The sequence below is a fragment of the candidate division Zixibacteria bacterium HGW-Zixibacteria-1 genome, from assembly GCA_002838945.1.
GTDB lineage: Bacteria > Zixibacteria > MSB-5A5 > GN15 > PGXB01 > PGXB01.
Genome location: PGXB01000030.1, coordinates 1 through 46,359 on the forward strand (window position 1 = coordinate 1; position 46,359 = coordinate 46,359).

Here is a 46,359-nt window from a genome sequence, read left to right on the forward strand (position 1 = left end):
AAAAACCTGAGGGAAGGAACAGTTTCATCCCGGTCCGCTTTAATATATCAATTCCTTTGAGAATAAGATACAAGGGAAGGAGTCTCCGGACTCCTGCCAATTGAATTAACCGTGTTCTGTCAACGCAATTTCCTGTTGGCAAATGGAATCAAATGACTTATTTATTATAACTCAAACAGCAAACATAACAGGATTGTCGATGATATGAATATCAATGCCATAAATCTTAAGAACGGCGGGGGCGCAAGAAACATCGGCAATATCAAAACCGAAGTGCTCGCCGGCGCCACCACTTTCCTGACCATGGCCTATATTATGTTTGTCAATCCGGATATTTTGTCGGTGACCGGGATGAACAAAGAAGCGCTGATCGCCGTAACCTGTCTTGCGGCTGGCATCGCCAGTATTGCGACCGGGCTGATTTCCAACACGCCGATTGCCATGGCGCCGGGAATGGGGCTCAATGCCTATTTCGCCTACTCGATTGTGCTGGGCCAAAAAGTGGCCTGGCCGACCGCACTCGGAATTGTCTTTCTGGCCGGTGTTCTCTTCTTCCTGCTGACTTTGACCGGCCTCCGGCAGCGGCTGGTCGAAGCCATCCCGCGTTCGCTGATTTACGCCATCTCGGTCGGCATCGGGCTCTTTATCACCTTCATGGGGCTGACCAAGGTCGGATTGGTAGTCGATAATCCCGCCACCCTGGTTTCGGCAGGGGAGATGAGCCCGACCGTGCTGATCGGGCTGGCCGGCTTGCTGACCATGATTGTCCTGGAATATCTCAATGTGCGCGGATCGCTGCTTCTGGGCATATTCCTGGCCACGATTCTGGCGCTTATTTTGGGCTATACGGAGCTGCCCTCAAGATGGGCAACTCTGGAGATCGACATCACGCCGACCCTGTTCAAGCTGGATATTATCGGGGCGCTCAAGGGCAGCCTGATCGGTTCGATTTTCGCGCTTATGTTTATCGATATGTTCGACAGTATCGGGACGGTCGTGGCCTGCGCCCACAAGGCGGGCATTGTCGACGAAAAAGGTCATATTAAGAAAATCGATCAGCTTCTGGGAATCGATGCCGCGGCGACCGTGATGGGATCGGTTCTGGGAACCTCGCCGGTGACCGCCTATATCGAATCGGGCGCCGGGATCGAGCAGGGCGGGCGGACCGGTAAAACCTCGATTGTGACAGGCGTGCTGTTTCTGCTCAGTGTCATTTTTATTCCGGTGATCGGAATCGTCCCCGGCTATGCGACCGGCCGGCGCTGATCATGGTCGGTTTGTACATGATGCGCGAAGTGGCGAAAATAGATTTCTCGCGAATGGATGAGGCTTTTCCCAGTTTTATAATAGTGGTGATGATTGCGCTCAGCTACAGTATCAGCGTGGGACTGGCCTTCGGATTCATCTCGTTTACGATTCTCAAGCTGGTGGCGGGGAAGGTGCGGGAGATCAAAGCGGCCATGTGGGTGATATTTGTATTGTCGGTGATATTTTTCATTGTTTGAAGCCGCCCGAAGAGGCTGAACAAAATTGTTGCGATCGGACAAGTTTAATTTTACAAAACCTGTTGACAAAACGTCATATTATTGCTTAATTCAAAACTTGTTTTAGTGGATTGGCTTCTTTTCGGTTATGTCGGAAGAAGTTAAGGAGTATGGGAAACAATAGGGCTGAAATAAAATATTGAGGGAATATCAATGAAATCGTTTAGACTGCTCTTGACCCTGATAGTATTGTCAGTAATCGCTTTAAGCGCGTATGCACAGGATGATGGAAAATGGCGTAATTTCGAAGTCGGCCTTCATTGCGGCCTGGCCATACCAAGCGGCGACCTGAGTGACTGGAATGATTCATTGGGGGCGAAAACCGGTCTTAGTGTCAGCCTGTCGGGTGGTTACTATTTCACCAATAATATTTGTGCGGGAATTTATTTCGATTTTAATTCATTCGGCATGGAAGGCAACTGGGGCCTGAACTATCGTCTTTATAATACCGGTGTTTATGCCAAGTACGCCCTGGCCGGCGAATCGAATTTCGAGCCGTATGTCAAGCTGACCGGCGGCATTACCTGGCCCAAATTCCCGACCTGGATAACGGTTGACCGGAATGTTCTCAGAGAGCAGTCCTACGACCCGGCCCTTGGTTTCGGGGGATACCTCGGGATCATTTGGTATACGGCCGAATTCGGCGGGCTTTATCTGGAAGCCGGCTATCAGAATATTATGTCCAAGGACACCGAAGCCGACTGGCACGGCCAGATATATAAAATGCCGGGCAATATCAGTTATCTGCAGATCAGATCCGGCGTTACCGTCTTCTTCGGCGGCGAAGAATAAATAGAAAAGATATTAAGATTTCAAAAACCCCTTCTTTCGGGAAGGGGTTTTTTTATTGGAAAATAATGTTGCAATCGATATTTTAGAGGTGATGAAAAAAACAAAGTTACTTCTGGTTGATGATGAAGCCGGACAGCGCCAGATGCTGGCCGGGTATCTTGAGAAGAACGGGTACACCATCGAGCAGGCCTCATCGGGCGAGGAGGCCCTTGAGCTGTACTCGTCATTTTTCTCCCCGGTGGCCGTCGTCGATATGAAAATGCCCGGCATGAGCGGGATCGAATTGATCGGACGGCTGCGGGCCATCAATCCATTCATACAGATAATTGTGCTGACCGCGTTCGGATCGGTCGAGACGGCTGTCGAAGCGATGAAAAAAGGCGCCTTTCATTATCAGACGAAACCGGTCGAATTGGAAGAGCTGCTTTTAAACCTGAATAAAGCGGCCGACCAGCATCGCCTGGTGGTGGAACATAAACTCCTGAATGATACGGTTCGGGAAACATTCGGCAGCGGTGAGATGATCGGCGAGTCGCCGGCGATCAAAAAAAGTCTGGAATTGATAAACTTGTCGGCGCCGGGCGACACAACCGTCTTAATTACCGGCCCGTCTGGGACCGGCAAGGAACTGGCCGCGCGGGCGATTCATTCGCTGTCGCCGCGAAAGGATAACCGCTTTGTCCCGGTCAACTGCGCCGCCATACCGGAAAATCTTCTCGAGTCGGAACTTTTCGGTTTCGAAAAAGGTGCCTTCACCGGGGCCGATCGGCGGAAGCCGGGCAAATTCGAACTGGCCGACGGCGGCACGATTTTTCTCGATGAGATCGGGGATATGCCGCTGACCATGCAAGCCAAACTGCTGCGCGTGCTGGAGGATCATAAAGTCGAACGACTGGGCAGTGATGAAAGTCTCAGTCTGGATTTTCGTCTCATCGCCGCCACCAATAAGGACCTGGGCGAGATGATAAAAGAGAGAAAATTCCGGGATGATTTATATTACCGTTTAAGTGTGGTCATCATATCCCTGCCGACATTAGTCGAACGACAGGGAGATATTTTGCTTCTGGCGGATAAATTTTTGAAGGACTTTTCCAAAAAGCTTGGCAAGGAAATCGATGGATTTGATTCCTCGGCGGCATCAGCATTGGTTGCTTACAATTGGCCGGGAAATGTCCGTGAACTGCAGAATGTTGTCGAACGCGCGGTAGTTTTGTCGCGGGGAGACGTGATCTCGATCCGGGAATTGCCGGGATTGAAGGCGACCGAAGAATTTTCGCTGGATAATATCGAAAAAATCGCCGATCTCGAGAAGGCACATATTCTAAAAATTTTGACCCGTCTTGACTGGAATCTGGGGAAAACGGCTGAAGTTCTTGGAATTCATCGCAATACGCTTCGCACCAAAATTAAGGAGTACGATCTCTCTAAAGCTGATTAATATGGTGCATTGCCCCGGCATAATGAACATTTTTTGTGCCTCAATCGTTGTAATAATTTTCCGAAATAAATATAATAGATTGCCTGACAAGCGGTTGCGTTGTTTGGCATGGGGTTTGTATTCTAATCTGCTGGATAAAACAAAGGAGAAAATAATGCGAGCATTGATTATCACAGGAATAGCGCTTCTGGCCCTCATAATGACGGGCTGCGAAAAGGAAACGACTCGGTATATAGAAGTTCCGGTCACCGTTGACAAAGCCCCGGCGGTGCCGCAGGGGGTTTATTCGATAACCGGCGATCAGGCGGTTTATATTTACTGGCTGCCGGTTCAGGATGACGACCTGGCCTATTACAGGGTCTGGTGGAGTCCTGATGACGACCTTTATGAATTGATGGGGACGACGACCGATGAATACTATATCGACAACGACGTCGATAACGGCGTGACCTATTTTTACGCGGTCTCGGCGGTGGATGATGCCGGCAACGAATCGGCTCTGTCATATGAGACCGTTTTCGATACCCCCCGGCCGGATGGGGTTACTCTTTTGACCGATTTTAATCAGGTGTCGGCGACCTCAGGTTTTGATTTTTCCGCACGGGCAAGAGTACCATATAATAGTATCGCCGCCGATATTTATCTTGAGTATGACGATTTTCTGGGAACGTTCTTTATCAACGTCGGCGATATCAACACTGACATCCAGGATATGGGTTTCACTTATGATTTTGATGATATCGGCTATTCTCCTGATTCCGGATGGTCGGCGGTGGGATGGTCGGAAGTGATTCCGGATCACACCTATATTATCTGGACCAATAATAATCATTTTGCCAAAATAAGAGCGATAAATATCAACGGTACTTCCAGTGTGGAGTTCCAGTGGGCCTATCAGACCGCTATCGGCAATCCCGAACTGGCCCGCCCGCAGCATGATGAAGATTATTTGAAGAGAACCATTGATGGTATAATTATAAAGTGAACTTAACCATAAAATAAAGAATTGTGAGGTAACTAAAATGAAACGACTAATCTCAAAACAGGTGATGCTGATCGCAGCCTTTATGCTGCTGGCATCGGCGGCCGGGGCGGAGATAATTGTCTATGATCGCGATATCGACTACGGCGAATATATTAAGCATGACCGCTTTCTGAGTGCTGAAATCTGGACCGACAACGACGAGTATTATGAAGGGGACAATATCGTAATCTCATTCCAGGCCGACAAGGATTGTTTTGTCGCTGTTTACAACATTGACACCCGCGGCAACGTCAATCTGATTTATCCGACCGATCCGAGGGACAATGGGTGGATCGAAGGCGGCCAGACCTATCAGATTCCGTCGCAATACGACGATTATGATCTGACGGTTCGCGGACCGGAAGGGGTGGAATATCTTCAGATTGTGGCTTCGCGGCAGCCGTTCCGTATTCCGGACTGGTTTAACGGCTCCGATCTGGTTGCCGACAATGACCCATATGATTTTATGGATTTTGTCAATGCCAACTACTTCCAGAGCGACCGAAACATGAAACGGGCATTCGATATGACCTCATTTATGGTCAAGGAGTGGAACGACTATTATTTCCGGCCGGTGCATGTTTACCACTCTGACCATCGTCCTTACTGGGATTGGGACTGGGGATACTATGGATCGGTTTACATTGATTATCCGTGGGGAGCGACGATTTATATCGACGGTGTTTACTGGGGCATAGCGCCGTTGTTCATGCCGCGCGTTTACTACGGGTGGCACTGGATTACCGTTTATGACCCACACGGGTACTGCTGGGAGGACCGAATCAGTGTGGTCAGACGGAAATCAATCGTGCTGGATAGAACCATGATTACCACCCGGCCGGAAATAAAGTCGCGCTTCAAAGAAGTCCAGACCAAAGGGTATCTCAATCCGGCCAAGAACGGCTACCCCGAATACGATAAACAAATAACGGTAAAGAAGACGCGCACGCCGGTCACGGCAAAATCGGTTGCCGGAGAAAAGTACAAGGTTGCCGAAGAAAGGCAGGTGACTTCGAGATACACCAAGACGGCCAAGACGAATACCGGAGCGATATCCAAGGATCGAAGCACCAAAGGCGCCGCGAGTTCCGATCGGTATAAGACGACCACCAAATCAACTTCGGATGGCAAAGCGACCTATGGAACCGATAAGAAAACCAGCGGCGGCAAGTCGGACAAGAGCTTTGAGAGCGGCAAATCGAGCAGCGACAGCAATACATCGAAGACTTACAAGTCTCGTAAATCAAGCAGCGGGAAGGCTTCAAAGTCGGGTTCGACCAGCAAGCCTTCCTCATCCGAAAAGTCGGCCAAGGGCAGCAAGTCGGGTTCTGTAGATAAATCCGACGGTGGTTCATCATCTAAGAGCAGCAGTTCGGAGAAGTCGTCTTCAAAGACGACTTCTTCCGGCACCACGACCACCAAAAAGGGGCGCTAATTTTTGAGTTGACCGGGCGATTGTTTTTATTATAATTCGGTGCAAGGGGAAGAATTAATATGAGAAGAATTTCAATTTATATCCTGGTCCTGATGTTCCTGCTCTTTTCAATGTCATTTGCCATTGACAAGAAAAGCGATAAGAAGCAGCAGCGCAAAAAGGTTGATACACTGACCAATGTTCAGGATTCTCAGGCGCAGGACGTGCAGAAAGACCGGCCCAATTCTTCCGGTTCAAGCGGCGGCAGGGATTACAACGATTTCCTGGATAAGAACAATAACGGTATTGACGATCGTTCCGAGGGCTCAAAAAAAGTGACCCCCAAGCAAACCGACAGCACTAAAACCGTGAAGAAGAAAGACTCGAAGTAAAATATAACTTATTACTGCAAGTCGCGGGCCTGAACAATAATCGAATAAAGTTGTTGTATACTGGAGATAGTCAGGAGTAAATTATTGCTTGACTATCTCTATAAATTTGTGCAATATTTAGCACTCTATTGTAGAGATTGCCAAAGAATGGCATTAACTTGTTGAATAGTAAAGAAGTAACATGTCGTTTGAGAATTTGTCACAGCGAGAAAAAAAGGTTCTTCAAAACCTTATAAACCATTATATACAAACGGCTGATCCGGTTGGGTCAAGGGTGATTGCCAATAAATTCCGGATGGGCCTGTCTCCGGCGACAATCAGGAACACTCTGCAGGATCTCGAGGAAATGGGACTGGTTCGACAGCCGCATACCTCGGCCGGCCGTATACCCACCGACTATGGCTATCGCGTTTTTGTCGACATGCTCTTGAAACAGGAGCCGCTCAACGAAGAAGATACCGGCAAAATAAAATCAATGATTCAATCGGGCTCGAAGGATCTGGAATCGGTTCTCAGCCAGGCCAGTAAAATACTCGGGGAAATCACCAACCAGCTGGGAATCAGCATTGCCCCCAAATTCGAAGAAGGCAAGCTGGCGCGCCTCGATCTGATTCCGGTCGGTGATGGCAAACTCCTGGTAATCGTCACGGTGGAGTCGGGCCTGGTCAGGTCGATCCTGATGGAGCTTGAATCCAGCATCGATCAGTCGGAATTGATTCAAATGCAGACGGTTCTTAATGAGCGATTGTCCGGATTGAGCCTGGGGCAGATTAGAAGCAGTATCGACAGGCGCCTCAAAGATACCAGTTGTTCTCCGAGACTGATCAAGCTGTTTATTAATGCCGATGCCGAAATCTGGTCGATGGAAAGTAGCGAACTGATATTTATCAAAGGGACCGATAATATTATCAACCAGCCGGAGTTTGCCGACCGCACCAGGTTGTCGGAGTTTGTAAAGTTTCTGGAAGAAAAAAAGGCTCTCAGGGGGCTGATCGAGTCCAAATCAATCGGCGAGGGTATCGTTATCACTATCGGCAGCGAGAGCAGTCTTGATCAGATTCAGAACTGCTCTTTGGTAACATCGAAATATCGGGCCGGCAATCTGTCCGGTTCGATCGGAATAATCGGACCGACGCGAATGCCTTATTCCAAGCTAATCTCCATAGTAGAATACACGGCCAAGTCATTGACCGAGGCCCTGACCGAATCGAAGAACGAAGATGAAAAAGAAAGCTGACAGGGGAGAATCCGTGATGGACAGAAATGATGACATTCGGCCTGAAGATGAGACTGTAAAGGAAGTGCCTGACGGTGAAAATGATACCACGGCCTCGGCGGGCGGAAAAAACGGCGAGGAAACAATAAAATCCCCCGAGGATATTATCGAAGAATTCAAGGCAAAGACGGTTCAGTTTGAGGATCGCTACCTGCGGCTGGCGGCTGAATTTGATAATTATAAAAAGCGGACGAATCGTCAGTTCGAAGAAATATTAAAAAACTCCAATGAAAATATAATTGTCAATATTCTTGAAGTGATCGACAATTTCGAGCGGGCGCTGACGGCGGGAAAGGAATCAACCGATTTCAAGTCGCTTTTGACCGGAACCGAATTGATCTATCAAAATCTCTTCAATATCTTAAAGAAAGAGGGCCTGGAGCCGCTTGAATCGGTCGGCCGCGTCTTTGATCCGTCAATGCACGAAGCCATAATGCAAATGGAATCGGATGAATATCCCGATGGGATAGTGATACAGGAAATGGTCAGAGGGTACCGGCTCAACGGTAAGGTAATCCGATATTCGAAAGTGATAGTGAGTAAAGGCAAACCGCAGGGAGATTCGTAATAGAATAACCATAATTTCGTATATAGTTTTATTTGAATAAAGGAGTAAAGCAATGGGCAAGATCATAGGCATTGATTTAGGAACGACCAACTCATGCGTGGCTGTTCTTGAAGGCAAGGATCCTGTTGTCATCCCGAACTCGGAAGGGGGCCGGACAACCCCATCGATAGTGGCCTTCAGTCGTGACGGCGAAAGGCTGGTAGGCGCGGCGGCCAAGAGACAGGCTGTTACCAACCCGGAATCTACCATATTTTCCATAAAGCGGTTCATGGGCCGGCATTATAATGAAGTCGGCGAAGAAGAAAAGATCGTGCCATACAAAGTGAAGGCAGATGCCGACGGCAGTGCCGTGGTCAAAATCGGCAACGATGAATACGCGCCGCCGCAGATTTCGGCCATGATTCTTCAGGCCCTGAAAAAGAGCGCCGAGGATTATCTTGGCGGCGAAGTGACGCAGGCGGTTATTACCGTCCCGGCCTATTTCAACGATTCTCAGCGCCAGGCCACCAAGGATGCCGGACGGATCGCCGGCCTGGAGGTGTTACGCATTATCAATGAGCCGACTGCGGCCGCCCTGGCCTATGGGCTTCAGAGGGATGTAAACGAAAAGATCGCCGTTTATGATCTTGGCGGCGGAACATTCGATATATCGATTCTCGAATTAGGCGAAGGTGTCTTCGAGGTGCGTTCGACCAATGGCGATACGCATCTGGGGGGCGATGATTTCGACCAGCGTATCATAGACTGGATGGCCGATGAGTTCAAGAAATCTCAGGGGATCGATTTACGGCAGGATCGGATGGCCCTTCAGCGCCTCAAAGAGGCGGCGGAGAAGGCCAAGATCGAGTTGTCATCGACCATGCAGACCAATGTCAATCTTCCCTTTATAACAGCCGACCAGAACGGCCCCAAGCATCTTGATCTGACTCTGAGCCGGGCGAAACTCGAACAGCTCACCGATGATTTGCTGCAAAGGACGATGGGCCCATGCCGCCAGGCCCTGGAAGATGCAAAATTATCGTCATCGGACATCGATCAGGTGATTCTGGTCGGCGGGCAGACGCGCATGCCGAAAGTTCACCAGATAGTCAGGGACCTGTTCGGGAAAGAGCCGAATAAGGGTGTCAATCCTGATGAGGTAGTGGCGATCGGGGCGGCGATTCAGGCGGGCGTGCTGGCAGGTGATATGAAAGATGTCGTATTGCTGGATGTAACCCCGCTGTCACTGGGCATCGAAACGCTCGGCGGAGTTATGACAACCCTGATCGAGCGCAATACCACGATTCCGACCAAAAAGAGCCAGATCTTTTCCACGGCCAGTGATAATCAGTCGGCGGTAAGCATTCATGTCCTGCAAGGCGAAAGAAAAATGGCGATCGATAACCGGACCCTGGGGCGTTTCGATCTGGTCGGGATACCGTCCGCGCCCAGAGGAATACCGCAAATCGAGGTTTCATTTGATATCGACGCCAACGGCATAGTTCATGTTTCGGCAAAGGACTTGGCCACCAGTAAGGAGCAGTCGATCAAAATCCAGTCATCTTCCGGGTTGTCGGATCAGGAGATTGAAAAGATGGTTAAGGATGCCGAAGCCAATGCGGAGGAAGATAAGAAAAAAGACGAGCTTATCAAGGCCAGGAATGAAGCCGATCAGTTGATTTATTCCACCGAAAAGACATTGAAAGATTACGGCGACAAGGTTTCGGAAGAAGAGAAGAAGATCATCAACGAAAAACTGGAAAAACTCCGGGCGGCACTGGGCACATCAACGGTCGAGCCGATCAACGAGGCCAAAGAGGAATTGATCAAGGCATCACATAAGCTGGCCGAGGAAATGTATAAAGCCACAGCCGGGCAGCAACAGGGACAGGCCGGCGGCGGCCCGCAGCCCGAAGATTTTGCCAAAGAGCAGGCCGACTCGACTGGGCAGGAATCTCCAAAAGACGATGGTGCCGTTGACGCCGATTTCGAAGTGGTCGATGATGACAAGGATAAATAATTGTATAGCCGCTGATAATCGGCACAATATAAAGTAATACTTTAATGACAAAACGTGATTATTATGAAATCCTGGGCGTTCCCAAAGGCGCCTCGGAAACTGATATAAAGTCGGCCTATCGGAAGCTGGCACTCAAATATCATCCTGATCGAAATCCCGGAGACAAATCCGCCGAGGATAAATTCAAGGAAGCAACCGAAGCATATGAGATCCTGAAGGATTCTCAGAAGCGACAGATGTATGATCAATATGGCCATGCCGGTCTTCCCGGCGGCGGTGGCGGTTTTGGCGGCGGATTCGATTTTGGCGGGTTCGACCTGGGCGATGCGCTTCGGGCCTTTATGCGTGACTTCGGTGGTTTCGGCGGCGGGTTTGAAGATATCTTCGGCGGCCACCGCCAGATGAGAAATCGCGGCGAGGATCTGAAGGCCAAAATTGCGCTGTCGCTCGAGGAAATTGCAACCGGAGCCCAAAAGAAGCTCAAGGTTCGGCGCTATGCGGAGTGCGGCGAATGCGGCGGTTCCGGTCTGGCTCCCGGGACCACCAGGAACAGTTGCCCGGATTGCCGGGGGAGCGGACAGATTCGAACCATCAGTAAGACTTTTCTTGGTACGATTCAGCAGGTGAGAACTTGTCCGCGCTGTCGGGGGGCCGGTGAGGTGATTGCTAATCCATGTCAGGCCTGCGGCGGCGAGGGGCGCGTCAAGGGGGAGTCGACCGTAACGGTCAAAGTCCCGCCGGGTGTTTCTGAAGGCAATTATATGACAATGGAGAATCAGGGTAATGCCGCCCGAAATCGCGGCGAAACCGGCGACCTGATTGTAGTATTTTATGAAGAAGAGCATGATATCTTTACCCGGCAGGGCGATAACATAATCTGCCAGGTGCCGATTTCGTTCACGATGGCGGCGCTGGGCGGAGAATTGACGGTTCCGACGCTGGATGGAGATTATAGCCTCAAAATCCCCTCAGGGACACAATCGGGGAAAGTCTTCCGGTTGCGAGGTAAAGGCGTTCCCCATTTGAACTCGCATGGGAACGGCGATGAACTGGTGCAGGTGGCGGTCTGGACCCCGGACAAGTTGTCCTCGGAAGACAGGGAGCTGTTGCAGCGACTGCATGATTCGGAATCATTTACCCCACCCAAATCGAATAAATCATTTTTTGAAAAATTAAGAAAATCACTGGGGATATAATATGAAAACCGGCCCCGAAAAAGCAGAGCATTTTATTGAGGCCGGTCTGACTGTCGAAACGCAGATACATGAAGCGGTCTGCAATTTTATCGTCGAGCGTTTTGCCGGCGGTCTGGTCCTTGATGAAAATGAAAAAGCCGGGCTGGTGGGCATCACCTTTTATATTGCCGAGGGAGAGCACCCGGATTTTAAGAATTTGCTGGCGGAATATATCCGTCACGGCTGCGGCGATGAGAAATTCAGCGAAGCAGATATCAGTACTCGAAAAATTGCCAATCTCGAATGGATTCAAGTTTACCGGGATTCGATCAAGCCGGTTGCTATCGACCGCCTTTATATCCATCCGCCCTGGATCGAAGCTTCCAGGGAGCATGAACTGGATTTGATTATCGAACCGAGGATGGCTTTTGGTACCGGCAATCATGAATCAACCCGGCTATGTATCCGGGAGATTCTCAAGTATTTTCGCCCGGGCGATGCCTTTTTTGATCTTGGTTGCGGCTCGGGTATCCTGTCAATAGTGGCGGCAAAATTGGGGGCACGGCCTGTCAAGGGGGTTGATATCGACCCGATTGCGGTCCAGAATGCCATCGAAAATGCGGCATTGAATGAGGTCACCGAAAAAGTGCAGCTTGTCCTGGGCTCGATCGAGAAAGCTTCCGGCGATCCGCCTTATGATTTGCTGGCGGCGAATATAATCAAATCGACCATAACCGGCTTATTCGAAGGAATATATCATGCCGTGAAACCGGGTGCAACAATTGTTCTTTCGGGATTATTGGCGGAGGATAAGGAGTCGGTTCTGGAGTTGTTATCAAAATATAATATGTTAAAGTATAACATTAACTATGACGGCGAATGGCTTGCCATTACGGCTATTAAGTGATGAGTGTTATATATTATACAATTCCGGATAATATTATTGAGGAATGGTTGTACCTCAAGGGCGAAGAAGCGCACCATGCCCGAAATGTGATGCGCCTGAAAAAAGGAGATACTTTAATTGCCGTCGATGGTGTCGGCAATGCCTACAACTGCGTCATTGAGAAATCATCGGCCGGTGAGGTCAGATGCAAAATTATCTCGCGCATCAGAAACTTCGGCGAATCAATGTGCCGGGTGACGGTGGCGGCCGGGTTATCGACCGGATACAAGTTCGATGAAGTTATTCAGCGCTGCACCGAATTGGGCGTTTCCCGCTTTATCCCGATGCTGACCGAAAAATCGAAGGTCAAAATGGAAAATGAAAAACGGGTTAATAACAAGCTTGCCCGCTGGGTAAAAGTTGCAGCTGCATCGATGAAACAGACCCGGCGCGCATTTCTGCCGGTTATCGAAACAATCGTCGATTTCGACCAGGCGATCGCAATGGTCAAAGATGACGGCCGGAAAATTCTCTTTGATCCGACATACGGCAAAAAAAGCCTTGATAAGGCGTTGTTCAGACAGGATGACAAGCAGATCAGCCTGTTTATCGGACCGGAGTCGGGATTTTCGCCCGATGAAGCAAAGTTGGCGGAAGAAAATGGGTTCCAATTGGCGACGCTTGGAAGCCGCGTATTACGCACCGAGAATGCCTCACCGACGGCTGCGGCGATCGTGATGAATTTGATCGGCGAACTCAGATAATAAGCGATAATACCGATAATCATGATATGGTAAATGAAGCCGGAATCATATTTATATTCGTCATTGGGGCGATTTTTGGTTCATTTTTGAATGTTCTGATTTACCGCCTTCCGCGCAAAATCAAAATCGGAGCCAGCCGCTCGATTTGCCCCTTATGCAAGAACAAAATCAAATTTTATGATAATATTCCGATTTTGAGTTTTCTCATACTTGGCGGCAAATGCCGTCAATGCCGCAAAAAAATATCATGGCGGTATCCGCTGGTCGAAATAATGAATGGAGCCGGTTATGCTTTCCTGCTCGGAATGTTCGGGCTCTCGGTGCCGTTTTTCATCTATGCCTATTTGACTTCGGTTTTAATTGTCATTTTTTTCATCGATTACGATTTCCAGATTATTCCTGATGTCATCAGCATTCCCTCGATGGTGATCGGCCTGGGTTTGTCGCTGGCGCCGGGCGGAATCGGTATTGTCAGCTCGGCGGTCGGTTTTGTGGTCGGCGGCGGCATGTTGTATCTGATTGCGGTGCTGGGTGACTGGCTGTTCAAGAAAGACAGCATGGGCGGCGGCGATATCAAGATGGCGGCGATGCTGGGAGCTTTCCTGGGTTGGCAAAAAGTCATCCTGATCTTTTTCGGCAGCGCCGGTATCGGGCTGATCGCCTCGATTATTATCATGCTTTTTTCCAGCAAGCTTCGCTCTTCCCGGGTAATTCCATTCGGGCCGTTTCTGGCCATCGCAGCCTTCATCGCCATCATCTTCGGTGATAAAATCATCGCTTTTTACATAAATAATTTCTTTCCGGTCTGAGACCCTGATTTCTCGGTGGCGCCGGTCAATCAAATTTGATTATTGTCGATAAAATCAATAAACATGGTTAATAAACATATAGATTTTCAGCTTGAAATACGTCTGGGACTGACCTTGATCGTGCTGGTCCTGCTGACGCTTAATTTTGCCTCGCATTACACCCTCTATCGGGTTAAGCAGTCGCTCGAATTACAGACCAAAGATGAGCTTTATGAGGCGGGCGTCAAGGCAGCCAATCTCATCCAACGGGAGGGTCGCGACGCCGAACAGACTCGTGCTTTTAATGAAATACAGTTGGATTACGCACTCAGCCGCCTGGCTGTTCTGGATGTCGATCCGGAATTGATAAAAAATCCCGAGGATCATCTAAGGCTGGACAGTCTCTTGATGGCTATCGACAGCGGCTTGACGGCCGAGGAACTTTTACCCCTGTTGATCAATCAGCCGGTTTACTTTCATAAAAGCGGTAATCCCAACAATTTGGTCCTATTTCCGGCCAGATCCGAGAATCGAGGGCAGGTGGTTGTCGCGGTCAAGTCAAGCGCGCTGCTCAGCTCGCTGGAAAGGGCCGGCCGGATCCTTCTCTATGTCGGCATTCTCGGTATCGTAATCATCATTTATGCCACGCTTAAGTTCGCCCGCTATGTGATCATGCCGTTCAAGAGCCTCAAAGAAAAAGCGGTTGATTCGGGACGACTTGATGAAAGCGGGGGAGATGATGTTTCGCGCCTGATTCATTCCTATGACGAGATTATATCCGAGCTAAAGCAGAATGAGAAGGAGTTGACGCGACTCAATGAGATGATTACGCGACGGGCCGATGATCTGGAAGTTTATAATAATTATGTCCTGAAATCGATAAATACCGGGGTTATTACGCTTGATAACGAACGGAGAATTTCGACAATCAATCGCACAGCGGTTGAGGTTTTTCAAATTGATTCCGGTTCCATCGACAAAGCAGACTATCACATTCTTTTAGCCGGATTCCCCGAACTCCTGAAAGAGATAGACCGCTTTTTCGAGAACGGCGAGACTGTATCCAACAGGCAAATTGCCATATCCAACTCAGACAATAAAGAGACTGTTTTGAGCATATCGGTATCATTACTTGAAGACAGTCAGGGAAGAACAATCGGCACATGGATAATCCTGAATGATCAGACCGAGTTTATCAGCATGCGTGAAGAACTCGACCTGAAGAGCCGGATGGCTACCCTCGGTGAGATGTCGGGAGGGTTGGCGCATCAGCTTCGTAATTCGATAGCCGCCATTGTCGGCTTTGCGCGGCTGGTTGATAAGAAGAATAGCAATAATCCCGAGGTAAAACGATATATCAGCCATTTGCTCGGAGAATCGCTGGAAGCCGAACTGCTGGTGGCCCGGTTTCTGGATTTTGCCCGTCCGCTGGTAATTAGCCCCGAACGTTTCGAATTAGCCAAATTGCTGGAAAATACCGTCTCGTCTGTCTGCGAAAAGCACCCGGAAGTAAATATCAGGATTGAGCAGGCCTCCGAAATAAGCGAGGAGGCCCTGGGCGACGCTTTACTTTTGAAGCAGGCTGTCGGCAATATTGTCGATAATGCCTGCCAGGCTGTGAAAGACAAAAATGGGACTGTCATCATATCCGCCGGTATTGACGGAGACTACCTTGAAATCAGGGTGGCCGATGACGGCTGCGGGATACCGGAAGAATACCATGAAAAGATATTTACCCCGTTTTTCTCAGGATCGCCGTCCGGGTCAGGTCTGGGGCTGCCATTGGCCAGAAAGATTATAAACCTTCATGAAGGTAAATTAACCTTCGAATCCATACCGGGTCATGGAACCGTTTTTCATATTCGACTGCCGCAGCGGGTTAAAACGGCAGAAAAAGCCGCACCGGCCAAATCATTAATTAATTCATAAAAATATTGCCTTTTTCCAAGGATTCTCTATATTCCGGCCTGAAAATTAATGGAGGTATAATGATTTCCGCCGGCGAACTTAGAAAAGGGACGAAAGTAATGTATGAAGGCAACCCTTACAATGTGGTTGACTTCTTGCATGCCAAGATGGGACGGGGCCGACCGCATGTGAAGGCCAAGATGAAACATCTGCTTACGGGAGGGGTCATAGAAAAGTCATTTCTGACTACCGAATCATTCGACCAGCCCGATCTCGAACACAGGAACATGCAGTATCTGTACTCTCAGGACAATGAATATATTTTCATGGATTCCACTACTTATGACCAGATTCAAGTCGACGAAGAGAATCTCGGTGATTCTCACTGGTATTTGATGGAAAATGCGGAATACAGCCTGTTGTTTTTTGAGGGCAAACCGATTTCAGTCGATCTGCCGGCTTCGGTGATATTGACGGTCACTCAAACCGAACCGGCTGTCAAGGGCGATACTGTCTCGAATGTTATGAAACCTGCGACAGTCGAGACCGGGTATTCAGTCAAGGTTCCGCTCTTTGTCAAGCAAGGGGACAAGGTCAAAATTGATACCCGAACCGGCGAATATATCGAGCGGGCCAATTAATATCGAAGCTCACCATAAAATTCTCGGGATTGACGAGTCCGGTAAGGGTGATTTTTTCGGCCCGCTTGTCATCGCGGGCGTTCTGGCCGACGGCCAAGAGGCTGAGGTCATGGTAAAAAAAGGGGTGCGCGATTCCAAAAAAATCTCGGACAACAAAATTCTTGAATTGAGCCGGTGGATAGAAGACACCTTCACCAGTTCCCTGGTTATCATCGGGCCGGAAAAGTATAATCAGCTTTATGCCCGGATTCGGAACCTGAACAAGCTTCTGGCCTGGGGGCATAGCCGCGTAATCGAGAATCTGGCCGAGGAGCATGTGATCGACCTGGCCATTTCGGACAAGTTCGGCAAAACCGACTTTATCGAGCAGGCCCTGATGAAAAAGGGGAAAGATATAAAGCTGGTTCAGCAGGTCCGGGCGGAGGCAATTCCCCAGGTAGCGGCGGCCTCAATCCTGGCCCGGGCAGGGTTTATCAGGTTCATGAAAAAGCTCTCCGACGCTTACCAGATGACATTGCCCAAAGGGGCCGGCAGCATTGTCGATCAGGCCGGGATTGAAATCGTAAAACGGCAGGGGAGGGAAATTCTTGAAAAAGTAGCCAAAGTACATTTCAAGAATTATCAGAAAGTAACAGGCTGACGGGGGCGGCCGATTAAAGCCAATAGATTTCCGCAAAATAGAAAGCCGGACGTGATCGCGCGCCCGGCTTTTTTGGGTCCTATGGAAAGACTATCTGTTGGACTTGCTTAGGACAATTTGACCCACAATTTCGCCCTCCGGATAGTTTTCGGAATCGGCGCCGATCGCATATTTGACCAAACCGACGCCGGGCGAATACCAGTAATAATTGATGGAGCCGCCAAGATTGTTTTCAATCCTGAGGCAATCTTCGAAATTATTACCGTTGTCGAGAGAAATATCTTCAATGGCAGTAATTTTGAAATAATTGGCGCCTAATGTGGGGAAGCATTTGCCGGCTTTGGCCCCGTCATTGGAATAGTGATCGCCGCCATCGAAAATGCCTCCCTGAACGCCGTCATCATTATTTTTATCATAAGTATAGTCGGAAAAAATATCGATAAGATTGTCGTAATCAAGCTGCACCGCCGAAGCATCATATCTCAGCCAGACACTGCCTACTTCAAAGGGTGAAGTCAGTAATTTTTCAGGCGTTTCATAGGGGCTTTCAAAATAGTAGATGGCCTCATTGTCATAAAAAAGAAAGCCGGTATCAACGAATGTCGGACGCTCGACGATATCATCGATCCACCGGAAAACCTGGCGGCCGCCGATTATGACCGGATCGCTGATGGTGAACCAGTGGTAGCTGGTGTCATTGACCGACTTGTTGACCTCGACAAACTGCTTACTGGTACCTGCGGTCAGCGGGAAGTATGTCGAAATTTCGGGGTCGGTTTCAGTAGTCGGGGAGAATGCGGTATCGGAATTTGAGCAACCCACCCATAAGACAATAGTTGAGATAATTAATCCCACAGCGATGGAAAATATATATTTCCTCATAAAACCTCCACCTCAAGCAAGGGCATTGTTAGTCATTTTGAGATTGGGATGTCGCAAGCCCGATGCCAACGTTGATATCCATGTCGTAAGGTGATGCCTTACAATGAAGTGCGGCGCTTTTATAAAATCTAAAATACATCAGCTTATGCGATTTATATGGGGGGAAAGCCATAATTATGGGAATTTTTCATTGTTTTACAATACATAGCCGGGCTAATTAAACCGCGGCAAATGCCGAAAATATATATGGCAGCACAAGTGATGATAAACCGCTAAACAATAGAGGATTAGCGATGTCCCAATTCATACTTGATTTTTTCTTCGCCTTTATTTTTGTAACCCTTACGATTCTTCTGATGCGAATCAAGGACCGGGCCTTTGTAGAGAACAAGGAAAGCTACCGTTACGCCGCTTCCGGTATAATCGTCCTGTTTTTAGTCTCTGTCATGCGGCTGTTAAGTCATCAGCAGGTTTTTGTCGGGATTCCGTTCTTATCCGAGCCGGTATGCCAGGATTTGATCGAGGTGATCGGCATTGTGGCCGGAATGACCCTGATGCTGGCCGGCGTGTCGATCTGGCTGCCGATAAAGAAACGCCGGACAGGGGAGCTTGAGGCAGAGATACTGAGAAATTCCTCAGTTCAGAAAATTGAGTGGGAAATTAAAAGCGCCGACAAAATATCACGATTATTCGAAACGGTTCCGGCGCAGATTTGCGATAAATTCGGATTTGTCGGCTCGGCGGTCTTCATGAAACGAAGCGATACCGATTACTTCGCCTGCCGCTACACTCACAATACCGAATTTGCCGTTTTCGGTCGCCGGTTTTATCAGTCGGGCAGTGACAACGACTGTGATATTCTTAACCGGGCGGCAAAAATTCTGAAGGCGGATTATTGTTTTCCATTGCAGATAAATAACAAAATGCGGGCGACTATATTCTTCCGCGGCGAAAAGAATTTCAAGCCGGAATCTGATGATATCCTGGCGCTGGACAGAATCGGACGGTCGTTTTCCGAACGGCTGAACCGTGAGTATCTTTCGCTGAAACAATCATTTTATGAAAACAACTGGCTCTACCTGTCTCAGGTCAAACGATTGATTGCCAGACGGATCGATATCAAAGGCAGTCTGCATGATTTATCCTCGCTCTATAGGCATGCCGTTGGTGCGGAGTATTTTTCCCTGGCGGTTCTGGATAAATCCCGGCATAACATGCGACGGTACACTTCCGGGATAAATCGTCGTATCCTGCTCGAGGATGGAGTGCGGCTTCCGATCGAGGGGACGCAAATTGCGACCGTAATCAACTCCCGGCAGAGCATGCTGGTTCGCGATGTAACCCGGTCCGGTAATACGGGGCTGGATTCACTCCTTTTGAGTTGCGGGCAGGCCAGCGTGATGGTGGTACCGATAATCAATTACGGAAGGGTCATCGGCTGTCTGACTCTTGGTCACTCCAGGCCGGGGCATTTTACTCGTCGCGCTTTGCTTCGGACAGAAATGATGGCTGCGGCCATGGCTCCCGCGGTCGAGTCGGCCGTATTGAGAACTTCCATATTCGAAAGGGATCGTTATCTTGGCGCCCTTTCCGCTTTCGATACCATAATCGAAAACAGCTCCGATATAAATTCAGTTTTGACCGCCGCCGCGGACCTGCTGATGGATAATATCCGCACGACCTTGGTTCGGATTTCGATGATCGACCCCGACCGGGCCCGGCTGCACACAAAAGCTCTCAAGCTGATCCGCCCATTCGATGCGATCAATTCGAATACGGTCAATCTTTCGCGCGAGATGACACCATGGCATCATCTGGTGGTGCGCGAAGGGCGGCTTCTGTTGATCAACCAGACGGATCCGGAAACATCATTCGATGAGAATGAATCCCGGAACCTTGTGTTTACGGGTGCCAATTCCGCGTTGATTGTACCGATCACGGTAAACGGGATAACCCAGGGACTGATTACTTTGGGTGAGATGCGCAACTGGAACCGGTTTTCATATGATTCGACAGTGATTATGTTTGCCCGGCAAATTGCGGCTCGGGTGGCATCGTTTATAAAGCTGTATCGAATCAGCCGTCTTTTGACCCGCGCAGGCAAGACCCCCGTGGAAGGCCCCGGAGAGCAGGACGAGCGGCATATTCTGGATGAAATAAAATCACCGTTGACACGATTGCGCGGCTCGCTGGATCTTCTGAGAATACACGAAGGAGCGATGAACAGCGGATCGGATAAAGTTTTCGCGACGATTGAGGAATCGGCCGATCAAATCGCGACCCTCCTGAAGGGAGAAGCAAAGTAAGTCGATTCTGGAAATACCTGCGCCAGCTCAACTAAGCATCTATAAGAGCCATCTATGATGGCTCTGCTTTTTTTTAAGCCCCTGATAAGTCTCATTTTGACAATCATTTAAAATAGTCCTTGATTTTGGCGGAGAGATATTTATATTGGTAGAAATTCTTCGGGGCGAGGCGAAATTCCTCGACCGGCGGTAAAGCCCGCGAGCCGCATAACGCGGTTGAATCGGTGAAACTCCGGTGCCGACGGTACAGTCCGGATGGGAGAAGAGTAAGGATAGGTGTATTCTATCCGGCCTGTAAGCTAATGCCCCGATGATAATTGGGGTTTTTTTATGGCCGACAAATATGCCGAACGATTTATGGCCCTGGCCCTGGAACTGGCGCGACAGGGGGGCGGAAAAACTTCACCAAACCCGATGGTTGGGGCGGTGATTGTTAAGAACGGCAGGATTGTCGGACGCGGTTATCATAAGAAGGCCGGGACCCCCCACGCCGAAATTCACGCCCTTAACGAAGCCGGGAGCAAGGCCCGCGGCGGTATCCTGTATGTCACTCTTGAACCATGCTGTCATTACGGCCGCACCAAGCCATGCGCCGATGAAATCATTCGCTCCGGTATCAGCGAAGTTTTTTATTCCATGCTTGATCCTAATCCACTGGTGAGCGGCAAGGGGGCGGCCAGGTTTAAAAAGGCCGGAATAAAGGTAACATCCGGAATTCTTCGTCACGAAGCCGAGTTGCTTAATGAGGTCTACGTGAAATATATCAAAACCGGGATACCCTTTGTAATTCTAAAAACGGCCCAGACCCTTGACGGCCGCATTACGGCCTCGGGCGGCGACTCGAAGTGGATCACCGGAACAAAGGCGCGGAAGATGGGACATCAGCTTCGCGCCTGGTGCGACGCGGTTGCTGTCGGCGGCGGAACGGCCAGGATCGATAATCCGGAACTGACGGTGCGTTTGGTCAAGGGGAAGAACCCTTATCGAATCATCCTGACGCACTCGGCCAAATTGCCGAAATCACTAAAATTATTCGGCAATAATAATGATGCCAAAACCATATTGGCCACGACGGATCGGAACGGCAATCGGATAAAAGCAAAAAATCTTATTGTCTGGTCGATCAGGGGGAAAGACGGGAAGCTGTCCCTAACCGATTTTCTGGAAAAGGCGGGACAGTTTGGAATTACTTCGATTCTCATTGAGGGCGGGGCCACCCTTGCGACGGCGTTCCTCAAAGCTGGACTGGTGGACAAGCATTATATATTTATGGCGCCGAAGATAATTGGCCGCGGTATTGAGGCAGTCGGCGATCTAAATATAAAGAAAATAGGCGACGGCATTGGATATAATAATATGTCCGTGAGGACTGATCTAACCCCGGATATTCTTGTAATTGGTTATCCGAAAAAGAAAATGAGCAAGTGATGTTTACGGGAATTATCGAGACCATCGGCATTATCGGGAATATAAGCGTCAGGGGCAATTACACCCTGCTGACAGTCAAGCCGGCCCGCACGTTCGAGAATCTGAGTCCGGGCGAATCCATTGCAGTGGATGGTTGCTGCCTGACTGTAACCGCCTTCGATAACAGGTCCTTTACCGTGGAAGCCTCGCAGGAATCGACGCGCCTGACCATTATCAATAATTACAAAACCGGCGCCGGTGTCAATCTGGAACGGGCACTGCTTCCGACCGGCCGCCTGGGCGGACATTTTGTATCGGGACATGTCGATTGCAAAGGAAAAATCGCTGCCGAAAAAAAGATCGGTGATTCCCTGGAATTGACAGTATGGTTCCCGCGGGAATTCGAAGATTACATAGTTGAAAAGGGTTCTGTCGCCCTGAATGGGATAAGTCTCACGGTGAACAAAGTAAGCGATGACACGTTTACGGTTAACCTGATTCCTTATTCCCGGACCGAGACAACGGTGAATTCGCTCAAGGCGGGTGATGAAATAAATCTTGAATTCGATATCCTCGGCAAATACATCGCCAGGTTTTTGAATAAAGGCAAGAAAAGTAATTTAACCATTGAAAAACTAATAGAGAGTGGTTGGTAATTAGTCACGGAGAAACAATGAGTACATTTGACAAAATTCCGGACGCAATAGAAGATATTAAAAAAGGACGCCTGGTCATTGTCGTTGACGACGAGGACCGTGAGAATGAAGGCGACTTTATCATGGCGGCCGAAACGGCCACCCCGGAGACAATCAATTTTATGGCGACGCATGGCCGCGGTCTGATTTGTGTTCCCCTGAAGGAAGACCGGATCGAGAAACTCAAACTGCATCCGATGGTGGAATCGAACACCGCACTGCATGGGACAAGATTCACCGTTTCGGTCGATGCCCTTCATGGTGTCAGCACCGGCATCTCGGCGGCCGATCGGGCCAGGACAATTCAGGTGCTGGCTTCGGATGATTCGATCCCCGAGGATCTCTGCCGCCCGGGACATATTTTCCCGATCCAGGCGAGGATGGGCGGGGTGCTGTCCAGGGCCGGCCACACCGAAGCGGCTGTCGATCTGGCGCGGATGGCCGGATTCAAGGCCATCGGCGTCCTGTGCGAGATTATGGATAAGGACGGTTCTATGGCGCGGCTGCCGCGGCTTCAGGAAATGGCCAAAGAATTCGATATGAAATTGATTACCGTCAAGGACCTTATAGAATACCGGCGGCATATCGAAAAGCTGGTGCAAAGACTTGTGGAGGTCGATTTCCCGACCAAGTACGGGCATTTCAAGTTAAACCTCTATAAATCACAATTCGACGATCATCATCACCTGGCCCTGGTCAAGGGTGATGTCAGCGGAAAGGAAAATGTCCTGGTCCGGGTGCATTCGCAGTGCCTGACCGGTGACGTCTTCGGCTCCATGCGCTGTGACTGTGGGGACCAGTTGGCCAATGCCATGATGCAGATTGAAAAGGAGGGGCAGGGCGTGCTGCTTTACATGCGCCAGGAAGGACGCGGCATCGGGTTGGCCAATAAGATCAAAGCTTATAAGTTGCAGGAAGAAGGGCGCGATACGGTCGAGGCCAATAATGATCTCGGCTTCAAAGCGGACCTGCGCGATTATGGCATCGGTGCCCAAATTCTGGTCGATCTGGGCCTGAGCTCGATTCGACTGATGACCAATAATCCCAAGAAGATAATCGGGCTGGAAGGATACGGATTGAAGATAACCGACCGGGTCCCGATTCAATTCGAGCCGACCAAGCATAATTTGAAATATCTTGAAACCAAGCGTGATAAACTTGGACATATATTATCAATTATTTAGGAGTTGATATGAACTATAAAGAAATTGCCGGGAACCTTAACGCCGCAGGGCTGAAGGTGGGAATAGTCGTGAGCCGGTTCAACAGTCTGTTGACGGCCAAACTTCTTGATGGCGCCCTGGATTGCCTGAAAAGACATGGGGCCGATGAGACAAAAATTGGTGTTGCCTGGGTACCTGGTTCATTCGAAATTCCCTATGCCGCATCAAAAATGGCCTCATCCAAAAAATATGATGCGGTCATTTGTCTTGGCGCGGTAATCAAAGGGGATACGCCTCATTTTGATTTCATTGCCAGTGAAGCTACCAAAGGTATCGCCAAGACTGCCATGGAGAGCGGCATGCCGGTTATCTATGGCCTTATCACCGCCGATACCCTGGAGCAGGCCATCGAGCGGGCGGGGACCAAAGCCGGAAACAAGGGCTGGGATGCTGCTCAGGCGGCGATTGAAATGGTGAATCTGTATCGTGAAATCGAGAAATCATGAGTTCCAGACGAGTCGGACGCGAATATGTACTAAAAGCGCTGTATGCTCTTGAGCAGGGGACGCAGACGGTTGATGAAATTAAGGCGACGGTATTGGAAGAAGGAAATCTCGATGAAAAGACACTATCGTTCACCCGCCATTTGTTCGACGAAGTGGTAAAGAATCTCGAGACCATTGACAAGCGCATAGTTGAGGTGGCCCAAAACTGGAAACTCAGCCGAATTGCCATTGTCGATAAGAATATTCTTCGCATGGCCATCTGCGAGATTATGTATTTGCCGGACATACCGATGAAGGTGGCCATTAATGAGGCGGTCGAGTTGGCCAAAAAATACAGCACTTTCGAATCGGCCTCGTTTGTCAATGGGATTCTGGACCGGGTTTTTCACGAGCAGGAATGATGGGATACTTAATGGAAAGAGCCCCGCATCGGCGGGGCTTTTTCTAATGCCATGAAATATTGGCTTATCACATTTTCCGGCTGGACAAATCGCAAAAAATGGTTATATTCTAAGTCTGTTTTGTATAATATCTTAGGTGGAAATTGATATCGAGGACGAGGTGCACAACAAAATATCCGCCGAAAGTGTAAATTCTACGTTCGACAGGGCAAACGCAATTATTGCCGGCTTAGTTTTCTTGATTGCCCTGGTGGTCTATTTCCTGACCAAAGCGCCGACCGTCTCATTCTGGGACTGTGGTGAATTTATCGCCTGCTCTTATATCCTGGGCATACCGCATCCGCCGGGATCACCGCTCTACATAATCTTCGGTCGCATTTTCGCTTTTTTTCCGATCGCCGCCGATATTTCGGTCCGGGTCAATTTGTTCTCGGTGATCAGTTCGGCCTTTGGCGCCATGTTCGGCTATCTGGTAACGGTGCGGGTAATCAGGTTCTGGTATGATCGGCGCAGTGATATTTACAACAAAATCATCATTTATATCGGCGGTTTTACCGGGGCGCTTTTTATGGCGTTTTCAATGACTAACTGGGGCAACTCGGTTGAGGCAGAGGTTTATGCCGCAGCCATAATGGTGATGATGATTATTTATTGGCTGGTCTTGAAATATTTTGAAAACCGCGAAACCGCTCCCGGCGGAAAGTTTATGCTTCTTGCGGCCTATATGGCGATGCTCGGTGTCGGCATACATCTGACGCTTTATGTTATCGTTCCGGTACTGGCCGTCTATTTCATCCTGAAAAAAGAGGTTCTCACCAGGCAGTGGGCGATTGTTTCGCTGTTCTTTTTTGTGGAACTATTTTTGATGTTTATGCTGTCGGCAAGGCCGGGGGAGATCCCGTACTATCTGCCGGTACTCATTATTTTCGTGGTCTTTGTATTTCATTCGGTCATGCTAAATAAGCTGGTTCGTCCAATATTGATTACTATCATTTTGTATCTGTTTGCCATATATCCTGTCTATTTTCTGGCGGTCGATACAGTCTCCTCGAGTTTAACGGGATCCGGTTTGGCCGAATCGATATCGGGGCTGGCGGCAATTCCGATCGGGTGGATAGGATTTATCGCGTTGGTTTTGTGGGGATTATTTTCGGTTTTCAGGCTATATATGCCAGTGGCCGGTGAAGACGCCGGAGGCGTATGGCTGATAACCGCGGTTTATTCGCTGGCGCCGGTGGTTCTGATCGGCATCGGATATTTATTCAGCGGCTATTATGCTTTTATGGCACTGACATTGATAGTCCTGGCGCTGGTGGCGCTGGTACTATGGAAACATATCAACTGGCTGATCCTGATCGGCTTCGGCGCTATTTCGATGGTAATTCTCGGATTCTGGTACCTTGTGACCGGCATCGTCGTGGGCGGAACCGCCATAATGCTGTTCGGGATATTATTCAAAGACAAAAGCTGGAAGACGGCGCTGGCCATAATTCTACTAGCCGTAATCGGCTATTCGGTCCATTCATATATTCCGATTCGTTCCGCACATAATCCGGCTATCGACGAAAACAATCCGTCACGTTCTTTTACCGCCCTGGTGGGGTATCTTGAGCGAAAACAGTACGGCACCGAGACAATGACTTCGCGCATGTTCGAAAGAAGGGCCGAATGGGTAAATCAGTTCGGCGATTACCGGCATATGGGGTTCTGGGGCTTTTTCAAGGATCAGTATGGATTCGCCGGAGCGCGCTTCTTTATTATCCTGGTGCTCGGGTTGTTTGGTATCTGGGAGACGATCCGCCGCAAACCCGAGATAGGGCTGCCGCTGCTGACGGTGATACTGGTATGTTCGGTTGGAATTGTCTTATACATGAACTTTGCCGACGGGACACGCCTGAATCAGATTACGGGAATGGATTATCTCGAAGTCCGGGACCGGGACTATTTTTTCACGCCGGCCTTTGTATTTTTTGGCCTGGCTATCGGGCTAGGCATCGCGGCATTTATTGATCTTGTCCGCGACACGGTAAAAAGTCATGGCACTGCGGTTCGAAATGCCGCCTTTGGCGTTACCTCTTTATTGGTCTTTTTGCCGATCATGCCGCTGACGGGGAATTATTTCTACAATGACCGGTCACGGAATTACATGGCTTTCGATTATGCCGACAATTTCCTGAAAAGCTGTCCGGAAAACGCCTTGTTTATCACCAGCGGCGATAATGATACTTTCCCGGTCTGGTGTCTTCAGGAAGTTTACGGCATCAGAAAAGATGTCAAGGTGATCAATTTATCACTGGGTAACACCGACTGGTACATAAAGCAGTTGCGCGACAAACTCAATGTCCCCATCGTCTGGACGGACAGCCAGATCGATCAACTGCGCCCTTACAAGGATGAGGAAGGGACAGTGTTTCGCATTCAGGATCAGTTGACCGATCATATTATCACCGTGAACAAATGGAAATACCCGATAGTTTTCACGGTTTCATCACAGCCGGAGAGCCGGCGCTTCCGGGGCAAATCGCTCGAAGATAATTTAATAATCGAGGGTTTGGTTTATCGTATGACGCCGAATAAGGGGAAGGACCAGGTTGATATCGATTTGACGAAAAAATTGTATGAAGGTGAATTCGAATATCGCGGCGTTGCGGATCCGACTGTTTATAAGGACGAAACCAGCCGAAGGCTGACGAATAATTATGCCCAGGGTTTCCTGCTGATGGCTGATACGATGAAAGGGCTGGACAATTATGAAGGGGCTTTGGAATATGTACATAAGGGCTTGAAAATTTTGCCATGGTCATATGATATTTATGCTTATGCCGCCCAGACGCTCGGACAGATGGGTCACCTTGACACCCTTCAGGCCTTTATCGACAATGCACCGGTCGAGGAAAAATGGAAACTTTACTTTAACTGGGGCATGGCCGCCAGATATGAAGGGCGGGTCGATGACGCCATTAAGGTTTTGGGACAATGCCTGCGGCTTTATCCCGGTTACACCGAGTGCTATCGCGGCCTGGTCGGGACCTTATATCAAAACCGGCGGTATGCGGGGTTGCGCCAAGTGGTTAATGGGTGGGTCAAGGATCATCCCGATGATATGGAATCGGTCCAGCTTCTGCAGCAAATCAAGGGAATTGACATTTCACAAGACACTATTCTTGAAGGATCCGGTAAATGAAAATACTTGCCCTGAACTGGCAGGATCTCACCAACCCGATGGCCGGCGGCGCCGAAGTGCATCTCGAGGAACTTCTTAAAAGGATTGTCAGGAACGGACATGAGGTCACCCTGTTTTGTTCCGGTTATGATTCCTGTCTGCCGGAGGAGACAATCGACGGGATCAGGATTATCAGACGGGGTAATCGATACAATTTCAACTGGATAGCACCGCCGGCTCTGCGTAAGCTGGTCAGGGAAAACCATTTCGATGTAATGATCGAGGATATCAACAAGATTCCGTTTTATACCCCGCTCTATTTAAAAATCCCGACGTTGGTCGTCGTGCCGCATCTGTTTTCGACAACAGTATTCAGGGAAATCAACGCCCTTCTGGGATTATATATATATTTATTTGAGAAACCGCTGGTGCCTGTGTATCGAAAAAGAAAATTCAATGTAATCTCGGAATCAACGGCGAATGATATTGTCAAACGCGGGATTCCTTCGGGCAATGTCTCAGTGGTCCATTGCGGGATCGACAATACGGTTTACAATTTCGATGCTTCTCTTCGCAAATTCGAGAAGCCGACCGTCCTGTATCTGGGGCGGATCAAGAAATACAAGTCGGTTCAGCATCTCATTCTGGCGTTTGAACGGATTCTACGCGATCTGCCCGAAACCGAGTTGAAAATAGTCGGAGCGGGCGATTATGTTCCAAAACTTATGGCGCTGGCGGGCAGGCTCAAAGTTCGGCATAAAATTGATTTCACCGGCTTCGTCAGCCAGGCGGAGAAAGTGAATTACCTGCGCCGCTCGCATGTGGCGGTTCTGCCGTCATCCAAAGAGGGCTGGGGTCTGACCAATATCGAGGCCAACGCCTGCGGCACGGCGGTGATTGCGGCCGATTCGCCGGGGTTGCGGGATTCAGTCCTGAATGATAAAACCGGCTTCCTGTATGAGTTCGGGAATATAAATCAGTTGGCGGAAAAGCTGCTTACTATCCTCCGTGATAACGAGACGCGCACTCGTTTGGAAAAGGGGGGACTGGAGTGGGTCAGGAAATTCAATTGGGACGACGCCGCAAAAAAGTTTATGGAAATTCTTGAAGGAGTGGCCGCTCAGGGCTGAGGCAATATGGGGAATCGCAAATTCTGGTCAATAATTCTCGGGCTCGTCATTTCGGCCATTTTTCTCTTTCTTATATTTCGTAATGTTGATTTTAAGGATTTGGGGACAGCGCTCAAGGGAGCCAATTATTGGTGGCTGATACCCAATATATTTTTCGTGGTGCTGGCGATGTTTCAGCGGGCCGAACGCTGGAAATATATGGTTAAACCGATAGCTGATATAACATATGGTAAGTTACTGTCGGCCACATGTATAGGGTTCATGGCCAATAATGTCCTGCCGTTGCGGCTGGGCGAGTTCGTTCGCGCCTATGCTCTTGCCCGAAATGAAAAACGAATCACTAAATCAGCGTCCTTGGCGACTATCTTCATCGAACGAATGGTCTTTGACCTGCTGGCCCTGCTTCTGATATTGTCGGTCATTATGATGATCGTTCCGATTAAGGTCGACAAACAGTTCAAAATTGGAATCGCGCTGTCTCTTCTGGTCGCTTTTGTTGGGCTGATTTTCGCGGTTGCCGTAGTCATGAAACCGGAGGGATCCGGCCGGCTGCTGACTAAATATCTCTTTTTCCTTCCGGAAAGAATCAGGGGAATTATAAGCCAGACGGTGATTAAATTTTCCAAGGGGCTGCTATTTCTAAAAAATCCTAAATATATTGTCTGGGTATCGGGCCACACATTATTTCTCTGGCTCTGCATGGGCATCTCGAACATTTTTGTTTTCTACGCATTCGGCTTCGATTTACCCATTTACGCGTCATATGTGCTCCTGGTGGTGGTTTCGATATCAATCCTGATACCATCATCGCCCGGATTTATCGGCGTCTATCACGGCGGTGTCGTCTGGACCCTGCATTTCTTCGGGATCGGACCGGATGAAGCCGTTTCCTGCGCCATTGTCCTCCATGCGGCACAGTTCATTCCGATTACTCTGATGGGATTTGCCTATTTGTATAAAGAAGGGCTCACCCTCAAACAACTTGAAAAAGAAGCGCTCAAGGAAAATGAAACCGATGCATCATGAAAAGATTCTGGCGATTCTTCCCGCCTACAACGAATCCGGCAAAATCGGACGGGTCGTGGAAAAAATCAAAAAGATCGATCTGGTCGACACAATTCTTACAGTCGATGACTGCTCGGCCGATGACACTTCAGGCGAGGCGGCCGCGGCCGGCTCGCTTGTTATTCGCCATGAAATAAATCGAGGGGTTGGGGCGGCGATCAGAACCGGGATAATGTTCGGCCGGGAAAATAAATTCGATATCGGGATGGTTCTATCGGGCGACGACCAGCATGAGCCGCAGGAAATCGACCGCGTGGTGGCACCGATTCTGGCGGGTGAATATGATTTTATTCAAGGATCGCGACGCATGAAAGGGGGACGGGTGGTTAACGATCGTCCCTTTCGGATGGTGACGACCCAATTGTATTCGGTGTTGTTTTCTCTTCTCGTTTTCAGGCGAATTACCGATGCCACCAACGGATTCCGGGCGTTCAGGATGTCCGTTTTCGATGACCCCTCAATGAACCTTCATCAGGATTGGCTTGACAGGTATGAACTGGAGCCATATATATTATTCAAGGCTGTCACCAGCAAACAGATTCGGATGAAAGAGGTGCCGATCACTATTTATTATCATGGCGAGAGAAAGCAGTTTACCAAAATGAAGCCGTTTCGTGACTGGTGGCGGCTGGCCAAACCGATGATTTACCTGGGACTGAGAATTCGGAAATAAAGGAAACCCAAAATGATAAAGATCGATTTTACAGGAAACACCGTTCTGATAACCGGAGGGGCCGGATTTATCGGCTCCAATCTGGTCGGGCGGGTGGTCAGGGCCGGGGGGAAAGCAATCGTTCTGGACGATCTCTTTACCGGCGATCTGAAGAATATTGACCCCGACCTGCCGTATGAATTCGTGGAAGGAAGCGTTACCGATTATGAACTGGTTCGTGATCTGATGGCGCGGGCCGATTATGTGGCCCATCTGGCCGCACGGAATATTATCATCTCGACCAAAAACCCCCTCGAAGATTATCGGACCAATATCGGCGGGACGTTGAATATTCTTATGGCCGCCCGTGAAACCAAACCAAAACGGATTGTCTATTCATCATCGGCCTCGATATACGGAAATCCCAAGATTATGCCGATTGTCGAGGATGAAAGCCCCTTGACTTTTTCGCCGTATTCGGTATCCAAGCTGGCCGGTGAAAATTATTGCTATGCCTTTTATGAAACCTATTTTGTGCCGGTCACGGCGGTGCGTTATTCGAATATTTACGGGCCGAAACAGAACCCGGCCAATCCATATTGTGGCGTGATTTCCAAGTTTATTGTGTCGATAGACCGGGGCGAATCCCCGCAGGTTCATGGCGACGGGCATCAGACCAGAGATTTCACCTATGTCGATGATGCCGTCGATGGAACACTGATGGCGCTATTGTCGCCGCGTTCGGAAGGGATGGTATTCAATATCGGCAGCGGCGCCGAGACAAGTATTGTCGATTTGGTTCGTACCCTTGGTGAGCTGATGGGCCGGAACGCGGAGTGCTCGCACATTGACCGCCGCGACATTGACAATATTCGGCGGCGCGTTTTGAATATCGAACGGGCGCGGACCCGTCTGCGGTGGCAGCCGCAGGTGACGCTGCGGGAAGGGCTGCGGCGGACGATTGACTGGTATAATGCCATAAAGAAAAAGACAGCCTGAGTGCCGATCTTAAATGCTCAAGCATCTTAAATTCAGACAATTACTTTATGCCCTGATCGTAACCTGTTTGCTGGTTCGCTTCATATTTATCATGGCGGTTCAGCAAATACCGGTTATGTGGGACGCCCGGATATATTCCTCGGCCGCCCTCGGTTTGATTCATTTTATCAAAGATCCTGACCGATTTGGCCATCCTGAGATCGACTCACCGGCCGATTCGGCTTTTTACCGCGCGCAGTTTGAATATGAAATGAATGATCTGATCCAGGGGGAGCAGATCAACTGGCTGTATTACAAAATTCCGACAGCGACGGAAGCACAGGATTATCTCTTTTTATCGGGCCCGGTTTACCCGGCCTTTCTGGCCGCTTTGTTTTATATCAGTCCGGCCGGGGATTTTATGCTGGTACGGATATTAAATGTCCTGCTGGATGCCATTAGCCTCCTTTTGTTGATCCTGATTGCCTGCCGTCTTTTTGGGGAACGCACAGCCATATTGGCCGGTCTGCTTTATATTTTTTATCTTCCGTTTATATTGCTGACCGGCGTCGTGTCGCCCGAACCTTTGACAAAATTGATGATTCTGCTGACGACATATTTAATTCTTCTGTGGTATGACCACCAGAAAAGCAAATACCTTATATATTCCGGAGCGATGCTCGGGCTTCTGGCGCTGTTAAAACCGACCGCGGTCCTGTTGTTTATTCCATTTGGGGCGGCTGTAATATTTGACTTCCGGAAACAGATTGGAAAAATAGTCCCGCCGCTTATCAAAGCGGCGGTCCCGTTTATAATAATAATAATACCATGGATTATAATCACCAGCCTTTATTACGGCAAACTTTCGATCCGCGATCCTGATTACTCGGCCGCCAACATAAGATCGAGTTCATCGATTGAATATGAAGGCTATGATCTTGACTATACTGATAAGGATTTCTGGGTTTCGCCGGTCATGAATACAATTGCCGAGCAGCCGATTGGATATGCCGGATTGATGGTAAAGAAATTTATCCGGCTGTGGGGACAGCCGTTTAATGATTTCAGGCAGGCCTTTGTAATCGGGCCGCGGCTATCGTTGCTGTATCATTTTCTGATAATCATAACCGGGCTTTTTGGAGTTTTTGTTTTTTTGGCGGATTCAAAAAAAGGGCTGATATTGCTGTTTTTATTGCCGTTTTACTATACCGGAATTCATGTTATTTTTCATGCCCTGGCGAGGTATAATCTTAATGCCATGCCGTTTGTGATTGTGGCATCAGCAGCGGTTATGCTTAAAATCTATGATTATTTCAAAGAAAAATTAAGCGTCAATAGGATTTCAACGGCTGCTAAAATGGTCCTTATATTGGCCGGGCTGGCTGCGGTTCTTCTGTTACCGGGAGGATTGGCGGTTTCGCTTATTGGAAAAAGCGGGGCCGCCGTTACCGCCACAGCAAAAGTGATTATTCTGGTTGCCCTGTTATATTTTGTCTATAAAGAATTACGGCCTGTTATCGGCAAAAATGTCGGGGCGATTATGGCCTTTCCGGCCATATTGCTTGTCATCGTGACTTTAGTGCCGGCTTTGTCAGCCGACAGTTGGGCCGAATGGAAATGCCGGCTTAACAGCCCCAACGGGCAGGCCGGAGTCAGGATATATATTCCGGATGGTTTCAGGCTGGGGCCGGGGGAACCGGCCCGGATCGGTATCGACATGACTCGTGAAGATGGCCGCGGCCTGAAGGGAAACGTCTTCGGTCTGTCAATCAATGGGCAACGAACGGTTCTTGATCCAAGCCGACCGCCCTTTTCCGATTTCTATTACAGAAAGATGACTTACAACGTTTTTCAAAACATTCTGGGTGTCGATTCCATGCAGATGCCGGCTTGGCGGTTTATTCCACTGAATCCGGAAATTTTCAATCAATTATTGGATCAATACGGATATATCGATATTGTGGTTGATAACGGCGGGAGCGGCTCTCTTGAGCTGCGGGGGGGATATAATATCGGCCGTACTGCAACATTCAGAATGCCCAGCCTGACGCATTCGTCGATCGAAAGGTATATCCAGAAAGGCGACCCGAGAATCTGGACCGATTATAATCTTTCTTCCGATTCGGCGATTAGTTATTATATTGAGAACAGCCGAAACCGTCAGGTCGAATATGAAGATTTGTCGGGATCTTTCGGAAGACAGGCCGGGCGGTATCGCATTATTCTGGAGATAAAACGGCTCAATGAAGCCAGGTATTATTTTTAGGAGTGAGCATGAATATCGGGATAATCGGATGTGGCTACTGGGGACCGAACCTGGTCAGGAATTTCAATGCGCTCAAGGGCGCCCGGGTGTTCGGGGTTTCGGATCTGAGGCCGGAGCGGCTTGAGTATATATCCAGACTGTACCCGAATATCAAAATTGTCACCAATGACTGTAACGATATTCTGCGCAGCAAAGATATCGACGCCGTGGTCATTGCCACGCCGGTATCGACGCATTTTCCGCTCGGTATGGAAGCGCTTGAAAATGGTAAGCATCTATTAATGGAAAAGCCGATGACGGGCACCACCGAGCAGGCGGAAGTTCTTATTGAAACGGCCGAGAGAAAGAAATTGACTCTGATGGTGGATCACACTTTTATTTATACGGCGGCCGTCCGGAAAATAAAGGAAATTGTGGTTTCGGGCGAACTGGGGGAGATATATTATTTCGACTCGGTGCGGGTTAATCTGGGGCTGTTCCAGAGCGATGTCAACGTTGTCTGGGATCTGGCGCCGCATGATGTTTCGATTATGGATCACCTTCTGGATCAGTCACCGAAATCGATATCGGCAACCGGTGTGGCGCATTTCGATAACGGTATTGAAAATATGGCCTACATCTCCGTGTTGTATGAGTCGGGTTTGATCGGGCATGTGCACGTCAACTGGCTGGCGCCGGTGAAGATTCGCAAAACACTTATTTGCGGATCGAAGAAGATGATTGTTTATGACGATGTCGAGCCGTCGGAAAAAGTAAAAGTCTACAATAAAGGGGTCGAGTACATAAAAAAACGCGAAGAAGCGTATGATATTCTGGTTCAGTACCGGACCGGCGATATGCTGGCTCCAAGACTGGAATTGGTGGAGGCGCTGACCCTGGTATCGCAGGAATTCTACGATTCCATCAATGAGGGCCGAAAGCCGCTAACCGATGGCATGACCGGATTGCGGGTGGTGCGGATTCTGGAGGCAGCCAATACCTCGCTCAAGCAGGGCGGAAAGGTGATTGAGTTGTGAAGAATGTTAAGATAATCGGCGATGTCAAAATATATGACAATGTAAAAATTGGCGAGAATTCAATCATTTACGGCCCGGCCGTGCTCGGCCAGCCGCCGCGCGGGAAAGAAGCCGGGGCGCTGGAGCTGACCATTGGGAAAAACAGCATTGTCAGACCGTTTACCACAATCTATGCCGGCAATATAATCGGCGATTATTTCCAGACCGGGCAGGGAACGTCGATCAGGGAAAACAATGTCATCGGCAACAATGTCTCGGTCGGTACCAATGCGGTTCTGGAATTCGAAAATAAGATCGGCGATAACTGCCGGATCCATTCGGGATGTTTTCTGGAAATGGTGACCCTGGGCGATTTTGTTTTTATCGGCCCCAATACGGTCTTTACCGACGACCCGCATCCGATGAACTGCCCCAAGTATAAAGATTGCGGCGGCGGCGCCATCGTCGGTGACCTGGTAAAAATAGGCGCCAACTGCACCTTTCTGCCGGCAGTCAAAATCGGGCGGGGTGCCTTGATCGGGGCCGGCTCGGTGATTATCGGTGATATCCCGGAAATGATGGTGGCGGCGGGCAATCCGGCCAAAGTTATTAAGCCGGTAAATGAGCTCAAGTGCCGAATTAATGCGTACGAACGGCCCTATCTCTGGTGGCCGTATATCGATCAGGAAGACAGCCGCTGATGCCGAACTCGGATATCCTGGTGGCCCTCTTTTCCTACAATGAGGGCGAAAAACTCAAAAACCTTATAAGCAGTTTTCCCCAAAACAGATTCTATGACCTGTTGTTTGTCGATGATGGCTCCGACGACGGCAGCGCGGAATATATAGAGGAAAAGGGCTTCGAGTTGATTCGTCACAGGACCAACATCGGAATCGGCTGCGGTATCCGGGAGGCGATTCAATACGGCCAAGGGCATGGTTACCAACTAATTGTAATCATGGCGGCCAACGGCAAGATGCAGCCGTCCGAAATAGAAAGGCTGACAACACCTCTTCTGAACGATCGCTGCGACTATGTCCAGGGTTCGCGGTATCTTCCGGGCGGGCAGTCGCCCAATCTGCCTCTTTTCAGAAAAGTCATGGTAAAACTTTTCACGGCCATTGCCTTCATGCTGACCGGCTTCAGAGGCACTGATGTCACCTGTGGATTTCGCGCCTATAGACTTTCCCTTTTTGATGACAGACGGTTAAATATCGACCAGGTGTGGCTGAATAAATATGAGATGGAATATTATATTCATTTTCATGTTATTCGCAGGGGTTACCGGGTTTTAGAGGTTCCGGTATCCATGATATATCCAAGGGAGAGGGGCAATTACAGCAAAATCAGGCCGTTTGTCGGGTGGTGGTCGATGATCAAACCGTGGATCTACCTGATTTTGAAAATCCGAAAATAAATAAACGATTTCCCAAAAAAATCGTATAATAATTTGCAGGGAGAGAGCAGCATTTCCTGTAATGAGCCGTCAGTGGATTTCGGGGGATATTAATTGACGGCGAATGTATCCCGGCCCATGGATGGGCCGGGTTTTTTTTTATTAAGGCAGCATTCTTGTTCCATGCATCCAGATATAACCGTAATCCCATAATTTTCAAACTTGACATTGGAAATCGACAAGCCTATTTTCCGTTGCAGGGAGATAGGCTTGGTTTATGAAACGAAACATTATTAAAATTATTGCAGTTTTGGTCCTGATAGCCGGCCTGGTCGGCATATCGGTGATCAAGTCGAATTTATCGGCCAGGCGATCTGCCGAGTCATTGCAATCGATAAAGGATGAATATTTCCGTACCCGCGACAGCCTGCTTCTGCAGAAATTTGATGATACGACCAGAGTCTATGTTGATTCCATTCAAAATTTAGAGAGATTTTATCTGACCCAGATAGATAGTTTGAATGACTATCATGCCGACCGGGAAAGCCTGCTGACGGCTGAAATTGAGAAACAAAAGGCCAGGAATACTGCATCCCAAAAAACAACTGTTGCGGAAAAACCGCCGCAGGATACGATCTCGCCAATAGTTAAAGCGGACTACAATAGTCTTCTAAGTCGTCTCCCGGGCGATTTAACTGATTATGAGAGAAGAGTCTCTACGGATGAGATAATTATTGAGCTGTCAAAAAAGTATAATCTTTCGCCGGAAAAGATAAAAAAGATTACCGGCTCGACCTGAATATAATCCTTAATAATTTTATATATTTTCCAGAAAATTGTCATAGAAAAGCCTTGACAACGATTTAACAAATACTATTATTATATGTAAATAGTCTACATTCCTTAACCGCCATATACCTGTTTTTTAGCGAAGCACCTTGCGATGAATTAAAAGACCATATCGCCATACGATTTAAGGAGGTGATAAAAAGGCTGATTTAGAGCACCCCCAAATAGCCCTTCATTGATAATGATTCTAAAACCAAACGGCTAAGTGGGAGAAACACTATGCCCCCGAGAAAAGAAGCAGAAGAGTTTGCCGCAGTAGGCGTAAAAGACTGCTGGCATCCGTATGGTTTGCAGGACCTGAGTCCTGACAAATTCGTCAAAGTAGTCACCAGGATTTTGGCGGGAAAGTTTGAGCTGCTTGATCTGAAATGGGATAAAGGTATTAGAATGGCGCGGGCCGAGCAATATGGCGGGCCCATCATAAGCTGATTAATAAGGCAGCAGTAGGTTGGAAAATTTGACGATTGCGGCCGGTTCCACCGGCCGCTTTTTTTTGCGCAGAAATTAGTAATATCTCCAATTGAAAATTAAATATATTGACAAATAATTTCGTTTTAGGGATATTCGCGATAACTTGCGATGAACTTTTAATTGATTGGATTGTAACAGATTATATGATAATCAGAATCAAACAGGCAGTGATCATAATTTTATTTTCGGCGGCCCTGGCAGTCATTGTCAACCTCGCATCAGGAAGCCGAATTCCCTTTGTAGGCGACTGGCCGTCCATATCGGGATCGGATAGCGTTGCGGTTCCGCCATCGGCGGAAGAAGGCGATCCTCCTTTTATTTCGCTTGATGAAGCCGCCGCTCGATATCAATCGCCGGGGACTCTTTTCATCGATGCCCGCGACCCGGAAGACTATGCCGTGGCCCATGTCCGGAATGCCGTTAATATTCCATACGACTATTTGGATGACTATCATGAGCAGTTGATGATGATCCCGGTGGACCGGGAAATTGTCATCTATTGTTCCGGAAGCGAATGTGAATTGTCGCTGTTTCTTGGTCGCGATATGCAGGACATCGGTTATCAAAGAATATTCATCTTCTACGGGGGTTGGCGTGAGTGGGAAAGAGCAAACCTGCCTGTGGAGAAGGGAGAAGGAATTGAACGGAACCAATAAATTTCTCCATAATGATTTTCTCGGGTTGATCGTTCGGCTGTTTATCGGGATAATTTTTATCTATGCTTCTCTGGATAAGATTCAATCCCCGGCGCAATTCGCAAGGATAATATACAATTATCATATTATGCCGGGCATGTTGATAAACATCCTTGCCCTGCTGTTGCCCTGGATCGAAATTATCAGTGGAATGTTATTGATTGCCGGTATTTATAAGGAAGGCAGCATTCTTATTATAAATGTAATGGTCCTGGTTTTTATCGTTGCCATCGGTGTAAACCTGTATCGCGGCATAAATCTTGAATGCGGATGTTTTTCGGTCAGCTCCAAAGCAAAGGAAAGCGCCGTCGGACTATTATTAAGAGATATCGGGCTATTGATTTTGGGCGTGTATGTATATTTGAACAGGTCCCGGCGTTTTGATCTTATAAAAACAAAAGCTTAATTATTTAGAATTCGCGGCGTAATCATTATCGTCAGATCGGTCTTGGTCGTCTGCACTGATTTATGTTTGAAAAGCCCGCCGATAATCGGAATCGAACCCAGAAAAAAGACCTTCTGTTCGCTTTCGATTTTATCTTCTTTGAACAACCCGCCCAGCACGGCCGTTTCTTCGTTTTTAACCGTGATTCTGGTATGAATTGACCGCTCCGATGTAATCGGTTTCTGATTATCCAGAGGACCGGAGTAGCCGATAATCTCGGCAACAGTCGGATTTACATCGAGGATAATCTGGTTATCTTCGGTTATATGAGGGGTGACATACAGAGTGATGCCGACTTCCTCATCCTGAAAGGTAACGATATCCTGGACGGCGCCGCCCTCGCTGAAACGATTAATAGTCTGAATAGGCACAACTGTGGCGACCTTGATTTCGGCCGGGTGGTTGTTGAGAGTAGTAATTTTAGGATTCGAGATAAGCTTGGAATTGCCGCTTTGCTCAAGGAATTCGAGGACCAGATTGAGCTCATTAAGAGATAGTTTTCCCCATTCCCATTTTCCATCGGGAAGGTCGATCTGGCCGACCGCTTCATTGGCAGTAGCGAAGGTGGTTGTTCCGCCGGCACCAGTGGTTACGCCATGGCCGCGGGCGGTGAGGCTGGTGGGCCACTTAAAACCGGCCTGGAGATCGGTGTCGAGGTTGGTTTCAACAATCCTGACTTCGATCGCCACCTGCGGTTCCGGCCTGTCGGTTTTTCTGATAAAATCGGCGACCAGCCTGGCGGCATCGGGAACATCGATAATGACAATTTGCGACGGTACCGGTATTCCGGTTTTCGATCCTTTGTATTGCGGATCGGTCACAATATTTATTTTTCCTCTGGCGGACAGAAGCCCTTCGGCGGCACTTACAGCCGCGGCCGGGGAGATATAGTCGAGCGCGACGGTCTCGATGACCAGTTCGCCCTGGGCCGGCATTTCGACCGGTTTGACGACGATAATATTGCCGGCCAAATAATAGTTGTAGCCGTTGGAGGCCAGGATAGCACGAAGGGCATTCTCGAGACTGACATTGTCGAGTTTGATGGATATGCTGCCTTCAATCAGGCCCGACTGAACGAGATTCAGATTATATTGCTGTGCAATCATGTTCAGCACCGTGGAGATCGGGACATCATCGTATTGCAGTGATATATCGACGTTCAAATCAGGTGAGCCTGAAGACGCGGGAGTGTGTAATGCGATAAAGATTAAGGCTATTAATAAGATGCGTGATTTCATGACTTTTCCTTTATAATGGTCAGAGTAAATTGGAGTCCGTCCTTATCAAGGGTGACCGTTTCCTTATCAACTTGTACTACCCTGGCTCCATTTATTATATCGCCGCCACGAACGATTTTCTTATTGATAATCGCCGATGGGCTGTTATTGTCGAAGAGAATTCCGCTCAATGTCCAGACCGGCTGAGTCACCCCGACTGCGGAGAGAATGATGTGTTTGGGGCCGCGGTAAAACGGATCACGTCCCCATTCGAGCGCAGAATATTTTTCAATGTTAATACTCTCGGTTTTGATTCCGGTCCGTATAGCGTCTAATTTGGCCACCGGGCGCGGCACGTCAACCTGCGTTCTGGGTTTATTCCCGGATAGGTTGTAAACACCCCAGATAACCGCGGCGATGAAAATAACGTAAATGATTCGCTGTCGCTTTTTTGTATCCATCAGCTATCCTTAATAGTTCCCAGAACGGCCCGGAAACCGAGACTTATATCGGACAGGGGCCGTTTTTCGACCGGGTTGCTGATCCGGCAGTGATTGAGCCCCTTGTAAAAACTTTGTTTCTCAATTTCTTCGATAAATTTGCCAGCATTCGACAAGGTTCCTCGAAATTTGAGGGTCATGTCGAGCATCCGGGGCGAATTCGCATCGGGTGGTGCGTTATTCAGTTCGAGAAGTTCCTGGAGGGAAGGGGATATCTCGACCAGCTCCAAATCATGTAAATGCGCCTTCCCCGCAAACTCATCAAATAACTTTATCAGGTCCTCTTTGGAATATAACCTCGAAATCAGCAAATGCTTTTCTTCAAGCATTTTTTGCCGCATATCGCAATATTCCGGAATCTGTATTATGACATTTTTGAGATCGGCCAGCTGCCTCTCCGACTCGTCTACCGAGGACCTCAGTTCCCGGTTTTCCTGTATCTGGGGTGACGTTATAAAAAGATACCATACCAGCGCAATGCCGGCGGCCGCAGCTATAGTTATGATTATTTTCTGCTTCATATTGCCGCCCCCATTCCGAGTTGAAAGTCTATGACAAAGCCGTCATCGGTTACTTTCTTGATATGGCGATTCAGTTTGACATCTTTAAAAAATGGCGAGCCCTGCAGACGGGCGATAAATTCGGCCAGGACGATTTCCGGTGGCGGGTCCGAGGAAATAGCATGACCCGTCAGAATAATTTTACAGGTATCGCCTTCATTAACCAGATCATAAACATCCAGTTTGATTTTTTCCGGAGCCAGTCTGGATAATTCTTTAAGATTGAGATTAAGGAAGGTCGGCTCCTGATTGAGTTTATCCATCAGCATCCGGTCGGCAGCCATCTGACTCTTGATTGAATGATACATTACATAAGTCGGAGAGCCGCGAAACATGGCCATCTGATTTTCAGCCGCCGCCAGACGGATATGATCGATGCCGTTTGCAAATTTTAGAGAACCCCAGTAAGCAACCAGGACCGCCATAACCACTAGTACTGCCGGCACGGCTTGCCTCAGGAAGGCAGCATTGTCCCGTTTTTTCTTTTTTTCGGGAGGGAGAAAATCAATCAAGCCGGGACTGTCCAAAGCCAGGGCCACGGTCGCAAGTGAAACCGGGATCTGATCTACAATATCTTCCAACTCCGGCTGAGCCTTCAGTAAGCTCTCGATCGGAAAGCGTTTAAACTGAATGCCGAAACGATCGGACAGATTCGCAATCAGCTCATCCGAGTATGACAGGTCACCATAGACAAATACGGTATCGGCGGTCGTACTGGAAAATTGCCCGACATAATAATCCAGGGAGTTCTGTATTTCGTTAACCAGCGTTTCCGTGAAATATTCGTATTTGATGCTGTTTTCGGGCCCACCCGATAATGTCTCCGAACCGACCGAACTGATATGCATGAATTCGAGCCGGGTCCCGCGATAAAAGCTGATTTCGGAACTATTTTTCTTGACGTTTATCAAAGCATAGGTCACGGCTGGGTCGAAATTCTGTATGTAGGGAAGCATCCGACCGATGGCCTCTAATTCATGGTGTACACTGTGGACATTGGTCCCGATTGTGTCAAAAAGCTTCAGCCTGTCATATATATCGCTTTGGAGAACCGCCAGCAAGGACGCCGAGACGGTATCGTTCTGGTTGCTTCTTACGTTTTCATTTATGTAATGCCCGTAGAAGGCCTTTTCCAGACCATATGGAACTCTTTTATCACCTTCCCAATATATCGCCTCTGCCAATTCACTGCCGGACATCCGGGGAAGAGTGATAATCCGGAAGGCGGTTTTGGGGCCGCCGATGCCGAGGACATATCTTGTGGAAGATGTCCCGAATCTTTTAATGTATTCTCTAATTTCCTTAATAATAAAACTCCGCCGGTCCTCCTCGGTTTTCAGCGAGCGAGGCAGATACTCTTTGGAAATATGAATCAGCTTTGAGTGAAACAGGGTCTGCTGGGCCACGGCAAATTGCAGGAACGACTGATCGAAATGCACGGCAATTGTGCGTCCGAATCGGCGACGCCCTGTAGTCCTGAGCGAATGCAGAAACAGCTGGAGACGGCTTTTCAATTCCTCACCGGCGATAGTTTTATTTTCCATCAGCGTGCTTTTCATTGCCATTATCCTGTCTAAATAGTGAAGGTAATCGACGATCCATCGCTAAAAGTTATGCTAAAGGCTGTTCCGGCCATATTAGCCGCCGGGCCTCCGCCAGATGGTGAGGTGTTAAAATCCTGTAATTTGATAGTAATGGTCGAACCGTCGGTTAGCGTTTTCGAACTATTGAAAGTGGCGCGGTCGCCCGATCCGAAACGCGGGCTTGTCTGGTTGGCAACACTGGCGTTGTCCCAGCGGACGCGTTCATAATAGGCAGTGGGCGAATGAGTATAAACGGCCTCCAGCCAGTCTATGGTAATGTTTGCGCCGGAATTGTTGGTAATATTGAATTCTACATCACGACCGCCGTTGGTGGTGGTGGCTGATCCGGCCACATATTCGACACCGCTTCCTCCGCCGGGGCCGCCGCCTCCCGACCACAGGGCATACCCGAATCTGATATTGTTGACAACCGAAGATCTGGGTGGGACGGTAACATAAGAGAAGACAGTGTCATTGGTGGTCGTGGACACCACCGTAATGGTATGATTGCCCATCGGCAGGCCGGCCAGACTGTAATTGCCCGAGGGCGAAGGCTTGACAGTCAACGTTGACATTGAGCCGGCGCCGTCAGGAAATTCGATTATAACATCAACTTCACCGCTGTGCGTGCCGGGGGGAATGCTCTCGGCATCAAGAATGGTCCCTCGGATTGAATTGGCGGTCAAATCGGTGATATCTGCGGCCAGTTGTTTGGTGAGATTGCTTCCCGAACCGGATGAGGTTATTGTCAAACTGCCGCCATAGGCGTATTCAACACCCCACCCGTCTTTCTTGAAATCATCGGAAGCTTCGACAAAATTGTTGCTGATATAAGGTCCATTCCATGTCGAAAATCCCGATGGAGCGGCAACCAGGGCATCCAGATCGGGCGGCAGGGAGCCGACATCGCCGACATAGCCAAAATCGATGCGGCTGCCGTTGCTCATCAGATCGGGCTTACCGACCATGGCATCGGCCAGAGCCTGCATCTCGGTCCGCGTTGATTCGACGCGCCCGGTTTCGATTGATGATTCCATCGTTTTCATAGCCACACCGGAAATGATACCGATAATGATTATCACCATTACCAGTTCAATGAGTGTCATGCCTTTTTCTGAACCAAACATATTATCCGCCTAAAAAGTCACTACAATATCAGGGTCCGCCCCCAGAGAAGTTATTGTCCTGACGGCTGGGTCATAGCCATAGACGCTGTCCCAGGCGTCATAAAGATATTTATTCCCAGCGCTGTCCAGATATGGCCCGTTCCAGCCGACACGGCTGAATTTATCATAGGCCGGAATGGAATCCGGTTTTCGCACCAGATCGACCAGATTTGAAGGGGGATGGCCGACATCGCCGATAAATCCCCTGTCAATGTATTGTCCCCCTGTTACCAGTTGGGGATTACCAATGATAGCTTCCTTGATTCGTCGCATTTCCTCCTTGGTAACATTTATTTTGGAGTTTTCCGAAAGCGATCCGAATCGGGGGATAGCCACGGCTGCCACGATACCGAGGACCACAATAACTATGACCAGCTCAATAAGTGTGAAGCCATTTTCTTTTTTAATCGGTCGATATACTCTACGGACAAGTGAATAATCCATTTCGGATTACCAGTTGTTTTCGCCCGCGGAGTTAGTGTTCGGCCAAATCTCGCCCGTGTTAAAATTATAGGCCCAGCCGCCGCGACCACCGCTGACATTGCCTTTACCAAGGGCACTGCCGTCGACAATACTATCCAGAGCCATAGCATCGTCCTGGTACGGGTTTTTGGGAAGGCTCTGTTCCATGACTTCACCGATCAGATTGACAGTATCCAGGGTCGGCCAGACCGCGGTTCCGGTGGTGACTGCCTTGTTGGCATAATAAATTGAAATGCCCGATCTGAGGGCGCCAAGGGCACCGCGGGCCGAAGCTTCTTTCGCCTCCGATGAAATATCGGCATACTTGGGAATGGCGACCGCGGCCAAAATGCCAAGAATTACAATAATGATCACCAGTTCAATCAGAGTAAAACCACTCTGTTTTGAGAGATTTTTGAAGGCCATAGCTACTCCTTAGTTGTTTAAAATTGGTGTTGCTAGTTTATAAGATTATTATCGGAAATTAGTCCATTTTCTTTACTTTTCTTCAACCCCGGAATACTTGAATTAAGTTCCACATTGGCAAGAAGATAGCCAAGGCAACTATGAGCACGAAAACACCCAGAACCACGGTCAGAATCGGCTCCAGGAGCGATGTCAAATGCCGCGATTTATAATCCACTTCTTTGCTATAATGACTGGCCGTTTCATGCAACATCAATTCCATCGAACCGCTTTCCATTCCGACCTGCATCATGCGAAGCGCCATTTCGGGAAAAAATTCAAGATCTTTTATCAGGGATGTTAATTCCCTTCCTTCACGGAAAGAATCGGCCATCTGGTCGATTTCAGATTTTAGCTGAGAATTTTTGATAACATTCGAGAGCATTTCAAGTGAACGCACGATAGGAATGCCGCTGGCCAGCAATATCTGGAAAATATATGAGAACCGGGCAATGTTGCCTTTTACAATCAGATCGCCGAAGACCGGTAACCGGAGAAAGCCCCTGTCGAAAGACAGCTTCCCCGATGGTGTCGAGTAGATTTTTCGTATTATAAAAAAGGAGATACCGGCGGCGGCGACGACAATTATCCAATAACCGGTCACAAATTGATTGACCCAGATAAGCAATTTCGTCGGCAGGGGAAGGGAGGCGCCCATCTTGGAATAAAAGGTCATGAAACGGGGGATGACAAAGGTAATCAGGACCACGAAGGCTCCCATGATGGCTCCCACCACCGCCAGCGGATACCTCGTTGATGATTTTATCTGGCGGTTCAGTTCCATATCGCGCTCCAGCATCTCGGCGAGAGAATCCAATATCGTGTCCAACTGCCCGGAAACTTCTCCGGCGGCAACCGTGGCGCTGTAAATACTGGGGAATATTTGGGGGAATTCTTCCATTGATTCCGAAAGCGAGCGGCCGGCCTGAACCCGGTCACGAATGTTTTTTAAGGCGGTATTAAAATAGCTTTTGGAATCACCCACCCTGATCATGGCCAGCGCATTTAATATGGGAATACCGGCATGGTACAGAGTTGACAAGCTTCGTGTAAAAATAATCAGGTCCTCGTAAAGCCGCCCCTTCATGAATCCAAACAGCCCGGGGCGATCGTCTGATTTTTGGGCGGTTATCCGGGTGGGAACAAGCTGCTGTTCGGCCAGGATGGCCGCAACTCTTCGGGCATCTTCAGCCTGAATGGTTCCGGTCATCAGTTCGCCTGCGGCGGATCTGGCCTTATATGAAAATGACTTAGACATTGATTGCGGTCTCTCGCTCAGTGCCGACAACGGCCTCCCGCTCGACAATCGAAATCACGCGCAGCAATTCCTCGAGGTTAACTTCACCGCTTCGAACCTTGTCGAGCCCCTCTTGAAACAGCGGCCGATAGCTCTTGCTTGAGGCATAATTCCTGAATTTGACATCCGAAGCATTGTTTATAATCATTTCCGACATGACATCATCGACGATAACCAGTTCATATATGCCGGTTAATCCTTTGAATCCGGTCATGCGGCAGCGATTACATCCGGTGCCTTGCCTGAACTTTATTTTATCCGCTTCGGCCTGAAGTCCGGCGATCTTGATCTGGATTCCTAAATTCACAAACGAAGTGCAACACCTGTATAAGGTGTTGTTATGGGACAAATCTACAAACAACTTACGGTTGAAGAACGGTGCGAAATTGCCCGTT

44 protein-coding genes, 1 pseudogene and 1 riboswitch are annotated in these 46,359 nt (G+C 48.8%); of the genes and pseudogenes, 35 read left to right on the plus strand and 10 right to left on the minus strand.

Translation table 11 applies throughout. The annotated features are described in order from the left end of the window. The first annotated feature begins 204 nt into the window (after positions 1-204). The 16 genes and pseudogenes from CVT49_11215 to rnhC all read left to right on the plus strand — a co-directional run bounded on the left by CVT49_11215 (position 205) and on the right by rnhC (position 17,249). Positions 205-1,505, plus strand: a pseudogene (locus CVT49_11215) (guanine permease). Between the two features lie 192 nt (positions 1,506-1,697). Continuing rightward, a complete protein-coding gene (locus CVT49_11220) occupies positions 1,698-2,336 on the plus strand; it encodes a hypothetical protein (protein PKK82874.1) in 639 nt (212 codons plus the stop codon). A 55-nt stretch (positions 2,337-2,391) separates the two neighbouring features. Continuing rightward, positions 2,392-3,774 carry a hypothetical protein gene (locus CVT49_11225; protein ID PKK82875.1) on the plus strand — a complete coding sequence of 461 codons (1,383 nt, stop codon included), beginning with the start codon at positions 2,392-2,394 and terminating at the stop codon, positions 3,772-3,774. A gap of 103 nt (positions 3,775-3,877) precedes the next feature. Further along, on the plus strand, positions 3,878-4,759 hold the full coding sequence (locus CVT49_11230; GenBank protein ID PKK82876.1) for a hypothetical protein: 882 nt from the start codon (positions 3,878-3,880) through the stop codon (positions 4,757-4,759). Positions 4,760-4,796: 37 nt separating this feature from the next. Next, positions 4,797-6,233 carry a hypothetical protein gene (locus CVT49_11235; GenBank protein ID PKK82877.1) on the plus strand — a complete coding sequence of 479 codons (1,437 nt, stop codon included), beginning with the start codon at positions 4,797-4,799 and terminating at the stop codon, positions 6,231-6,233. A gap of 59 nt (positions 6,234-6,292) precedes the next feature. After that, positions 6,293-6,604: a hypothetical protein gene (locus CVT49_11240; GenBank protein PKK82878.1), complete on the plus strand. Its 312-nt coding sequence runs from the start codon at positions 6,293-6,295 to the stop codon at positions 6,602-6,604. Positions 6,605-6,785: 181 nt separating this feature from the next. Continuing rightward, complete coding sequence (gene hrcA, locus CVT49_11245; protein ID PKK82879.1) at positions 6,786-7,841, plus strand: heat-inducible transcription repressor HrcA; 1,056 nt, start codon at positions 6,786-6,788, stop codon at positions 7,839-7,841. After that, on the plus strand, positions 7,825-8,448 hold the full coding sequence (grpE, locus tag CVT49_11250; protein PKK82880.1) for a nucleotide exchange factor GrpE: 624 nt from the start codon (positions 7,825-7,827) through the stop codon (positions 8,446-8,448). Before hrcA ends, grpE begins: the two co-directional genes overlap by 17 nt. A gap of 52 nt (positions 8,449-8,500) precedes the next feature. Beyond that, positions 8,501-10,447 carry a molecular chaperone DnaK gene (locus tag CVT49_11255; protein ID PKK82881.1) on the plus strand — a complete coding sequence of 649 codons (1,947 nt, stop codon included), beginning with the start codon at positions 8,501-8,503 and terminating at the stop codon, positions 10,445-10,447. A gap of 44 nt (positions 10,448-10,491) precedes the next feature. Continuing rightward, positions 10,492-11,643 carry a molecular chaperone DnaJ gene (gene dnaJ, locus CVT49_11260; protein ID PKK82882.1) on the plus strand — a complete coding sequence of 384 codons (1,152 nt, stop codon included), beginning with the start codon at positions 10,492-10,494 and terminating at the stop codon, positions 11,641-11,643. A 1-nt stretch (position 11,644) separates the two neighbouring features. Beyond that, the gene (locus CVT49_11265) at positions 11,645-12,529 is read left to right on the plus strand and encodes a hypothetical protein (protein PKK82883.1); all 885 of its coding nucleotides are present in this window, start codon (positions 11,645-11,647) and stop codon (positions 12,527-12,529) included. Then, positions 12,529-13,272 carry a hypothetical protein gene (locus CVT49_11270; GenBank protein PKK82884.1) on the plus strand — a complete coding sequence of 248 codons (744 nt, stop codon included), beginning with the start codon at positions 12,529-12,531 and terminating at the stop codon, positions 13,270-13,272. The genes CVT49_11265 and CVT49_11270 overlap by 1 nt, the downstream gene beginning before the upstream one ends. A 26-nt stretch (positions 13,273-13,298) precedes the next feature. Beyond that, the gene (locus CVT49_11275) at positions 13,299-14,081 is read left to right on the plus strand and encodes a prepilin peptidase (GenBank protein ID PKK82885.1); all 783 of its coding nucleotides are present in this window, start codon (positions 13,299-13,301) and stop codon (positions 14,079-14,081) included. A 42-nt stretch (positions 14,082-14,123) separates the two neighbouring features. Beyond that, positions 14,124-15,989, plus strand: a complete 1,866-nt coding sequence (locus CVT49_11280) for a hypothetical protein (protein PKK82886.1) — start codon at positions 14,124-14,126, stop codon at positions 15,987-15,989. A gap of 59 nt (positions 15,990-16,048) precedes the next feature. Next, positions 16,049-16,609, plus strand: a complete 561-nt coding sequence (gene efp, locus CVT49_11285) for an elongation factor P (protein PKK82887.1) — start codon at positions 16,049-16,051, stop codon at positions 16,607-16,609. Next, positions 16,605-17,249, plus strand: a complete 645-nt coding sequence (gene rnhC, locus CVT49_11290) for a ribonuclease HIII (GenBank protein ID PKK82917.1) — start codon at positions 16,605-16,607, stop codon at positions 17,247-17,249. The genes efp and rnhC overlap by 5 nt, the downstream gene beginning before the upstream one ends. Before the next feature lie 90 nt (positions 17,250-17,339). On the opposite strand, the gene CVT49_11295 is transcribed toward rnhC, so the two are convergent. Then, complete coding sequence (locus CVT49_11295) at positions 17,340-18,131, minus strand: hypothetical protein (GenBank protein ID PKK82888.1); 792 nt, start codon at positions 18,129-18,131, stop codon at positions 17,340-17,342. Between the two features lie 293 nt (positions 18,132-18,424). Here CVT49_11295 and CVT49_11300 point away from each other — a divergent pair, with 293 nt between their 5' ends. The 19 genes from CVT49_11300 to CVT49_11390 all read left to right on the plus strand — a co-directional run bounded on the left by CVT49_11300 (position 18,425) and on the right by CVT49_11390 (position 38,675). Continuing rightward, positions 18,425-20,437, plus strand: a complete 2,013-nt coding sequence (locus CVT49_11300; GenBank protein ID PKK82889.1) for a hypothetical protein — start codon at positions 18,425-18,427, stop codon at positions 20,435-20,437. Between the two features lie 151 nt (positions 20,438-20,588). Beyond that, a riboswitch (FMN riboswitch) is annotated at positions 20,589-20,708 on the plus strand. Between the two features lie 59 nt (positions 20,709-20,767). Further along, positions 20,768-21,865 (plus strand): riboflavin biosynthesis protein RibD, encoded by a 1,098-nt coding sequence (gene ribD / locus CVT49_11305; protein PKK82890.1) that lies wholly within the window; start codon positions 20,768-20,770, stop codon positions 21,863-21,865. Then, a complete protein-coding gene (locus CVT49_11310; GenBank protein ID PKK82891.1) occupies positions 21,865-22,500 on the plus strand; it encodes a riboflavin synthase in 636 nt (211 codons plus the stop codon). The genes ribD and CVT49_11310 overlap by 1 nt, the downstream gene beginning before the upstream one ends. A 17-nt stretch (positions 22,501-22,517) precedes the next feature. Continuing rightward, complete coding sequence (locus CVT49_11315) at positions 22,518-23,723, plus strand: bifunctional 3,4-dihydroxy-2-butanone-4-phosphate synthase/GTP cyclohydrolase II (protein ID PKK82892.1); 1,206 nt, start codon at positions 22,518-22,520, stop codon at positions 23,721-23,723. An 8-nt stretch (positions 23,724-23,731) separates the two neighbouring features. Further along, on the plus strand, positions 23,732-24,208 hold the full coding sequence (locus tag CVT49_11320; protein ID PKK82893.1) for a 6,7-dimethyl-8-ribityllumazine synthase: 477 nt from the start codon (positions 23,732-23,734) through the stop codon (positions 24,206-24,208). After that, the gene (nusB, locus tag CVT49_11325; protein ID PKK82894.1) at positions 24,205-24,609 is read left to right on the plus strand and encodes a transcription antitermination factor NusB; all 405 of its coding nucleotides are present in this window, start codon (positions 24,205-24,207) and stop codon (positions 24,607-24,609) included. The genes CVT49_11320 and nusB overlap by 4 nt, the downstream gene beginning before the upstream one ends. Before the next feature lie 136 nt (positions 24,610-24,745). Next, on the plus strand, positions 24,746-27,793 hold the full coding sequence (locus tag CVT49_11330) for a hypothetical protein (protein ID PKK82895.1): 3,048 nt from the start codon (positions 24,746-24,748) through the stop codon (positions 27,791-27,793). Then, positions 27,790-28,902: a hypothetical protein gene (locus tag CVT49_11335; protein PKK82896.1), complete on the plus strand. Its 1,113-nt coding sequence runs from the start codon at positions 27,790-27,792 to the stop codon at positions 28,900-28,902. Before CVT49_11330 ends, CVT49_11335 begins: the two co-directional genes overlap by 4 nt. A gap of 6 nt (positions 28,903-28,908) precedes the next feature. After that, positions 28,909-29,928 carry a hypothetical protein gene (locus CVT49_11340; protein ID PKK82897.1) on the plus strand — a complete coding sequence of 340 codons (1,020 nt, stop codon included), beginning with the start codon at positions 28,909-28,911 and terminating at the stop codon, positions 29,926-29,928. After that, positions 29,909-30,640 carry a hypothetical protein gene (locus tag CVT49_11345; GenBank protein PKK82898.1) on the plus strand — a complete coding sequence of 244 codons (732 nt, stop codon included), beginning with the start codon at positions 29,909-29,911 and terminating at the stop codon, positions 30,638-30,640. Before CVT49_11340 ends, CVT49_11345 begins: the two co-directional genes overlap by 20 nt. 12 nt (positions 30,641-30,652) lie before the next feature. After that, on the plus strand, positions 30,653-31,618 hold the full coding sequence (locus CVT49_11350) for a hypothetical protein (protein ID PKK82899.1): 966 nt from the start codon (positions 30,653-30,655) through the stop codon (positions 31,616-31,618). 13 nt (positions 31,619-31,631) lie between these two features. After that, entirely contained in the window at positions 31,632-33,863 is a 2,232-nt protein-coding gene (locus tag CVT49_11355) for a hypothetical protein (GenBank protein ID PKK82900.1), read from the plus strand. An 8-nt stretch (positions 33,864-33,871) separates the two neighbouring features. Beyond that, positions 33,872-34,879, plus strand: coding sequence for an oxidoreductase (locus CVT49_11360; GenBank protein ID PKK82901.1), 1,008 nt, complete (start codon positions 33,872-33,874; stop codon positions 34,877-34,879). Then, a complete protein-coding gene (locus CVT49_11365; GenBank protein PKK82902.1) occupies positions 34,876-35,559 on the plus strand; it encodes a transferase in 684 nt (227 codons plus the stop codon). The genes CVT49_11360 and CVT49_11365 overlap by 4 nt, the downstream gene beginning before the upstream one ends. Beyond that, a complete protein-coding gene (locus tag CVT49_11370) occupies positions 35,559-36,275 on the plus strand; it encodes a hypothetical protein (GenBank protein PKK82903.1) in 717 nt (238 codons plus the stop codon). Before CVT49_11365 ends, CVT49_11370 begins: the two co-directional genes overlap by 1 nt. Before the next feature lie 256 nt (positions 36,276-36,531). After that, a complete protein-coding gene (locus tag CVT49_11375; GenBank protein ID PKK82904.1) occupies positions 36,532-37,053 on the plus strand; it encodes a hypothetical protein in 522 nt (173 codons plus the stop codon). A gap of 269 nt (positions 37,054-37,322) precedes the next feature. Next, the gene (locus tag CVT49_11380) at positions 37,323-37,532 is read left to right on the plus strand and encodes a hypothetical protein (GenBank protein PKK82905.1); all 210 of its coding nucleotides are present in this window, start codon (positions 37,323-37,325) and stop codon (positions 37,530-37,532) included. A 107-nt stretch (positions 37,533-37,639) separates the two neighbouring features. Beyond that, positions 37,640-38,230, plus strand: coding sequence for a hypothetical protein (locus tag CVT49_11385; GenBank protein PKK82906.1), 591 nt, complete (start codon positions 37,640-37,642; stop codon positions 38,228-38,230). Beyond that, complete coding sequence (locus CVT49_11390; GenBank protein PKK82907.1) at positions 38,064-38,675, plus strand: hypothetical protein; 612 nt, start codon at positions 38,064-38,066, stop codon at positions 38,673-38,675. Before CVT49_11385 ends, CVT49_11390 begins: the two co-directional genes overlap by 167 nt. Here the strand turns inward: CVT49_11390 and CVT49_11395 are convergent. The 9 genes from CVT49_11395 to CVT49_11435 form a co-directional block, all read right to left on the minus strand. Then, positions 38,672-39,952, minus strand: a complete 1,281-nt coding sequence (locus CVT49_11395; protein ID PKK82908.1) for a hypothetical protein — start codon at positions 39,950-39,952, stop codon at positions 38,672-38,674. The two genes, CVT49_11390 and CVT49_11395, sit on opposite strands and share 4 nt — an antisense overlap. Further along, positions 39,949-40,392: a hypothetical protein gene (locus CVT49_11400; protein PKK82909.1), complete on the minus strand. Its 444-nt coding sequence runs from the start codon at positions 40,390-40,392 to the stop codon at positions 39,949-39,951. The genes CVT49_11395 and CVT49_11400 overlap by 4 nt, the downstream gene beginning before the upstream one ends. Beyond that, the gene (locus CVT49_11405) at positions 40,392-40,952 is read right to left on the minus strand and encodes a hypothetical protein (protein ID PKK82910.1); all 561 of its coding nucleotides are present in this window, start codon (positions 40,950-40,952) and stop codon (positions 40,392-40,394) included. Before CVT49_11405 ends, CVT49_11400 begins: the two co-directional genes overlap by 1 nt. Continuing rightward, positions 40,949-42,556, minus strand: a complete 1,608-nt coding sequence (locus CVT49_11410; GenBank protein ID PKK82911.1) for a hypothetical protein — start codon at positions 42,554-42,556, stop codon at positions 40,949-40,951. The genes CVT49_11405 and CVT49_11410 overlap by 4 nt, the downstream gene beginning before the upstream one ends. 8 nt (positions 42,557-42,564) lie before the next feature. After that, entirely contained in the window at positions 42,565-43,701 is a 1,137-nt protein-coding gene (locus CVT49_11415) for a hypothetical protein (protein ID PKK82912.1), read from the minus strand. 9 nt (positions 43,702-43,710) lie between these two features. Next, a complete protein-coding gene (locus CVT49_11420; protein PKK82913.1) occupies positions 43,711-44,184 on the minus strand; it encodes a hypothetical protein in 474 nt (157 codons plus the stop codon). Positions 44,185-44,190: 6 nt separating this feature from the next. Further along, entirely contained in the window at positions 44,191-44,628 is a 438-nt protein-coding gene (locus CVT49_11425; GenBank protein ID PKK82914.1) for a hypothetical protein, read from the minus strand. A gap of 82 nt (positions 44,629-44,710) precedes the next feature. Next, entirely contained in the window at positions 44,711-45,925 is a 1,215-nt protein-coding gene (locus tag CVT49_11430; protein ID PKK82915.1) for a hypothetical protein, read from the minus strand. Beyond that, positions 45,918-46,271 (minus strand): hypothetical protein, encoded by a 354-nt coding sequence (locus tag CVT49_11435; protein ID PKK82916.1) that lies wholly within the window; start codon positions 46,269-46,271, stop codon positions 45,918-45,920. Before CVT49_11435 ends, CVT49_11430 begins: the two co-directional genes overlap by 8 nt. Positions 46,272-46,359 lie beyond the last annotated feature (88 nt).

Excerpts from the sequence above, each read along its gene's own strand:
- nusB (PKK82894.1), top strand. The coding sequence starts at position 24,205 with ATGAGTTCCAGACGAGTCGGACGCGAATATGTACTAAAAGCGCTGTAT.
- CVT49_11400 (PKK82909.1), bottom strand. The coding sequence starts at position 40,392 with ATGGATACAAAAAAGCGACAGCGAATCATTTACGTTATTTTCATCGCC.
- CVT49_11405 (PKK82910.1), bottom strand. The coding sequence starts at position 40,952 with ATGAAGCAGAAAATAATCATAACTATAGCTGCGGCCGCCGGCATTGCG.
- CVT49_11355 (PKK82900.1), top strand. The coding sequence starts at position 31,632 with ATGCTCAAGCATCTTAAATTCAGACAATTACTTTATGCCCTGATCGTA.
- grpE (PKK82880.1), top strand. The coding sequence starts at position 7,825 with ATGAAAAAGAAAGCTGACAGGGGAGAATCCGTGATGGACAGAAATGAT.
- efp (PKK82887.1), top strand. The coding sequence starts at position 16,049 with ATGATTTCCGCCGGCGAACTTAGAAAAGGGACGAAAGTAATGTATGAA.
- CVT49_11300 (PKK82889.1), top strand. The coding sequence starts at position 18,425 with ATGTCCCAATTCATACTTGATTTTTTCTTCGCCTTTATTTTTGTAACC.
- CVT49_11340 (PKK82897.1), top strand. The coding sequence starts at position 28,909 with ATGGGGAATCGCAAATTCTGGTCAATAATTCTCGGGCTCGTCATTTCG.
- CVT49_11270 (PKK82884.1), top strand. The coding sequence starts at position 12,529 with ATGAGTGTTATATATTATACAATTCCGGATAATATTATTGAGGAATGG.
- CVT49_11345 (PKK82898.1), top strand. The coding sequence starts at position 29,909 with ATGAAACCGATGCATCATGAAAAGATTCTGGCGATTCTTCCCGCCTAC.
- CVT49_11420 (PKK82913.1), bottom strand. The coding sequence starts at position 44,184 with ATGGATTATTCACTTGTCCGTAGAGTATATCGACCGATTAAAAAAGAA.
- CVT49_11360 (PKK82901.1), top strand. The coding sequence starts at position 33,872 with ATGAATATCGGGATAATCGGATGTGGCTACTGGGGACCGAACCTGGTC.
- dnaJ (PKK82882.1), top strand. The coding sequence starts at position 10,492 with ATGACAAAACGTGATTATTATGAAATCCTGGGCGTTCCCAAAGGCGCC.
- ribD (PKK82890.1), top strand. The coding sequence starts at position 20,768 with ATGGCCGACAAATATGCCGAACGATTTATGGCCCTGGCCCTGGAACTG.
- CVT49_11370 (PKK82903.1), top strand. The coding sequence starts at position 35,559 with ATGCCGAACTCGGATATCCTGGTGGCCCTCTTTTCCTACAATGAGGGC.
- CVT49_11275 (PKK82885.1), top strand. The coding sequence starts at position 13,299 with ATGGTAAATGAAGCCGGAATCATATTTATATTCGTCATTGGGGCGATT.
- CVT49_11235 (PKK82877.1), top strand. The coding sequence starts at position 4,797 with ATGAAACGACTAATCTCAAAACAGGTGATGCTGATCGCAGCCTTTATG.
- CVT49_11425 (PKK82914.1), bottom strand. The coding sequence starts at position 44,628 with ATGGCCTTCAAAAATCTCTCAAAACAGAGTGGTTTTACTCTGATTGAA.
- CVT49_11320 (PKK82893.1), top strand. The coding sequence starts at position 23,732 with ATGAACTATAAAGAAATTGCCGGGAACCTTAACGCCGCAGGGCTGAAG.
- CVT49_11415 (PKK82912.1), bottom strand. The coding sequence starts at position 43,701 with ATGTTTGGTTCAGAAAAAGGCATGACACTCATTGAACTGGTAATGGTG.
- CVT49_11375 (PKK82904.1), top strand. The coding sequence starts at position 36,532 with ATGAAACGAAACATTATTAAAATTATTGCAGTTTTGGTCCTGATAGCC.
- CVT49_11220 (PKK82874.1), top strand. The coding sequence starts at position 1,698 with ATGAAATCGTTTAGACTGCTCTTGACCCTGATAGTATTGTCAGTAATC.
- CVT49_11255 (PKK82881.1), top strand. The coding sequence starts at position 8,501 with ATGGGCAAGATCATAGGCATTGATTTAGGAACGACCAACTCATGCGTG.
- CVT49_11335 (PKK82896.1), top strand. The coding sequence starts at position 27,790 with ATGAAAATACTTGCCCTGAACTGGCAGGATCTCACCAACCCGATGGCC.
- CVT49_11310 (PKK82891.1), top strand. The coding sequence starts at position 21,865 with ATGTTTACGGGAATTATCGAGACCATCGGCATTATCGGGAATATAAGC.
- CVT49_11350 (PKK82899.1), top strand. The coding sequence starts at position 30,653 with ATGATAAAGATCGATTTTACAGGAAACACCGTTCTGATAACCGGAGGG.
- CVT49_11380 (PKK82905.1), top strand. The coding sequence starts at position 37,323 with ATGCCCCCGAGAAAAGAAGCAGAAGAGTTTGCCGCAGTAGGCGTAAAA.
- CVT49_11240 (PKK82878.1), top strand. The coding sequence starts at position 6,293 with ATGAGAAGAATTTCAATTTATATCCTGGTCCTGATGTTCCTGCTCTTT.
- CVT49_11410 (PKK82911.1), bottom strand. The coding sequence starts at position 42,556 with ATGGCAATGAAAAGCACGCTGATGGAAAATAAAACTATCGCCGGTGAG.
- CVT49_11315 (PKK82892.1), top strand. The coding sequence starts at position 22,518 with ATGAGTACATTTGACAAAATTCCGGACGCAATAGAAGATATTAAAAAA.
- CVT49_11395 (PKK82908.1), bottom strand. The coding sequence starts at position 39,952 with ATGAAATCACGCATCTTATTAATAGCCTTAATCTTTATCGCATTACAC.
- CVT49_11430 (PKK82915.1), bottom strand. The coding sequence starts at position 45,925 with ATGTCTAAGTCATTTTCATATAAGGCCAGATCCGCCGCAGGCGAACTG.
- CVT49_11265 (PKK82883.1), top strand. The coding sequence starts at position 11,645 with ATGAAAACCGGCCCCGAAAAAGCAGAGCATTTTATTGAGGCCGGTCTG.
- CVT49_11295 (PKK82888.1), bottom strand. The coding sequence starts at position 18,131 with ATGAGGAAATATATATTTTCCATCGCTGTGGGATTAATTATCTCAACT.
- hrcA (PKK82879.1), top strand. The coding sequence starts at position 6,786 with ATGTCGTTTGAGAATTTGTCACAGCGAGAAAAAAAGGTTCTTCAAAAC.